This window comes from Mycolicibacterium duvalii (assembly GCF_010726645.1).
Lineage (GTDB): Bacteria > Actinomycetota > Actinomycetes > Mycobacteriales > Mycobacteriaceae > Mycobacterium > Mycobacterium duvalii.
In genome coordinates this window covers 338,324-395,994 of the sequence record NZ_AP022563.1, presented here as the reverse complement: position 1 = coordinate 395,994, position 57,671 = coordinate 338,324, and the positions used below count along the sequence as shown (strand labels likewise).

50 protein-coding genes, 1 tRNA gene, 3 rRNA genes and 2 pseudogenes (2 of these 56 running past the window's edge) are annotated in these 57,671 nt (G+C 66.7%); 23 read left to right on the top strand and 33 right to left on the bottom strand.

The annotated features are described in order from the left end of the window. The 3 genes and pseudogenes from G6N31_RS01915 to G6N31_RS01905 form a co-directional block, all read right to left on the bottom strand. Window positions 1-806 carry the 5' portion of a hypothetical protein gene (locus G6N31_RS01915; protein ID WP_098004815.1) on the bottom strand. It extends 178 nt beyond the left edge of the window, so the window shows 806 of its 984 coding nt (coding positions 1-806); its start codon is at window positions 804-806; its stop codon lies beyond the left edge, outside the window. A gap of 75 nt (window positions 807-881) precedes the next feature. Then, window positions 882-2,137, bottom strand: a pseudogene (locus G6N31_RS01910) (IS3 family transposase). Between the two features lie 697 nt (window positions 2,138-2,834). Then, window positions 2,835-2,921, bottom strand: a tRNA-Leu gene (locus tag G6N31_RS01905). A gap of 418 nt (window positions 2,922-3,339) precedes the next feature. On the opposite strand from G6N31_RS01905, the gene G6N31_RS27285 reads away from it, so the two are divergent. The 4 genes and pseudogenes from G6N31_RS27285 to G6N31_RS01885 all read left to right on the top strand — a co-directional run. Next, a complete protein-coding gene (locus G6N31_RS27285; protein WP_234815459.1) occupies window positions 3,340-3,780 on the top strand; it encodes a hypothetical protein in 441 nt (146 codons plus the stop codon). Continuing rightward, complete coding sequence (locus G6N31_RS01895) at window positions 3,761-4,153, top strand: hypothetical protein (protein WP_098005420.1); 393 nt, start codon at window positions 3,761-3,763, stop codon at window positions 4,151-4,153. The genes G6N31_RS27285 and G6N31_RS01895 overlap by 20 nt, the downstream gene beginning before the upstream one ends. Further along, on the top strand, window positions 4,150-4,530 hold the full coding sequence (locus tag G6N31_RS01890) for a DUF3817 domain-containing protein (RefSeq protein ID WP_098005422.1): 381 nt from the start codon (window positions 4,150-4,152) through the stop codon (window positions 4,528-4,530). Before G6N31_RS01895 ends, G6N31_RS01890 begins: the two co-directional genes overlap by 4 nt. Before the next feature lie 3 nt (window positions 4,531-4,533). Next, window positions 4,534-5,526, top strand: a pseudogene (locus G6N31_RS01885) (acyltransferase family protein); the annotation flags it as partial. A 74-nt stretch (window positions 5,527-5,600) separates the two neighbouring features. Here the strand turns inward: G6N31_RS01885 and rdgB are convergent. The 11 genes from rdgB to clpS form a co-directional block, all read right to left on the bottom strand. Then, window positions 5,601-6,209: an RdgB/HAM1 family non-canonical purine NTP pyrophosphatase gene (gene rdgB / locus G6N31_RS01880; protein ID WP_098005424.1), complete on the bottom strand. Its 609-nt coding sequence runs from the start codon at window positions 6,207-6,209 to the stop codon at window positions 5,601-5,603. Window positions 6,210-6,225: 16 nt separating this feature from the next. After that, window positions 6,226-7,008 (bottom strand): ribonuclease PH, encoded by a 783-nt coding sequence (rph, locus tag G6N31_RS01875; protein WP_098005427.1) that lies wholly within the window; start codon window positions 7,006-7,008, stop codon window positions 6,226-6,228. Window positions 7,009-7,030: 22 nt separating this feature from the next. Continuing rightward, a complete protein-coding gene (locus G6N31_RS01870; RefSeq protein ID WP_098005429.1) occupies window positions 7,031-7,813 on the bottom strand; it encodes a cyclic nucleotide-degrading phosphodiesterase in 783 nt (260 codons plus the stop codon). Window positions 7,814-7,880: 67 nt separating this feature from the next. Further along, on the bottom strand, window positions 7,881-8,714 hold the full coding sequence (gene murI, locus G6N31_RS01865; RefSeq protein WP_098005431.1) for a glutamate racemase: 834 nt from the start codon (window positions 8,712-8,714) through the stop codon (window positions 7,881-7,883). Continuing rightward, window positions 8,711-9,400: a rhomboid family intramembrane serine protease gene (locus G6N31_RS01860; RefSeq protein ID WP_420091210.1), complete on the bottom strand. Its 690-nt coding sequence runs from the start codon at window positions 9,398-9,400 to the stop codon at window positions 8,711-8,713. Before G6N31_RS01860 ends, murI begins: the two co-directional genes overlap by 4 nt. Then, window positions 9,391-10,362 carry a PLP-dependent cysteine synthase family protein gene (locus G6N31_RS01855; protein ID WP_098005435.1) on the bottom strand — a complete coding sequence of 324 codons (972 nt, stop codon included), beginning with the start codon at window positions 10,360-10,362 and terminating at the stop codon, window positions 9,391-9,393. Before G6N31_RS01855 ends, G6N31_RS01860 begins: the two co-directional genes overlap by 10 nt. Before the next feature lie 9 nt (window positions 10,363-10,371). Further along, window positions 10,372-10,653, bottom strand: coding sequence for a MoaD/ThiS family protein (locus G6N31_RS01850; protein ID WP_098005437.1), 282 nt, complete (start codon window positions 10,651-10,653; stop codon window positions 10,372-10,374). 22 nt (window positions 10,654-10,675) lie between these two features. Next, window positions 10,676-11,056: a M67 family metallopeptidase gene (locus G6N31_RS01845; protein WP_234815463.1), complete on the bottom strand. Its 381-nt coding sequence runs from the start codon at window positions 11,054-11,056 to the stop codon at window positions 10,676-10,678. A gap of 73 nt (window positions 11,057-11,129) precedes the next feature. Then, a complete protein-coding gene (locus G6N31_RS01840; protein ID WP_098005441.1) occupies window positions 11,130-12,152 on the bottom strand; it encodes a P1 family peptidase in 1,023 nt (340 codons plus the stop codon). 60 nt (window positions 12,153-12,212) lie between these two features. Beyond that, window positions 12,213-12,794: an oxidative stress transcriptional regulator AosR gene (aosR, locus tag G6N31_RS01835; protein ID WP_098005443.1), complete on the bottom strand. Its 582-nt coding sequence runs from the start codon at window positions 12,792-12,794 to the stop codon at window positions 12,213-12,215. Between the two features lie 6 nt (window positions 12,795-12,800). Further along, window positions 12,801-13,115 (bottom strand): ATP-dependent Clp protease adapter ClpS, encoded by a 315-nt coding sequence (clpS, locus tag G6N31_RS01830; RefSeq protein WP_098005445.1) that lies wholly within the window; start codon window positions 13,113-13,115, stop codon window positions 12,801-12,803. Between the two features lie 101 nt (window positions 13,116-13,216). Here clpS and G6N31_RS01825 point away from each other — a divergent pair, with 101 nt between their 5' ends. From G6N31_RS01825 to G6N31_RS01815, 3 genes are read left to right on the top strand one after another with little or no spacing between them, the layout of a single operon-like run. After that, window positions 13,217-14,500: a nicotinate phosphoribosyltransferase gene (locus G6N31_RS01825; RefSeq protein ID WP_234815464.1), complete on the top strand. Its 1,284-nt coding sequence runs from the start codon at window positions 13,217-13,219 to the stop codon at window positions 14,498-14,500. Beyond that, on the top strand, window positions 14,497-16,515 hold the full coding sequence (locus tag G6N31_RS01820; protein WP_234815460.1) for an ATP-dependent DNA helicase: 2,019 nt from the start codon (window positions 14,497-14,499) through the stop codon (window positions 16,513-16,515). Before G6N31_RS01825 ends, G6N31_RS01820 begins: the two co-directional genes overlap by 4 nt. Then, entirely contained in the window at window positions 16,512-17,945 is a 1,434-nt protein-coding gene (locus G6N31_RS01815; RefSeq protein ID WP_098005449.1) for a neutral zinc metallopeptidase, read from the top strand. The genes G6N31_RS01820 and G6N31_RS01815 overlap by 4 nt, the downstream gene beginning before the upstream one ends. Window positions 17,946-17,947: 2 nt before the next feature. On the opposite strand, the gene G6N31_RS01810 is transcribed toward G6N31_RS01815, so the two are convergent. The 3 genes from G6N31_RS01810 to glgP all read right to left on the bottom strand — a co-directional run bounded on the left by G6N31_RS01810 (window position 17,948) and on the right by glgP (window position 22,255). Continuing rightward, window positions 17,948-18,682, bottom strand: coding sequence for an MspA family porin (locus G6N31_RS01810; RefSeq protein ID WP_234815461.1), 735 nt, complete (start codon window positions 18,680-18,682; stop codon window positions 17,948-17,950). Window positions 18,683-18,767: 85 nt separating this feature from the next. Next, window positions 18,768-19,616: a Vgb family protein gene (locus G6N31_RS01805; protein WP_098005453.1), complete on the bottom strand. Its 849-nt coding sequence runs from the start codon at window positions 19,614-19,616 to the stop codon at window positions 18,768-18,770. Beyond that, window positions 19,613-22,255 carry an alpha-glucan family phosphorylase gene (gene glgP / locus G6N31_RS01800; RefSeq protein WP_098005455.1) on the bottom strand — a complete coding sequence of 881 codons (2,643 nt, stop codon included), beginning with the start codon at window positions 22,253-22,255 and terminating at the stop codon, window positions 19,613-19,615. The genes G6N31_RS01805 and glgP overlap by 4 nt, the downstream gene beginning before the upstream one ends. A gap of 222 nt (window positions 22,256-22,477) precedes the next feature. Here glgP and G6N31_RS01795 point away from each other — a divergent pair, with 222 nt between their 5' ends. Together G6N31_RS01795 and glgB are read left to right on the top strand one after the other, a co-directional pair. Next, window positions 22,478-24,568 carry an alpha-1,4-glucan--maltose-1-phosphate maltosyltransferase gene (locus tag G6N31_RS01795; protein ID WP_098005457.1) on the top strand — a complete coding sequence of 697 codons (2,091 nt, stop codon included), beginning with the start codon at window positions 22,478-22,480 and terminating at the stop codon, window positions 24,566-24,568. 2 nt (window positions 24,569-24,570) lie between these two features. Beyond that, on the top strand, window positions 24,571-26,790 hold the full coding sequence (gene glgB / locus G6N31_RS01790) for a 1,4-alpha-glucan branching protein GlgB (RefSeq protein WP_098005459.1): 2,220 nt from the start codon (window positions 24,571-24,573) through the stop codon (window positions 26,788-26,790). A 21-nt stretch (window positions 26,791-26,811) separates the two neighbouring features. Here the strand turns inward: glgB and G6N31_RS01785 are convergent, their stop codons facing one another. The 3 genes from G6N31_RS01785 to G6N31_RS01775 are packed head-to-tail and all read right to left on the bottom strand — an operon-like array spanning window position 26,812 to window position 29,341. Then, window positions 26,812-27,705 carry a tetratricopeptide repeat protein gene (locus tag G6N31_RS01785; RefSeq protein ID WP_098005461.1) on the bottom strand — a complete coding sequence of 298 codons (894 nt, stop codon included), beginning with the start codon at window positions 27,703-27,705 and terminating at the stop codon, window positions 26,812-26,814. Window positions 27,706-27,718: 13 nt separating this feature from the next. After that, window positions 27,719-28,114, bottom strand: a complete 396-nt coding sequence (locus tag G6N31_RS01780; protein ID WP_179964252.1) for a DUF3817 domain-containing protein — start codon at window positions 28,112-28,114, stop codon at window positions 27,719-27,721. 45 nt (window positions 28,115-28,159) lie between these two features. Further along, the gene (locus G6N31_RS01775) at window positions 28,160-29,341 is read right to left on the bottom strand and encodes an acetyl-CoA C-acetyltransferase (RefSeq protein ID WP_098005463.1); all 1,182 of its coding nucleotides are present in this window, start codon (window positions 29,339-29,341) and stop codon (window positions 28,160-28,162) included. 91 nt (window positions 29,342-29,432) lie between these two features. On the opposite strand from G6N31_RS01775, the gene mce reads away from it, so the two are divergent. Beyond that, complete coding sequence (mce, locus tag G6N31_RS01770; RefSeq protein ID WP_098005465.1) at window positions 29,433-29,909, top strand: methylmalonyl-CoA epimerase; 477 nt, start codon at window positions 29,433-29,435, stop codon at window positions 29,907-29,909. Between the two features lies 1 nt (window position 29,910). On the opposite strand, the gene G6N31_RS27280 is transcribed toward mce, so the two are convergent. Both G6N31_RS27280 and nucS read right to left on the bottom strand, forming a co-directional pair. Beyond that, entirely contained in the window at window positions 29,911-30,195 is a 285-nt protein-coding gene (locus G6N31_RS27280) for an Rv1322 family protein (protein ID WP_098005467.1), read from the bottom strand. Then, a complete protein-coding gene (gene nucS / locus G6N31_RS01765; RefSeq protein ID WP_098005469.1) occupies window positions 30,195-30,866 on the bottom strand; it encodes an endonuclease NucS in 672 nt (223 codons plus the stop codon). The genes G6N31_RS27280 and nucS overlap by 1 nt, the downstream gene beginning before the upstream one ends. 47 nt (window positions 30,867-30,913) lie before the next feature. On the opposite strand from nucS, the gene G6N31_RS01760 reads away from it, so the two are divergent. The 5 genes from G6N31_RS01760 to G6N31_RS01740 all read left to right on the top strand — a co-directional run bounded on the left by G6N31_RS01760 (window position 30,914) and on the right by G6N31_RS01740 (window position 38,361). Beyond that, window positions 30,914-32,521, top strand: a complete 1,608-nt coding sequence (locus G6N31_RS01760; protein ID WP_098005471.1) for an adenylate/guanylate cyclase domain-containing protein — start codon at window positions 30,914-30,916, stop codon at window positions 32,519-32,521. A gap of 195 nt (window positions 32,522-32,716) precedes the next feature. Continuing rightward, window positions 32,717-33,811, top strand: a complete 1,095-nt coding sequence (locus G6N31_RS01755; RefSeq protein WP_098005472.1) for an acyl-CoA dehydrogenase family protein — start codon at window positions 32,717-32,719, stop codon at window positions 33,809-33,811. Window position 33,812: 1 nt separating this feature from the next. Further along, entirely contained in the window at window positions 33,813-35,006 is a 1,194-nt protein-coding gene (locus G6N31_RS01750) for an acyl-CoA dehydrogenase family protein (RefSeq protein WP_098005473.1), read from the top strand. 3 nt (window positions 35,007-35,009) lie between these two features. Next, window positions 35,010-37,361 (top strand): CaiB/BaiF CoA-transferase family protein, encoded by a 2,352-nt coding sequence (locus tag G6N31_RS01745; protein ID WP_098005475.1) that lies wholly within the window; start codon window positions 35,010-35,012, stop codon window positions 37,359-37,361. Window positions 37,362-37,428: 67 nt separating this feature from the next. Beyond that, the gene (locus G6N31_RS01740) at window positions 37,429-38,361 is read left to right on the top strand and encodes a LysR family transcriptional regulator (protein ID WP_098005477.1); all 933 of its coding nucleotides are present in this window, start codon (window positions 37,429-37,431) and stop codon (window positions 38,359-38,361) included. 13 nt (window positions 38,362-38,374) lie between these two features. Here G6N31_RS01740 and glsA read toward each other — a convergent pair whose 3' ends face one another. From glsA to G6N31_RS01720, 4 genes are all read right to left on the bottom strand, one after another. Further along, window positions 38,375-39,658, bottom strand: a complete 1,284-nt coding sequence (glsA, locus tag G6N31_RS01735) for a glutaminase A (RefSeq protein WP_098005479.1) — start codon at window positions 39,656-39,658, stop codon at window positions 38,375-38,377. Between the two features lie 42 nt (window positions 39,659-39,700). Beyond that, complete coding sequence (locus G6N31_RS01730; RefSeq protein WP_098005481.1) at window positions 39,701-40,456, bottom strand: SDR family NAD(P)-dependent oxidoreductase; 756 nt, start codon at window positions 40,454-40,456, stop codon at window positions 39,701-39,703. Window positions 40,457-40,501: 45 nt separating this feature from the next. After that, window positions 40,502-40,888: a hypothetical protein gene (locus G6N31_RS01725; protein WP_276057176.1), complete on the bottom strand. Its 387-nt coding sequence runs from the start codon at window positions 40,886-40,888 to the stop codon at window positions 40,502-40,504. A gap of 131 nt (window positions 40,889-41,019) precedes the next feature. Next, window positions 41,020-42,387, bottom strand: coding sequence for an aromatic ring-hydroxylating oxygenase subunit alpha (locus G6N31_RS01720; RefSeq protein WP_098005483.1), 1,368 nt, complete (start codon window positions 42,385-42,387; stop codon window positions 41,020-41,022). Between the two features lie 202 nt (window positions 42,388-42,589). On the opposite strand from G6N31_RS01720, the gene G6N31_RS01715 reads away from it, so the two are divergent. The 7 genes from G6N31_RS01715 (at window position 42,590) to G6N31_RS01685 (ending at window position 48,529) form a co-directional block, all read left to right on the top strand. Further along, window positions 42,590-43,105, top strand: a complete 516-nt coding sequence (locus tag G6N31_RS01715; protein ID WP_098005486.1) for a hypothetical protein — start codon at window positions 42,590-42,592, stop codon at window positions 43,103-43,105. A 5-nt stretch (window positions 43,106-43,110) separates the two neighbouring features. Beyond that, entirely contained in the window at window positions 43,111-43,710 is a 600-nt protein-coding gene (locus G6N31_RS01710) for a TetR/AcrR family transcriptional regulator (protein WP_098005501.1), read from the top strand. A gap of 73 nt (window positions 43,711-43,783) precedes the next feature. After that, window positions 43,784-45,406, top strand: coding sequence for a DNA-3-methyladenine glycosylase 2 family protein (locus G6N31_RS01705; RefSeq protein WP_272938770.1), 1,623 nt, complete (start codon window positions 43,784-43,786; stop codon window positions 45,404-45,406). Beyond that, window positions 45,297-45,776, top strand: coding sequence for a methylated-DNA--[protein]-cysteine S-methyltransferase (locus G6N31_RS01700; protein ID WP_272938771.1), 480 nt, complete (start codon window positions 45,297-45,299; stop codon window positions 45,774-45,776). The genes G6N31_RS01705 and G6N31_RS01700 overlap by 110 nt, the downstream gene beginning before the upstream one ends. A gap of 260 nt (window positions 45,777-46,036) precedes the next feature. Next, window positions 46,037-47,290, top strand: a complete 1,254-nt coding sequence (locus G6N31_RS01695; RefSeq protein WP_098005490.1) for a cytochrome P450 — start codon at window positions 46,037-46,039, stop codon at window positions 47,288-47,290. Next, window positions 47,283-47,906, top strand: coding sequence for a TetR/AcrR family transcriptional regulator (locus G6N31_RS01690; RefSeq protein WP_098005492.1), 624 nt, complete (start codon window positions 47,283-47,285; stop codon window positions 47,904-47,906). The genes G6N31_RS01695 and G6N31_RS01690 overlap by 8 nt, the downstream gene beginning before the upstream one ends. 56 nt (window positions 47,907-47,962) lie before the next feature. Beyond that, on the top strand, window positions 47,963-48,529 hold the full coding sequence (locus G6N31_RS01685) for a dihydrofolate reductase family protein (RefSeq protein WP_098005493.1): 567 nt from the start codon (window positions 47,963-47,965) through the stop codon (window positions 48,527-48,529). Between the two features lie 105 nt (window positions 48,530-48,634). Here the strand turns inward: G6N31_RS01685 and rrf are convergent. The 4 genes from rrf to murA form a co-directional block, all read right to left on the bottom strand. Next, window positions 48,635-48,748 (bottom strand): 5S ribosomal RNA (gene rrf, locus G6N31_RS01680). 116 nt (window positions 48,749-48,864) lie between these two features. Next, a 23S ribosomal RNA gene (locus G6N31_RS01675) occupies window positions 48,865-51,985 on the bottom strand. 407 nt (window positions 51,986-52,392) lie between these two features. Continuing rightward, a 16S ribosomal RNA gene (locus G6N31_RS01670) occupies window positions 52,393-53,912 on the bottom strand. The 16S, 23S and 5S rRNA genes sit together here, the layout of an rRNA operon. 312 nt (window positions 53,913-54,224) lie before the next feature. After that, the gene (murA, locus tag G6N31_RS01665) at window positions 54,225-55,478 is read right to left on the bottom strand and encodes a UDP-N-acetylglucosamine 1-carboxyvinyltransferase (RefSeq protein ID WP_098006181.1); all 1,254 of its coding nucleotides are present in this window, start codon (window positions 55,476-55,478) and stop codon (window positions 54,225-54,227) included. Window positions 55,479-55,559: 81 nt separating this feature from the next. On the opposite strand from murA, the gene G6N31_RS01660 reads away from it, so the two are divergent. Continuing rightward, on the top strand, window positions 55,560-56,135 hold the full coding sequence (locus G6N31_RS01660) for a cob(I)yrinic acid a,c-diamide adenosyltransferase (RefSeq protein ID WP_098006183.1): 576 nt from the start codon (window positions 55,560-55,562) through the stop codon (window positions 56,133-56,135). 21 nt (window positions 56,136-56,156) lie between these two features. Here G6N31_RS01660 and G6N31_RS01655 read toward each other — a convergent pair whose 3' ends face one another. The 3 genes in view from G6N31_RS01655 to atpD are tightly spaced (at most 33 nt apart) and all read right to left on the bottom strand, a layout consistent with a single transcriptional unit that may run on beyond the window. Further along, complete coding sequence (locus tag G6N31_RS01655; protein WP_163721994.1) at window positions 56,157-56,603, bottom strand: DUF2550 domain-containing protein; 447 nt, start codon at window positions 56,601-56,603, stop codon at window positions 56,157-56,159. Between the two features lie 6 nt (window positions 56,604-56,609). Continuing rightward, on the bottom strand, window positions 56,610-56,975 hold the full coding sequence (locus G6N31_RS01650) for a F0F1 ATP synthase subunit epsilon (protein WP_098006186.1): 366 nt from the start codon (window positions 56,973-56,975) through the stop codon (window positions 56,610-56,612). Between the two features lie 33 nt (window positions 56,976-57,008). Continuing rightward, window positions 57,009-57,671, bottom strand: partial view of a F0F1 ATP synthase subunit beta gene (gene atpD, locus G6N31_RS01645; RefSeq protein ID WP_098006188.1) — the 3' portion only. The gene runs 771 nt beyond the window's last position; 663 of the gene's 1,434 nt are visible here — the last part of the coding sequence; its start codon lies off the right edge, out of view; the stop codon is at window positions 57,009-57,011.

Here is a 57,671-nt window from a genome sequence, read left to right as displayed (position 1 = left end):
CGTCCGTAGAGCCGCCCGCGCATCGCCTCCCGCACCGCATCGATATCGCGTCGGACATTCCGCGGCGGAACCCGCAAGGTGTCTCCACAGCGGTCCAGCTGCTCTTCATACCGGTCCTCCCAGAACTCGAAGTGCCAACCGGGCCACTGTTCGGGAAGTCGGTCGAGCACGCCGGTTTCATGCTCTGTCAGCCAGACTCCGATGGTCTTTCGTCGAGGGTCGGTATGTACGCCGGACGCGGGGTCGGTCTTAAGGGTCAGTTTGGCGCGTCCGCGACCAGGCAGCGCGTCGAGCAGAGACGGACCGTACATCTCGGGATGCCGATACTGTTCAAGAGGCCAGAACCGCACGCCGCCGTCGGTCGCGACCACGGAGACGATCTGGCAAGGCGAGTATCGATCGGCCGTCACGATGATCGGCGGCTCGTGCTCCCGAGGCGCGGGACAGCAGTCGAGTCCCACGTATGCCGCCAATTCACGTGTGCCGGCGAACGCCCATCCCACCTGGAACCCCGTCCACACGCAGGCCAGGGCCGGCAACAATATCCGTCGAAGGGATACCTGATCCATGAGATCGTCACCGAAGAACAACAGCCGGTGACGATCGAAGTCGATCAGCGCACCACCGGATTCTTCTGATACGCCGTAGAATTCGCGGTCGTCGGACCGCAGCAACGACGCGATGTGGCGCAGCGCGAGATCCGGACCGCCGATCAACATGTCGAGTATCCGCCGGCCTGCCCACGACCAGTCATATGCGTGCCAGTCGCCGTGCTCGACGACGACGATGTCTCCCCAGTGCTTCATCTCATCCCCTTCTCGCAGACACACCGTGTGGCGTGAACCGCCCCGGGGAGTCCGGAGACTTTTTGATTTGACGACTCAGCTGGCGGCTAGCCTCGTTTGTTGAGCGTAGTAGGCCGCCTCCAGCTCGGCTGGTGGGACGTCGCCGCAGTATTCGTAGAGCCGGCGGTGGTTGAACCAGTCGACCCAGCGGGCGGTCGCCAGCTCGACGTCCTCGACGGTGCGCCAGGGCTTGCCTGGTTTGATCAGCTCGGTCTTGTAGAGGCCGTTGATGGTCTCGGCGAGCGCGTTGTCATAGGAGCTTCCGACCGCACCGACCGACGGCTGAATACGCGCCTCGGCGAGCCGTTCGGTGAACCGGATGGACGTATATTGTGATCCTCGATCCGTATGGTGGACAACATCTTTCAAATCGAGGATGCCGTCTCGCTGACGTGTCCAGATGGCCTGCTCGATCGAGTCGAGCACCATCGTGGTCGCCATCGTCGATGCCACCCGCCAGCCCAGGATTCGGCGGGCATAGGCATCGGTGACAAACGCGACGTAGGCGAACCCCGACCAGGTTGACACATACGTCAGATCAGCCACCCACAACCGGTTCGGTGCGACCGGGCCGAAGCGGCGCCCGACCAGATCAGCCGGCCGCACCGCGCCCGCGTCAGTGATCGTGGTGGCTATGGCCTTGCCGCGCACCGCACCGCGCAGACCGAGTTCGGCCATCAGCCGCTCCACCGTGCAGCGGGCCACCTCAATGCCCTCCCGGTTGAGCGCCAGCCACACCTTGCGCGCCCGTAGACGCCGTAGTTCGCGCCGTGCGCCGGTTGACGTGGGCTTTGAGCGCCTCGTCGCGGACCTCGCGACGAGTGGGCTCACGCTCGAGATGCTCGTAGTACGTCGAGGGGGCGATCTGCACACCGAGCCCGACGAGCTCGCTACAGATCGACTGGACACCCCAGCGCAGACCATCAGGGCCCTCGCGGCGGCCCTGATGCTCAGCGATGAATCGACAGATCAGTGGTGTGGCCGGTCCAGCTCGGCCGCGAAGAAAGCCGACGCCGTCTTCAAGATCGCGTTGGCCCGCTTGAGCTCGGCGTTCTCCCGGCGCAGCTTCTTGAGCTCAGCGGACTCTTCGGTCGTGGTCCCCGGCCGGGCGCCGGCATCGACCTGGGCCTGGCCCACTTACGCACGGTCTCGGCTGTGCCGATCCCGAGCAGCCGGGCGACTTCGCCCATTGCTGCCCACTCCGACTCATGCTGATCGCTGATCTCGGCGACCATGCGCACCGCCCGCTCACGAAGCTCCGGCGGATACCTCCTCGACGAACCACCTGACATGACTCCATCCTTCCCAAGAAGTGGAGTCTCCGGACATGCCGGGGCGGTTCAGCGCGTCTCCTGCGGGTGAGTTTGCGACGGGGCTATGACATTTGTGAGTGCGGGTTCCTGCATTCTTACTGCCGTCACTTCACCGCTGGTCGGCAACTCGAAAAGATCATCGCTAAGGTCGAACAGGTGCAATCGGTAGCCCGGAACAGCGCCTCTCCCACGGCCAAACAGGCACTTTGACCGGCGGACGTCAGCGCCATCCTGACCGCTTGGCACAACGGCAACAACATCACTGCCATCAGCCGCACCTTCGGCTTCGATTACGGCACCGTCGCAAGTATCTACTCGCCGCGGACATCAACACCCGACGGAACCCGGCTCCAGGCGACCGCGGTCGCACCATCCTCGAGCTCCCCGCAGCGGCTAAGACTCTCCGCGAGATCGCTGGAGTTGCTGGATGCAGCCACTCGACGGCGTGGATGGCCACAGCTAACGACGCCACGGCTCAGCGAGTTAGAAGACACAACTTCCGATGTTCCTCGCCGAACAAAGCTGCCTTGTTCGCAACAAGCCTGTGTCCGGTGAGTTCTCGACCTAGTCCTAGCCGGCCGAGATTCATCAGGACACGCCACTTGATGGACATGGGTCTCGTGCACGACCCCCTTTAGGCTGCACACCGTTCGCGATGATTTAAGTAAGCAATTTCTGGTGCGGACGGTGGGACTCGAACCCACAAGTTCTTTCGAACACGGGCACCTAAAACCCGCGCGTTTTCCGATTTCGCCACGCCCGCAGCGAAGGCGATCGTATCAATGCAGACATGTCGGAGCCCGTCCGTAGCTTGTGAGCAACGAGCAGGGGAGTCCGTCGTGGCGAGATCCTTCCGAGACTTCGAGAACGTCCAGCGACTCATCGCCGCCGGACTGAACGACTGTGCCATCGCACGCCAGACCGGCATACCGAGGTCGACCGTTCGAGGGTGGCGTCACACTCCTCCGTCGAGTTTGACCCGCCCTCGTAGTTCAGCGTCGTCCTGCGGGCTACGCCATGAGTTCCAGACGCTACCGGGGCCGGCGTACGCGTACCTCCTTGGGATGTATTTGGGCGACGGTTGTATCTCGCGCGGCGGTCGAGCCTGGCGGCTTCGCATTGCTTGCGATACGAAGTACCCCCACATCGTTGAGCGCTGCCGCAACGCAATCGACCTTTTGATGCCGCGGCAACGCGCCGCGTTGGTCAACCGGAAGGAGAATTGCGTCGAGGTCAGCCAGTACTCCAAACACTGGCCCTGCTTGCTACCTCAACACGGGCCGGGCCGCAAGCACCTCCGCAAGATCGCTCTCGAACCATGGCAGGAGGAGATCGTCGACCGTGAAGCCGAGGAGTTCGTACTAGGGCTGATCCACAGCGACGGTTGCCGCGTGGTCGCCGACGACCGCGGTGTCCTCAGCGTCAGGTACCACTTCAGCAACCGGTCGGAGGACATTATTGGACTGTTCACCGCAGCACTGGACCACCTCGGCATCCCGTGGCGGCGATCGACCAAACACGTCGTATCCATCTATCGCAAAGAGGCAACGGCCCGTCTGGACGAATTCATCGGGCCCAAGGATGTCGCGGTACCGTTGAACGGTGTCCACTACACGGCGTAGAAGGCCGGCGCTCATCCTTCTGGTGACCGCCGCCTCCGTCGGCTGCCTGGCTCTGGCGTGGTGGCAGTGGGTCCGCTTCGAGTCCGGGGGCGGTAGCTTCCAGAACCTCGGTTACGCGATGCAGTGGCCGCTGTTCGCCGGTTTCTGCGTGTACGCCTACTTCAAGTTCGTCCGCTACGAAGAGGCCCCGCCCCAACCTCAGCCGAGCGACACCGTCACCGAGATTCCCGCCGGTCTGCTGCCCGACCGGCCCAAGGCGGCGACCAGGACCGATGACGATGCAGCCCTGCGCGAGTACAACGCCTACTTGGCCGAGCTGGCCACCGCCGACGCCGACCAGACGAAGCAGAAGACGACAGGAACCGGTACGTGACCGCACAAGACTCCCCCGCTCCCCTGATCCCCGTCGAAACCATCCGCAAAGCGCTGCTCGGCTACCGCGTGCTGGCGTGGGTGACCGGCATCTGGCTGATCGCGCTGTGCTACGAGATGGTGATGAAGTACGGGTTCGGTGACGACTCCCTGGGGTGGATCGCCGTCGTCCACGGCTGGGTGTACTTCGTCTACCTGCTGTTCACCGCTAACCTGGCGGTCAAGGTGCGCTGGCCGATCGCCAAGACCGTGGGGGTCCTGCTGGCCGGCACCATCCCGCTGGTCGGCATCGTCGTCGAGCATATCCAGACCCAGAAGATCAAAGAGCAATTCGGTATCGACACCGAGCCCGAATCGCGCGCGCACGACAGTGCTTGACCGGTGTCCGACCGCCGCGACCCCGCGCTGACCGGTCTGCGGGCCGTCGCCGCGCTGCTGGTCGTCGCGACCCACGCGGCGTTCGCGACCGGCTACCTGAACCACGGGTACCTGGGATCGATCTACGCCCGCCTCGAAGTCGGGGTCTCGATCTTCTTCGCGCTGTCGGGATTCCTGTTGTTCCGGCCCTGGGTCCGCGCTGCCGTCCGTGAAACCCTGCCCCCGGTGGCCCGCACCTATGCGCGGCGCCGGGTCCGCCGGATCGTGCCCGCCTATGTGGCGACCGTCTTGATCACCTTCACCGTCTACCTGTATTTCACTCCGGGCCCGAACCCGGGGCAGACCTGGCACGGCTTGTTGCGGTATCTGACCTTCACCCAGATCTACACCGACGACTACGTCACCACGTTGCTGCACCCCGGCCTGTCGCAGATGTGGAGCATGGCGGTGGAAGCCAGCTTCTACCTCGCACTGCCGGTCCTGGCCTGCGTCGTGGTGGGAGCGCGGTGGCGACCCCAACGCACGGTGGTGCTGCTGGCGATGCTGGCGGCGCTGACACCGACGTGGCTGATGCTCGCCGCAGCCACCGACCTGCTGCCCAACTCGGCAGGCATGTGGCTGCCTGGGCACTTCGCCAGCTTCGCCGGCGGCATGGTGCTGGCGGCGCTGCAACAGCGCGGGGCGCGCTGCCCGGCCATCGTGGCCGTACCCGCGGCTGCCGCCGCTTTCCTACTGGTCGCCACGCCGCTGGGCGGCGCCATCCTCGGTCCGGACCCGGTGTGGGTTCCCAGCGTCAAGGCGCTGCTGTTCGCAGCGGTCGCCACTTTGGCGCTGGCGCCCCTGGTGCTGGGCGGTGACAACTCTTACCGTCGGCTGCTGGCGAGCCGACCCGTGGTGTGGCTCGGCGAGATTTCCTACGAGATCTTCCTGCTGCACGTGGTCGTCATGGCCCTGGTCATGCACCTGGTGCTGGACTGGCCGTTGTTCACCGGGTCGATGCCCGGGCTGATCGCCGCCACGCTGGCCGGCACGATCCCCGCCGCGTGGCTGCTCCACCGGGTGACCGCGCCTCAGAACACCGTGCGCAGGGACGGCAGCAGCGCGGCCAGCGCCCGGCCGCGGTGGGAGACTGCGTCCTTCTCCTCGGGAGTCAGCTCGGCGGCGGTGCGATCAGAGCCGGTCGGCAAGAAAATCGGGTCGTAGCCGAATCCTCCGTCGCCACGGGGCGCGCGCACGATGTCGCCGGTCCAGCTGCCCCGCACCACCGCGCTGTCGCCCGGAGCAGGCCCGTAGACCAGGGCGCACGCGGACACGAACGCCGCACCGCGACGTTCGTCGGGCACCTCGGCCAGCTGCGCGAGTACCAGCGCCGTGTTGGCGACGTCGTCACCGTGCCGGCCTGCCCAGCGCGCGCTGAGGACACCCGGCATCCCGTTGAGGGCGTCGACCTCCAGACCGGAATCGTCGGCCACGGTCGGCACGCCCGTCGCGGCGAACGCGTCGCGGGCCTTGGCCATTGCGTTGTCCTCGAACGTCGCGCCGGTCTCGGGCGCTTCGTCGAATGACACCACGTCATCGAGGGACAGCAGCGTGACACCGGTCAGCCCAGCAGCGTCGAGAACCCGCTGGAGCTCGGCGAGCTTCTTGCGGTTGCGCGAAGCGACCAGCAGTTGCGGCATCGGAAGTCCGGACCGGTCAGCTACCGAACGCCTTCTTCGGCGGCTCGGAAGACTCCGGCAGCACGCCGGGATAGGGCAGTTCCAACGCCGTGCGCTGCACCTCGAACAACTGGTCGCACGCCGCCATCGCGGCGTCGAGCATCTTGTCCAGCGTTGACCTGGGGAACGTGGCGCCCTCGCCGGTGCCCTGGATCTCGACCAGGGTGCCGGTGTCGGTGGCCACGACGTTCATGTCGACCTCGGCGCGCGAGTCTTCGGTGTAGGGCAAATCGACGCGGATGCGTCCGTCGACCACACCGACGCTGACCGCGGCGATCGCACACGACAGCGGACGCGGGTCGTTCAGCTTGCCGGCCGCGGCCAGATACGTCACCGCGTCGGCCAGTGCCACATAGGCGCCGGTGATGGCTGCGGTGCGGGTGCCGCCGTCGGCCTGCAGCACATCGCAGTCGATGGCGATGGTGTTCTCCCCCAGCGCGGCCAGATCGATGCAGGCGCGCAGGGAGCGGCCGACCAGCCGGCTGATCTCCTGGGTGCGCCCGCCGACCCGGCCCTTGACCGACTCCCGGTCTGATCGGTCGTGCGTTGCGGCGGGCAGCATCGCGTACTCCGCGGTCAACCACCCCTGACCGGAGCCGCGGCGCCAGCGCGGCACCCCCTCGGTCACACTGGCGGTGCACATCACCCGCGTGTCGCCGAATTCGACCAGCACCGAACCGGCCGGGTGCGTGGTGAAGCCGCGGGTGATGGTGACCGGCCGCAACTCGTCGTCTTGGCGGCCGTCTTCTCGTGTGGACACGGCCCAACCCTAGCGGGTCGCCTCAGCGCGCCCCCGCGCGCGCGACCTCGAAGGTCTCGTTGCAGACGACGGCGTGCACCGGTCCGTCGAACTCGGCCTTGGCCTCGCTGATGACGTCCTCCCGCGAGGTCCACGGCGGGATGTGGGTCAGCAGCAATTCGGAAACCCCCGCGCGGGCGGCGGCGCGGCCGGCCTCGGCACCGGACAGGTGCAGGCGGGGCGGCCGATCCGGCGAGTCGGTCCAGGACGCCTCACACAGGAACACGTCTGCGTCGCGAGCCAGGTCGATGAGGGCGTCGCAGTACCCGGTGTCCCCGCTGTAGACCAACGTGGCGCCGGACGGATCGATGATGCGCATGCCGTAGGACTCGGTGGGATGGCACACCAGGCGCGGAACGATGGTCAGCGACCCGATCTCGACGGGCTCGTTGTCCACCCAGTGCCGGATGTCGAAGATGTCGGAGATGTCGTCGACCTCGCCGCCCTCCGGCGACGACGCCGCACCGAGCCGGGCCCACGTGTTGGCCGGGCCGTAGATGATGCCGCGGTCGGGCGCCGGAGTCGGGTGGTAGCGCCGCCACACGAACAGGCCCGGGAGGTCCAGACAGTGGTCGGCGTGCAGGTGCGACAGCAACACGTGCACCGAGTTCGGGTCAGCGTGGCGCTGCAGTGCGCCGAGCACACCGCCCCCGAAGTCCAGGACCAGCGGCGGCGTGTCGGGCGCGGTGACGAGATACCCCGACGCCGGCGAATCAGGGCCGACCACACTGCCGGAGCAACCCAGTACGGTGATTCGCACGCCCACTAGCTTGCCATGCCCGTAACGACTCTGACGAAAACATCGGCGCTTTGAGCGACTTTGACGGCAGATGTCACTGCTTGCCGCCGCCGAGACGCTGAACAGGACGCACCCCGTCCAGTGTCGGGCCCAAGAACCGGGCCGCCAGAGCGGTGAATGCGCCGGGATCGCCGGTGGCCTCGAACACCCTTCGTGGCGGTTGTCCGTCGCCAGGATGCGGCCGGAGCAAATCACGTTCGGTGAGGACGCGCAGCACGTCCTTCGCGGTCTCCTCGGCGCTCGACACCAACGTCACCGCGTCGCCCGTCACCAGCTGGATCAGCCCGGACAGCATCGGGTAGTGCGTGCATCCGAGGACCAGGGTGTCCACGCCGGCGCGCTGCAGCGGTTCGAGGTAGCCCTCGGCCAGACCCAGGACCTGTCTGCCGCTGGTCACCCCCCGCTCGACGAAGTCCACGAAGCGGGGACAGGCGACGGCGAACACCTCGATGTCGCGGGCCGCGGCGAAGGCGTCCTGATAGGCGCCCGACGCGATGGTCGCCGCGGTGCCGATGACCCCGATCCGGCCGTTGCGGGTGGTGGTGACCGCACGCCGCACCGCCGGCAGGATCACCTCGACGACGGGGACCGGGGCGTAGCGCTCGCGCGCATCCCGCAGGCACGCCGACGATGCGCTGTTGCAGGCGATGACCAACGCTTTGACCCCGCGCGCAGCCAAGTCGTCGCCGATCGCGAGCGCGTGGGCCCGTATCTCGGGCACCGTCAACGGACCGTACGGTCCGTTGCCGGTGTCTCCGACGTAGACGATGGCCTCGTCGGGCAGCTGGTCGATGATCGCGCGGGCCACGGTCAACCCGCCCACGCCCGAATCGAAGATCCCGATCGGCGCCTGCTGGTCGGCGGTCACGTGTTCAGCGATGGCGGCCGCACGGGGCGCCGCAACGCGCGTGTCTTGCGCTCGGGTCCGGACAGCAGGTAGGCGGCCAGCAGCCCGGCCGCGGCGCCGCTGAGGTGCCCTTGCCAGGACACCCCGAAAGTGCCGGGCAGCACGCCCAGCAGAATGCTGCCGTAGACGAAGAGCACCACCACGCCGACGACGATCTCCCACAGGTTGCGGGTGAAGAACCCGAACACGATGAGGAAGGTCAGCCACCCGAAGATCAGGCCGGACGCGCCGATGTGGTTGGTCTCGAGCACCACACCGTGATAGGTGGGGGCGCCGACGTTGCCGATGAGCCAGGTGCCGAGTCCCCCGCCGATCCAGATGATCGCTGTCGCCAGCAGGAAGCGCGACAGGCCGGCCAGCGTCATCAGGAAGCCGAGGACCAGCGCGGGGCCGGTGTTGGCGATCAGGTGCTCCCAGTTGGAGTGCAGCAGCGGCGCGAACAGTATTCCGCTCAGGCCGTCGGTCTCCAGCGGGCGTATCCCGTTGTCGTCGAGCTGGTGACCGAGCAGCGCATCGGTGATCTCGACGAGCCAGAGCAGCGCGACGAACGACACGATGATGGCTCCGCCGACAACCCAGGCGGGACGCTTCTGCGCGGCCGGACGCCCGGATGCGCCGGGGTGACCACCGGTGCCCGTCATGCCCAAAGCTGCCCTTCCAACGCGTCCTCTGCGTCATCCAGGCTACCGGCGTACGCACCCGTGGACAGATACTTCCAACCGGCGTCACACACGGTGAACGCGATGTCGGCACGCTCCCCCGCTTTGACGGCCTTGGCTGCCATGCCCAGCGCGGCATGCAGGATGGCGCCGGTGGAGATGCCGGCGAAGATGCCTTCGATCTGGACGAGTTCGCGGGTGCGACGGACCGCGTCGTAGGACCCCACCGCGAAGCGGGTGGTCAGAACGTCGGGGTCGTACAACTCGGGGATGAATCCCTCGTCGATGTTGCGCAGCGCGTACACGCCTTCGCCGTAACGGGGTTCGGCCGCCACGATCTGCACGCCCGGCACGTGCTCGCGCAGGAAGCGCCCGGTGCCCATCAGCGTTCCGGTGGTGCCCAACCCGGCGACGAAGTGGGTGATTTCGGGGAGGTCGGCGAGCAGCTCGGGTCCGGTGCCGTCGTAGTGCGCGGCCGCGTTGGCGGGGTTGCCGTACTGGTAGAGCATCACCCACGAGGGATGTTCGGCGGCAAGCTCTTTCGCGTAGGCCACTGCGGTGTTGGAACCGCCCTCGGCGGGCGAGAAGATGATACGGGCACCGTAGAGCTCCAGCAGTTGCCGTCGTTCGACAGAGGTGTTCTCCGGCATCACGCAGACGATCTGGTAACCCTTGAGCAGCGCCGCCATGGCCAGCGAGATTCCGGTGTTGCCGCTGGTGGGCTCCAGAATCGTCGCGCCCGGCTGCAGCCGTCCCGCGCGCTCGGCATCCTCGATCATCCGCAACGCCGGCCGGTCCTTGATGGAGCCGGTCGGGTTACGGTCCTCGAGCTTGGCCCACAGCCGGACGTGCGGAAGGCCCTCCTCGTCGTCCCAGCGGGGAGAGAGCCGCTGCAAGCCGACCAGCGGAGTGTTGCCCAGCGCTTCGAGAAGCGAGTTGTACCGCGTCATCGAGCCCGCTCAGCCGCCCGCGACGGCAGGCAGGATCGTCACCGTGTCCCCGTCGGAGACCTCGGTATCCAGCCCGCCCGAGAAGCGCACGTCCTCGTCGTTGACGTAGACGTTGACGAAGCGGTGCAACTTACCCGGGTTGGCGGGGTCGATCAGCCGCTCCGCGATGCCCGAGTAGTTGGCCTCCAGATCGGTGATCACCGCCTGCAGCGTGGTCCCCGAGGCGGTGACGCGCTTCTCGCCACCGGTGTGGGTGCGCAGGATGGTGGGGATGGACACAGAAACAGCCATGCAACGGTCTCCTTAAGACTCTTCAGTACTGCTCGACGATGGTGACGGGCTCCTCGGTGACGACCCCGTCCACGATGCGATAGCTACGCAGTTCGTGCTCGTCGGGGTCGCGGGTGGAGATCAACACGTAGTGGGCGTCCGGTTCGGACGCCAGATTGACGTCGGTGCGGCTCGGGTACGCCTCGGTGCCGGTATGCGAGTGGTAGATGACGACAGGGGCCTCGTCGGCGTCGTCCATCGCACGCCACACCTTCAATTGTTCACCGGAGTCGAACCGATAGAAGGTCGGCGAGCGTTCGGCGTTGGTCATCGCGATGAACCGCTCGGGACGATCCGACCCCTCCGGGCCGGCCAGCACCCCGCACGCCTCGTCTGGGTGGTCCGCGCGGGCGTGGGCGACCATCGCGTCGACCAGATCGGCGCGAATCACCAGCACAGTTGGGTTCCCTTCTCGTTTCCGACCCGTCGAACGGGTGTCACCCGAACGCTCCGGGCAACACGTCACGGTATGCCGGTATTCCGGCGGCGGCTTCGGCGGCCAGCACGCCGACGAGCACCGCACGGGCCAGGCAGTCCGCCGCCGCCGCGCCGACCTCTGTCATCAGTGACAGCTCCGGCGACATCGAGGCCGGGGTCGTCGGGTCCGGCACGACCTCCACGGCACCGGTGGCCAGCGCGAACACCGTATCGCCGTCGAGGGGCGTGTGACACGGCCGGATGGTGCGCGCCAGCCCGTCGTGCGCGGCGACCGCCACCCGCCGGCAGGCGGCCTTACTCATCGCCGCATCGGTGGCGACCACCGCGATCGTGGTGTTGAGCGGGCTGAGCTCGCCATGGCGATCGGCGTACGCGACGAGCTGATCGGTGGGCGGGGCCACCAGCGCGAACTCCTCGATGTGGGCGGCCGACCACGGCAATCCGGTGGCGGGGTCGACGACGTCACCGGCCGAGTTGACCACCACCAGGGCGCCGACGGTGACACCGGATTCCAGCGTCACCGATGCCGTCCCGACCCCACCCTTGAGCACACCGGCACGCGCGCCCACCCCGGCACCCACGGTCCCGATCGCCGCGTCACCGGCCGTGCTTTCGGCCGCGCGGTAACCGAACTGGGCGTCCGGTCGGCGCTGCCAACCGCCGACCGGCAGATCGAAGATCACCGCGGCGGGCACGATCGGCACCACGCCGCCGTCGAGTGCGACACCGCGCTGCTGCTCCTCCAGCCAGGTCATCACCCCGTCGGCGGCCGCCAGCCCGAAAGCGCTGCCCCCGGTCAGGACGACCGCGTCGACGTGCCGCACCGAGTTACTGGGTTCGAGCAGATCGGTCTCGCGTGTCCCCGGGGCGCCACCGCGGCCGTCCACGGCACCCACGGTTCCGGGCGGGGTCAGCACCACCGTGGTGCCGGTGGCCCACCCGGACCCCATCTGCGCATCGTCGTCGAGGCGGTGATGATGGCCCACACTGATGCCGGCCACATCGGTGATCGAGCCGCTCATCGGGACCCTCTGCTCTTCGCGCGAGCGCTCATCGGGACCCTCTGCTATTCGCGCGAGCGCTCATCGCGAATCCATCAGGCAGACCACCAGATACTCCTGCAGCACCGTCAGCCATTGATAGACATCGAGGTGTGCGGCCAGCGGGTGTTCGGGCGGCAACCGGTCGGGTCCCTCGGGCCCGATGTCGAGCATCGTGCCCAGCGCCAACCGCACGTCGTTGACGGCGGTGACCCAGGCCCCGGCCTGGTCCTCGGACAGCTCGACCTTGCCGCCGCCGGCCGGAAGAGTCTGCAGAAGACGTTGTGCAGCTTCACGTTTCGCATCGATGATGTCGGGCTCGTGCAGGCTGCGCAGAGCGCTGTTGAGGCTCTCGGCAGCACCCGTCCCCGCCGGGTGATCGGTGGCCGGCCGGTAGAAGTCGGGCAGGATCCGCTTCATCGTATCGTCTTGTGGGGCAACGGCATTCCCGGTGCGCATGCCGGTGATCTCGGAAAGTTCGTCCACGGGCGCCGACGACGCCCGGTCCTCGAGCATGCCGAGCATCGAGCTCACCAGGTTGCTCAGCAGTTCGGCTTCGTGGGGTTCCAGGGCGGATCGGAACCGCGGGCCCCGGGCACCGTCGACCCGCTTCCATTTACGCACAGCGGGTTAACGATCCTGTTGCAGCGTCGCCCACAGGCCCGCGGCGTGCAGTCTGGACACATCGGCTTCCATGGACTCCCGGCTGCCCGCCGACACCACTGCCCTGCCCTCGTGGTGGACCTGCATCATCAGCTTCGTGGCGTGCTGCTCGCTGTAGCCGAACAGCTTCTGGAAGACATAGGTCACGTAGGTCATCAGGTTCACCGGATCGTCCCAGACGATGGTGACCCACGGGGCGTCGGGGGCGACGTCCTCGTCGACGCCGGTGGCCGCTTCGTGCTCTTCGCGGGTTCCCGGTCGAGCTTTCGCCGGTGTAACCATGCGGGCAAGAATACCGGGGCCACACCGGGGTGCCGAACCGATACGGTTGGCCTGTGACTTCGTCGCCGCCGGCGCTGCTGACCGACAAATACGAGTTGACGATGCTCGCCGCGGCTCTGCGAGGCGGCACCGCGCACCGGCGCACGACGTTCGAGGTGTTCGCGCGCCGGTTGCCCGACGGCCGGCGTTACGGAGTCACCGCAGGTACCGCACGTCTAGCGGATGTACTGCAACAGTTTCGATTCGACTCCGGCATGCTCGACGAGCTGGCCGCGTTCTGCGACCAGGACACGCTGAACTATCTGGCCGACTACCGGTTCGCCGGGGACATGGACGGCTACCCCGAGGGTGAGCTGTACTTTCCGGGCTCGCCGGTGCTGTCCGTGCACGGCACGTTCGCCGAATGCGTAGTCCTCGAAACCCTGACGCTGTCGATCCTCAATCACGACAGCGCCGTCGCCTCGGCCGCCGCCCGCATGGTCAGCGCCGCCGAGGGGCGACCGCTGATCGAGATGGGTTCTCGGCGCACCCATGAGCAGGCCGCCGTCGCGGCCGCCCGTGCCGCCTACCTCGCCGGATTCGCCGGTTCGTCGAACTTGGCGGCCCAGCGCAGCCACGGCGTGCCGGCGCTGGGCACCAGTGCGCACGCGTTCACGCTGCTTCACACCACAACCAGGCAGGACCGTTCGGACTGGGAGAAGGCCGCATTCCGCGCTCAGGTCGCCGCGCTGGGCACCGACACCACCCTGCTGGTGGACACCTATGACATCACCGCCGGCGTCGCCCACGCGATCGAAGTCGGCGGTCCGCAGCTCGGCGCGGTGCGGATCGACTCCGGTGACCTCGGCGTGCTGGCCCGGCAGGTTCGCCGGCAGCTGGACTCGCTCGGCGCCACCGGCACCCGCATCGTGGTCTCCGGCGATCTCGACGAGTTCGGCATCGCCGCGCTGCGCGCCGAACCCGTGGACAGCTACGGCGTGGGGACCTCGGTGGTCACCGGATCCGGCGCGCCGACGGCAGGCATGGTCTACAAACTCGTCGAGGTCGACGGCATTCCGGTGGAGAAGCGCAGCACGCACAAGCAGTCCCACGGCGGACGCAAGCAGGCCGCCCGGCTGGCCAAAGCCTCCGGCACGGCGGTCGAGGAGGTCGTCTTCCCGGTGGATGAACCGCCGCAGACCCCCGCGGGGCTGATCGGACGCCCGCTGACCGTCCCGTTGGTCCGCAACGGCGAGCCGGTCGCCGACTTCACCCTCGCCGTCGCCCGCGAGCGGGTGGCCCGGGGCCTGACCGAGCTGCCGTGGAATGGGTTGAGCCTGTCCAAGGGCGATCCGGCCATCCCGACCCGCATCGTGCCGCCGGCGCGCGCCGGCACGGTCCGGTGACCGACGACGTCGCGCGGCTGCTGGCCACCGCGGTCGCCGCCGTGGGCGGAGCCGAACGGCCCGGCCAGATCGCCATGGCCGAGGCCGTCGCACAGGCTTTCCACAGCGGCGAGCACCTCGCGGTGCAGGCCGGCACCGGCACCGGGAAGTCCCTGGCCTACCTGGTGCCGGCGATCGCACACGCGCTGTCGGCCGAGCAGCCCGTCGTGGTGTCCACCGCCACGATTGCGCTGCAGCGTCAGCTCGTCGATCGTGACCTGCCCCGGCTGGCCGAGGCCCTGACGCCGGCACTGCCCCGCCGGCCCGACTTCGCGCTGCTGAAGGGACGCGGAAACTACCTGTGCCTGAACAAGATCCACAACGGAAGCGCCGGCCTGCCGGAGCCCGATGACGGGCCCCAGTCCGAGCTTTTCGCGCCGGTCGCAACCAGCGCCCTGGGCCGCGATGTGGCCCGGCTGACGGAGTGGTCCTCGAGTACCGACTCCGGCGACCGCGACGACCTCGCGCCCGGCGTACCCGACCGGTCGTGGGCGCAGGTGAGCGTATCGGCACGCGAATGCATCGGCGTCTCGCGCTGCCCGTTCGGCACCGATTGCTTCGCCGAGCGCGCCCGCGACCGCGCCGCCCGGGCCGATATCGTCGTCACCAACCACGCGTTGCTGGCGATAGACGCCATCGGCGGGGCCAACGTCCTGCCCGAACACGATCTGCTCGTCGTCGACGAGGCCCACGACCTCGTCGACCGGGTGACGTCCGCGGCGACGGCCGAGCTGTCCGCCCCCGCGCTCGGGGTCGCGCAGCGGCGTGCCGCGCGGATCATCGGCCCCGAATTGGCCGACCGGCTCGACGCGGCTGCGGCCACCTACTCCTCGGCCGTCTTCGACGCTCGCGACGGACGCATCGACGTGCTGGGCGAGGAGATGGCGACCTACCTGACAGTGTTGCGTGATGCGGCCCACGCGGCCCGCACGGCGGTCGACACCGCTCCCAACGATCCGAAGACCTCCGCGGCGCGCGCGGAGGCGTCCACGGCGCTGTCCGAAGTCGGCGACACCGCCGCCCGCATCCTGGATTCATTCGTGCCGGCGCTGCCCGACCGCACCGACGTGGTGTGGGTAGAGCACAGCGAGGATGCCAAAGCGGGCCGTCGGGCGGTGATGCGGGTGGCGCCGCTGTCGGTGTCGGGGCTGCTACGCAGCAGGGTGTTCGGCCGCGCCACCGCGGTGCTGACCTCGGCGACACTGACCATCGGGGGTAACTTCGACGCGATGGCCTCGGCCTGGGGGCTGGCCGGTGGGGACGAACCCGCGGTGCGGTGGCGCGGACTCGACGTCGGCTCCCCGTTCGACCATCCCCGCGCCGGAATCCTCTACGTCGCAGCCCATCTGCCGCCACCCGGGCGCGACGGAACCGGGTCGGCCGAACAGCTTGACGAGATCGCGGCACTGATCGCCGCCGCCGAAGGACGCACCCTCGGACTGTTCTCGTCCATGCGCGCCGCCCGGGCCGCCGCCGAGGTGATGCGGGAGCGGCTGGACAGCCCGGTGCTCTGCCAAGGCGAGGACACCACCGCCGCACTGGTGGCCCGCTTCGCCGCCGACGAGCGCACGTCACTGTTCGGCACGCTGTCGCTGTGGCAAGGCGTCGACGTCCCCGGCCCATCACTGTCATTGGTGCTGATCGACCGCATCCCCTTCCCGCGCCCCGATGACCCGCTGCTGACCGCTCGGCAACGGGCGGTCGCCGCCCGGGGCGGCAACGGCTTCATGGCGGTGGCGGCCACCCACGCCGCGCTGTTGCTGGCCCAGGGCGCCGGCCGGCTGCTCCGCCGCATCGACGATCGCGGCGTGGTGGCCGTCCTGGACTCTCGGATGGCCACCGCCCGCTACGGCGGATTTCTGCGAGCGTCGCTGCCACCGTTCTGGGCGACCACCGACGGTGCGGCGGTGCGGGCCGCGCTACGTCGACTCTGCGCCGTCGAGGCGACGGCGACCCGGGAAACAGCGGCCGGATGAGGTCACGGCGACTGGTCTGCGCGGTGGTGGCCGTGACGCTCGCGGCCACCGGATGCTCGACGACGCTCACCGGGCGGGCCGTCTCGGTGTTCGACGACCCGTTCTCGGTGGCGGGAATGCCGGCCACCGACGGACCCACCGGGCTGCGTCCGGATCCCGAACCGGCAACCCGGGCGGTCGAGGGCACCGACGGCAGCGATGTCGACCACATTGCCGGCCTCGCCGTCAGCGATGTCGAGGAGTTCTGGCACAGCGCCTATCCCGACACGTTCTCGGCCCCGTTCGTCCCGGTGGCGGCGGTGGTCTCCTGGGACGCCACCCGATTCGACGGAATCTTCTGCGGTGACACCACCTTCGCTCTGGTCAACGCCGCCTACTGCTACCCCGACCGGGCGCTGGGCTGGGACCGCAGCGCGATGCTTCCCGACCTGCAGCGCGCGTACGGCGACATGGGGGTGGCGATGGTGCTCGCCCACGAGTACGGCCACGCCGTGTCCCGGCTGTCCGGCCTGACGGACGACGCGAGCCAGACCCTTCTCGCCGAACAACAAGCCGACTGCTTCTCGGGCGCGTACCTGCGGTGGGTCGCCGAAGGCAATTCGCCGCGATTCACCCTCAACACCGGCGAAGGCTTGAACGCGGTGCTGGCCGGCGTCATCGCGTTCCGCGATCCGGTGCTCTACGAAGACGACCTCTACGCCGGTGTCGACGAACACGGCTCGGCTTTCGAGAGGCTCTCGGCGTTCCAGTTCGGCTTCACCGACGGCCCGTCGGCATGTGCATCGATCGACCTGCGCGAGATCGCCCAGCGTCGCGGTGATCTGCCGACGATGCTCGGCAGCGGGCAGACCGGCGAGTTGCCGGTGACCGAGTTCAGCGTGCACGCGTTCGCCGAGGCGATCAACGTCATCTTCGCGCCACGCCGACCACCCGCGGTGCGATTCGACTCCCGTCCGGTCCCCTGCGCCGACGTCCGCCCCAGCCCGCCGGTGTCCTTCTGCCCGACGACCAACAGCGTCGCCGTGGACCTCGAGGGACTCGTGGAACTCGGCGGCCAGGCCCACCTGCCCGAGCCGCACCTCCTCGCGACAGGCGACAACGTGGCCTACTCCGCGCTGGTCTCCCGTTTCATGCTGGCCCTGCAGCACGAACGCGGCGCGCGCCTCGATAGCGCGGCGGCCGCGCTGCGCACCGCCTGTCTGACCGGTGTGGCGACCGCGAAGATGGCCGCGGACCCGCACCCGTCCGGCGCCGACTCGGTGGTGCTGACCGCCGGCGATGTGGACGAAGCCGTCTCGGGCATCCTGACCAACGGCCTGGCCGCCAGCGACGTCAACGGCGACTCGGTGCCTGCCGGGTTCTCACGCATCGACGCGTTCCGCGTCGGAGTGCTCGGCGACACCGACCGCTGCTTCGCGCGGTTCGGCTGACCTCAGATCTTCTTCGTCACGCCGTACCAGGCAACGATCGCCTCACTCATGTCGGTGGTGCGGCTGAGGAAAGCGAAGGACCGGATGAACGACTCGCCGACGCAACCGTCGATCCGGACCCGGAAGTTGCTCACCATCACCCATGGCTCGGCGCCGGTGAATTCCTTCTTCGTCACCGAAACCACGTTGACCAGCCCGGGCTTCAGACCCACGGTGATACCGCCGGCGATGTTGGCGCCCACCCCGGGCACCAGGCCTTCCGGGAACGGGGAGATGAAGTCGGTGCCGATCAGCCCGATCGACGGGTTGATCCCCGCCGTACCGGTCAGCGAGACGCCGTTGGAAGTGCTCATGTCGATTCCGCAGCCGATCTCGTAGCCGACCTCGAGCATCCCTGCGGGGGGCTCGCCGTCGCCGGGTCCGGTCAGCGATCCGGTGTAAGTGCCGCCGACGACGTACTCCCGGGTCGACAACGCGGTGGTCAGCGGCGCTACCGGGGACTGGGTCTCGTCCTTGGCCGCCAGCTCCAGACGCCAGCCGTCCGGGGTCTCGGTCACCGCGGGCGGCGTCGACTCGACTGCCCCGTCGGGCGGCGGCGGGACGCCCTCGGCCGGGGCGGGCACGTCGACGGGTGCGGAGACCGGTTCGGCACCGGCCGGCGCGGAGAGCCATCCACTGAGCAGACCGCCGATCGCGAACACCGCGAGGGCGTGTCGCAGCACAACCCGAACCGTCACCTTGCATGCCCTTCCGATGGCCGAACAACCTTCGGAACCTACCGCGCGGGCTTCCCACACCGGACAGATACCGGCGAATGTCAATCTAGCCGGGCAACCGCACCACGAATCCGGCTTCAAGGGCGACCCAGACCCCGCCGCCGGCATCGACGGTCAATCCGTGCGGCTCACAATCCGGCGGCAGGTCGATGGTCACGATGTCGCCGTCTCCGCTGACCCGGGCAAGTTGGCCGGAGCCCCACAGGGTCACCCACACGCCGTCGGCCGGATCGGCGAGCACGGCGTGCGGCTTGCCGGGCAGTTCGATCTCCTGGACCGCGTCATCGAGCGGGATTCGGCCGAGCCGGTCGGCGAGGAACTCGGTGAACCACACGGCATCGTCATGGGTCATCGTGATGCCGACGGGACCCGAAGCGGGAGTAGGGGTGTCGCGCACGGTGAGAGCGCCCGCGAGGGTCAGCCGTCCGATCGCGCCGGCCTCGTTGAGGGTCACCCACAGCGCGTCGTCCGGTCCGGTGACGATCATCGCCGGCCCGCCGGGCACCGGGTGCTCGGCGAGCAGCGCGCCCTCGGCCGAGAGTCGGCCGACCGCATCCGCCGCGCTCATGGTGAACCACAGCGCGCCGTCGGGTCCGGTGGTGATGCCGTAGGGGCGACTGCCCGGACGCAGGTCGAACGCGCTGAGCTCACCGGCGGTGGTGATGCGTCCGATGCGGTCGTCCCCGGACCGGGTGAACCACAGCGCGCCGTCCGGGCCCGCGGTGATCTGCGCCGGGCGGCTGTCAGGGGCGACCGGGTACACCGTCACCGCACCGGCCTCGGTCACCCGCGCGATCGCACCGGTGTGCGCCAGCGTCACCCACACCGCGCCGTCGGATCCCGCCGCGAGCGCGTACGGTCCCCCGTCGAGGGCGACCTGCAGCGGCGCTGTCACGCGAACGTCACGAGCCCCAGCTCGGTGGGGCCGGCCAGCAACCGATGGTGCGGCAGCACCCGGACGGCGTATCCGACTGAACCGGTGACCGGCAACGGCGCGGTGGCGGTGAAGCTCGCCCGGCCACCGTCTGCGGTGCCGACGTGGGTCATCGGTACCGTCACCGGGTCGATCAGGGTGTCGCCTGCGTCGACGCGACCCAGCAACGCCTGCACCGCCACCTCGTCGGCGTTGAGACCGTCGAGGTGCACCAGTGCCGTCAGCGTCAACTCCGAACCCAACAGCGGGGTGTCCGGCAGTCCCGAGCTGTCCACGTCGGAGATGCGCACATGCGCCCACGCCCGCTCGACGCGGCGCCGAAAGTCGGCGAGTTCCTGCGCAGCGCCGAAAGGGACGTCGAACTTCGGCGAGGAGCGCCCCGGCTCGACCGAGCGGCGCAACGACCGCGCGGCGGGCAGGTAGTACTTCTCGGTGTAATCCCGCACCATCCGCGACGCCAGTACCTTGGGGCCGAGCACCTCGAGGGTGTGCCGGACCATCTCCACCCACCGCACCGGAATGCCGTGCTCGTCGCGGTCGTAGAACCGGGACACCACGGCATGTTCCAGGACGTCGTAGAGCGCCGCGGCCTCCAGATCGTCGCGCCGGTTCTCGTCGGTCAAACCGTCCGCGGTCGGGATCTCCCAGCCATTGTCCCCGTCGAACCACTCGTCCCACCACCCGTCGCGGATCGACAGGTTCAGCCCGCCGTTGAGCGCGCTCTTCATGCCCGACGTGCCGCAGGCCTCCAGCGGCCGCAACGGGTTGTTGAGCCACACGTCGCAACCGTGGTAGAGCTTGCGAGCCATCGACATGTCGTAGTCGGGCAGGAACGCGATGCGATGACGCAGATCCTCCCGGTCGGCGAACCGGACGATCTGCTGGATCAACGCCTTGCCGGCCTCGTCGGCAGGATGAGACTTACCGGCGACGATCAACTGCACCGGACGCTCCGGATCGAGCAGCAGTCGGGCCAGCCGCTCCGGATCGCGCAGCATCAACGTCAGCCGCTTGTAGGTGGGCACTCGGCGGGCGAACCCGATTGTCAGCACCGACGGATCGAATGCGGTTGCGGTCCAACCCAATTCCACCGACGGGGCACCCCGCTCCAACCAGGAGCGGCGGAGCCGGGCCCGGACGTCGTCGATCAGCTCCGCGCGCAGCTGGGACCGGATCCACCACAGGTGGCCTGGATCGACGCGGTTGAGCCCCTTCCATGTCTCGGGCTCGCGCAACGTCGTGAGGTCCTCGCTGCCGAGCAGCTCGCGACCCAGCTCCAGCCATTGCGGAGCCGCCCACGTCGGCGCATGCACCCCGTTGGTGATCGAGCCGATGGGCACCTCGACAGCGTCGAAACCCGGCCACAGATCGTTGAACATCTCGCGGCTGACCCGGCCGTGCAGCAGCGACACCCCGTTGGCGCGCTGCGCCAGCCGCAACCCCATATGCGCCATGTTGAACTTCGTCGGGTCGTCCTCGGCGCCGAAGGCCAGGATGCGGTCCAGCGGCACGCCGGGCAGCAGACGGGACCCCACCGCGCCGGCTTCCGGACCGAAGTAGCGCTCCACCAACTCCAGCGGGAAGCGGTCGATGCCCGCGGGCACCGGGGTGTGGGTGGTGAAGACCGTCGAGGCCCGCACCACGGTCAGCGCGGTGTCGAAGTCCAGGCCGGCCTCGATGAACTCGCGGATGCGCTCGGCGCCGAGGAAGCCGGCGTGGCCCTCGTTCATATGGAAGACCTCGGGCGCGGGCAGCCCCTCGAGCGCGGTGAACGCGCGGATCGCACGGACCCCGCCGATGCCGGCCAGGATCTCCTGCCGCATCCGGTGTTCCTGATCACCGCCGTAGAGCCGGTCGGTCACGCCGCGCAGGTCGTGGTCGTTGTCCGGGATGTCCGAATCGAGCAGCAGCAACGGGATTCGGCCAACCTGCGCGACCCAGATGCGTGCGTACAGAATCGCGCCGCCGGGCAGCGCGAGGTCGATCAGCACCGCCTTGCCGTCGGCGCCGACCAGCAACCGCAGCGGCAGGCCCTGAGGATCGAGGTGCGGATAGTTCTCGTGCTGCCAGCCGTCGGCGGTCAGCGACTGCCGGAAGTAACCCGAGCCGTAGTGCAGTCCGACCGCGATCAGCGGCAGCCCAAGGTCCGACGCGGACTTGAGGTGGTCGCCGGCGAGTATGCCCAGGCCACCGGAGTAGTTGGGCAGCACCTCGACGACACCGAATTCCATCGAGAAGTACGCGATGCCGTGCGGCAGAACGCCGTCGTGCTGATCTGCGTCCGGGCCGCCGCTCGCTGCGCCCAGCTGCTGGTACCACAGGGGTCGGGTCAGGTAGTCGTCGAGGTCGGCGGCCAGATCGTCGAGCCGGGTGACGAACGAGTCGTCGGCGGCGAGCTGCTGCAGCCGCGCCGGGCTGACTTGTCCGAGCAGACCGACCGGGTCGGCGCCGACGGTCTCCCAAAGCTGCGGATCGATGGCCTCGAACAGATCCTGGGTGGGCTTGTCCCACGACCAACGAAGATTGACCGAGAGCCGCTCGAGCGCAGCCAGCCGGTCGGGAAGGTGAGCGCGGACGGTGAACCTGCGGAGGGCCTTCACGCGAGTTCACCTTACTGACGCGGGCCCGGCGATGGGCCGGTCGTCACCTTTTTCCGTGCCGCTGGGGGGCCGGCCCGCAGCCTTCCCGATGCACTCCGGAAGGTTGAGCGCCACACTACGGTGGGTATAGGCGGCGCAGGGGTGTCGCGCCGGGCACCGAAGGCGTGCGTGACTCGAGCGGCGCGCCCCACACGACGGACGAGCTGTAGGGAGTGGTGGCCAGTGACCGCCGGTCGGATCGAGATCGACGACGTAGCACCGGTGGTGTCCGGCGGGCGGTTTCCCGCCAAAGCCGTCGTCGGCGAAGTCGTGCCGGTCAGCGCCACGGTGTGGCGCGAAGGCCACGACGCGGTGTCGGCCACCTTGGTGGTGCGCTACCACGGCGTCTCCTATCCACCGTTGGCCGACGAACCTCCGGGCCGGGTGCGCTCTCCCGAGGCCGTCCCGATCGAGGATGTGGTGACCACGTCGGCGCGGGTGCGGCCGAGCGCGCTTCCGATGGCGCCGGGCCGCACACCCGATGTATTCCACGGTCAGTTCTCCCCCGACGCGGTCGGCCTGTGGACGTTCCGGGTCGACGGGTGGGGCGACCCGTTGGCCACCTGGCGCAAGAACGTGACCGCCAAGCTCGAGGCCGGCCAGAGCGAGGGCGAACTCAACAACGACCTGTTGGTCGGCGCCAAGCTTCTCGAGCGCGCCGCCACCGGTGTGCCGCGCCAGGACCGCTATCCGCTGGCCGAAGCCGCGGCCCAACTGCGCGAACCGGGCGACCCGTTCTACCGCGCCGGCGCCGCGCTGGCGCCCGAGCTGATCGAGTTGACCGACCAGTATCCGCTGCGTGAATTCCTGACCCGCGGCCAGCAGTACGGCATCTGGGTGGATCGACCGCTGGCCCGCTTCAGTTCCTGGTACGAGTTCTTTCCCCGCTCCACCGGTGGGTGGGACAGTGCCGGCCATCCCGTGCACGGCACGTTCGCCACCGCCGCCAAGGCGCTGCCCCGGGTCGCCCGGATGGGCTTCGACATCGCCTATCTGCCTCCGATCCACCCGATCGGCAAGGTGCACCGCAAGGGTCGCAACAACAGCGTCACCGCGGGCCCGCACGACGTCGGCTCACCGTGGGCGATCGGCAGCGACGAAGGGGGTCACGACGCCGTTCACCCCGACCTCGGCACCATCGACGACTTCGACGACTTCGTCGCCGCGGCGCGAGACGAGGGGCTCGAGGTCGCGCTCGATCTCGCGCTGCAGTGCGCACCCGACCACCCCTGGGCCCGCGAGCATCCGGAATGGTTCACGGTGCTACCCGATGGAACCATCGCCTATGCCGAGAACCCCCCGAAGAAGTATCAGGACATCTACCCGCTGAACTTCGACAACGACCCGGCCGGCCTCTACGAGGAGGTACTGCGGGTCGTGAAATACTGGGTCGCGCACGGCGTCAAGGTGTTTCGGGTGGACAATCCGCACACCAAGCCGCCGAACTTCTGGGCCTGGTTGATCGGCGAGGTCAAGAACATCGATCCCGACGTGTTGTTCCTCTCGGAGGCGTTCACCCGGCCCGCGCGGCTGTTCGGGCTGGCCAAACTCGGGTTCACGCAGTCCTACACGTACTTCACCTGGCGCACCGCGAAGTGGGAGATCACCGAGTTCGGTCAGCAGCTGGCCGAACACGCCGACCACGCACGCCAGAGCCTGTGGGTCAACACGCCGGACATCCTCCACGAGAGTCTGCAGCACGGCGGCCCGGGCATGTTCGCGATCCGGGCCGTGCTGGCCGCCACGATGAGCCCCACGTGGGGGATGTACTCCGGCTACGAGCTCTACGAACACCGTGCTCTCCGCGAAGGTAGCGAGGAATACCTCAACTCCGAGAAGTACGAGTTGCGGCCGCGCGACTTCGACGCCGCGCTGGCCGACGGCGAGTCCCTGGAACCCTTCATCACCCGCCTCAACGAGATTCGTCGGGTCCATCCCGCGCTGCAGCAGATGCGCACCATCACCTTCCACCACATCGACAACGACGCACTGCTGGCCTACAGCAAGTTCGACCCGGTCTCCGGCGACCAGGTCCTCGTGGTGGTGACCCTCAACCCGTTCGGCACCGAGGAAGGCACGCTGTGGCTCGATATGAGTGCGCTGGGCATGGAGGAACAGGACCGGTTCTGGGTACGCGACGAAATCACCGGAGAGGAATACCAGTGGGGCCACGGCAATTACGTGCGCCTCGAACCGGCCCGTGCGGTGGCCCACGTCCTGAACATGCCCCAGATTCCCGCCGACCAACGACTGAACCTGCTGCGTAGGGAGTGACCATGACCAACGCGTCCGGCGTGACCAAGACCGTCGAGAGCCCGCACCTGCGGCCGCACACCGCCGACCTCAATCGTCTGCTCGCCGGCGAGCACCACGACCCGCACTCGGTGCTCGGCGCCCATGAGTACGACGACCACACGGTGATCCGCGCCTACCGGCCGCACGCGGTGCGCGTCAACGCGCTCATCGGCGGCGCGCGGTACCCGCTGACCCACGTCGAGGCCGGATTGTTCGCCGTGGCAGTGCCGTTCACCGAACTCATCGACTACCGCCTCGAAGTCAGTTACTCGGAGGAGGAAGCGGCGTTCGTGCACACCGTCGCCGACGCTTACCGGTTTCTGCCGACGCTCGGCGAGATGGACCTGCACCTCTTCGCCGAAGGGCGTCACGAACGCCTCTGGGAAGTGCTCGGAGCCCACCCCCGCAGCTTCACCACCGCCGATGGTGAGGTCACGGGTGTGTCGTTCGCGGTGTGGGCGCCCAACGCCAAAGGCGTCAGCGTGACCGGAGACTTCAACCACTGGGGCAACGAGGCCCAGATGCGGGTGCTGGGTTCGACGGGCGTGTGGGAACTGTTCTGGCCCGGCTTCCCCGAGGGCGGGCTGTACAAGTTCCGCGTGCACGGGGCCGACGGCGCCACCACCGACCGCGCCGACCCGATGGCCTTCGCGACCGAGGTGCCGCCGCAGACCGCGTCGCGGGTCTTCACCAGCGATTACTCGTGGACCGACGACGACTGGATGTCGGCGCGGACCCTGCGCAACCCGGTGTTCGAGCCGATGAGCACCTACGAAGTACACCTAGGCTCCTGGCGCCCCGGTCTGAGCTACGCCGACCTGGCCGAGCAGCTCACCGATTACGTTGTGCAGCACGGCTTCACACACGTGGAGCTGTTGCCCGTCGCCGAGCACCCGTTCGGCGGCTCCTGGGGCTACCAGGTCACGTCGTACTACGCGCCGTCATCACGGTTCGGCAACCCCGACGAGTTCCGCCACCTCGTCGACACCCTGCACCGGGCCGGCATCGGCGTCATCGTCGACTGGGTGCCCGCACATTTTCCGAAGGACGCCTGGGCGCTGGGGCGGTTCGACGGCACCGCGCTGTACGAGCACGGCGATCCCCGCCGCGGCGAGCAGTTGGACTGGGGTACCTACGTTTTCGACTTCGGGCGCGCCGAGGTACGCAATTTTCTGGTGGCCAATGCGCTGTATTGGCTGCAGGAGTACCACATCGACGGGCTCCGCGTCGACGCGGTGGCGTCCATGCTGTACCTGGATTATTCGCGGCCCGAGGGCGGCTGGACGCCCAACGTCCATGGCGGACGCGAGAATCTCGAGGCGGTGCAGTTCCTGCAGGAGATGAACGCCACTGTGCACAAGGCGACGCCCGGCGTCGTCACCATCGCCGAGGAGTCCACCTCGTGGCCGGGCGTGACCCGGCCGACCAACCTCGGCGGTCTCGGTTTCTCGATGAAGTGGAACATGGGGTGGATGAACGACACGCTCGAGTTCATCAAGCGTGACCCCATCCACCGCAGCTACCACCACCACGAGATCACCTTCTCGATGATCTACGCGTTCAGCGAGAACTTCGTGCTGCCGATCAGCCACGACGAGGTGGTGCACGGGAAGGGCACGCTGTGGGACCGGATGCCGGGAAGCGACCACATGAAGGCAGCGGGCATCCGCAGCCTGCTCGCCTACCAGTGGGCGCACCCGGGCAAGCAGCTGCTGTTCATGGGTCAGGAGTTCGGCCAGCGTGCCGAGTGGTCCGAAGAGCGCGGCGTCGACTGGTTCCAGCTCGACGAACAGGGCTTCTCCGACGGCATCCTGCGGATGCTCACCGACGCCAATGACATCTACCGCAGCAGGCGCGCCCTGTGGTCGCGCGACACCCAGCCCGAGGGCTACTCGTGGATCGACGCCAACGACTCGGCCAACAACGTGCTCAGCTTCCTGCGGTTCGGCGACGACGGCTCGACGATGGCGTGCGTCTTCAACTTCTCTGGTTCCGAGCACACCCGCTACCGGCTCGGCCTGCCGCACGCCGGGGTGTGGCGGGAGGTGCTCAACACCGACTCCGACGTCTATCACGGCGCGGGCGTGGGCAACTACGGCGCGGTCGAGGCCACCGAGGAGCCGTGGCACGGCCGGCCGGCGTCGGCGGTGATGGTGCTGCCACCGCTGTCTGCGGTGTGGTTCGAGCCCGAGCGCCCGTAGGTCGTCTGCGCGAGCGGCGGGTCAGTACAACGCGTTGGCGAGGTTGCGGCGACCCGCGATCACCTCGGGGTCGGCAGGGTCGAACAGGTCGAACAACTCGACCAGACGCGCCCGCACCGTGGCCCGGTCGTCGCCGCTGGTGCTCTTGACCAGAGCAGTGAGCCGGGCGAACGCGGCCACCACGTTCTGCTGCAGGATCTCGACATCGGCCGCGGCGAAGGCCGCGTCGATGTCCGCGGGGGCCGCGTCAGCCAGCGCCACCGCGTTCTGCGGGTGGGCGGTCGCGCGCTGCAGAAAGCCGATCTGGCGCACCGCGCCTTTGGCTTCGGCGTGGTTCGGGTTGCCGTCCAGGATGGCTTGATACGCCGTCAGGGCCGATTCGAAGTCGCCCCGGTCCAGGTGTGCGCGCGCCTGCTCCACCGCTGGGTCGACCTGTTCGGTCTCGGCATCTGGTGAGCCGCTGAGCTTCCCGGCGGTGGCCTCGAGCAGCGAGTCGACCCAACGGCGAAGCTGATCGGCAGGCTGCATGCCCTGGAAGCTCGACAGCGGCTGGCCGGCGGCGACCGCCACCACGGTCGGCACCGCCTGCACACCGAACATCTGCGCGACGCGGGGCGTGGTGTCGACGTTGACCGAGGCCAGCGACCACTTGCCGCCGTCCGCGGCCACCAGGCCTGAAAGCACCTCACCGAGCTGGACGCTGGCGTCACTGCGCGGCGACCACAGCAGCACGACGACGGGGATCTCGTTGGAGCGGGCCAACACCTCGGCCTCGAGGTTGGCCTCGGTGATCTCCACACCACCCGGGCCGGCATCGGCGGCCGGGCCCTCGCCGGTTGCGGGAGGACGCTTGAGTGCGGACAGGTCTACCGCGCCGGCCAGCGCCGGGCTGATCTGGGGTCGAGGACGAGTCACGCCACCAAGTTTGTCACGTCGTTTCCGGAACCGTTCGCCGCGGCCGAACCACGGCGCCCGGAGCGGCCGCTTCGGCCTGCGCGGGCTCCATGCGCCCGGTGCGATCAGCCCATATGAGGAAGATCACACTGCCCAGCGGCACTATGCTGCCGGCCAACGCCAGCAACCACGTCCCCGGTCGCCAGCGCAATGCGAGCCCGGTGAACACGGCGGCCACCAGAAACGCCACAAAGACCGCGCCGTGGGCCGGACCGAAGATCTTCACGCCGATCTCGGTGCGCGGGGAGCCCAGGTACTTGAAGTACATGCCGGCCAGCAACCCGACCCAGCTGAGTGCCTCGGCGAACGCGACCAGGCGGAACCAGGACGCGGGGCTGTGGACATCGAAAGCGCGTGTCATGGCCGCCATTCTGCCCGATTCCACCCTGGACTACTACAAAGTGTCGTTGATGTCTCAGCGGCGCCGCAGGATCAGCGCATCACCTTGCCCGCCGGCGCCGCACAGCGCGGCGACCGCGTACCCCGAGCCCTTGCGCGCCAGCTCGAGCGCCGCGTGCAGGGTGATCCGTGCGCCGGACATTCCGATCGGATGGCCGATGGCGATGGCGCCGCCATTGGTGTTCACCTTCTCCGGGTCGACGCCGAGCTCGCTGGTCGAGGCCAGCGCCACTGCCGCGAACGCCTCGTTGATCTCGATCACGTCGAGCTGGTCGACGGAGATGCCTTCCTTGGCGACGGCCTTCTTGATCGCGTTGGCCGGCTGGCTCTGCAGCGTCGAATCAGGTCCGGCGACCACGCCGTGCGCACCGATCTCGCACAACCAGCTCAGGCCCAGCTCCTCGGCCTTGGCCTTGCTCATCACCACGACCGCGCAGGCACCGTCGGAGATCTGCGACGCCGACCCGGCGGTGATGGTGCCGTCCTTGCGGAACGCGGGCCGCAGCCCGGACAACGATTCGGCGCTGGTGTCGGCGCGGATGCCCTCGTCCTCGCTGAACTCGATCGGGTCGCCCTTGCGCTGCGGGATCCGCACCGGCACGACCTCGTCGGCGTACACGCCGTCCTTCCATGCCCGCGCCGCCTTCTGGTGCGAGCCGGCAGCGTACTCGTCCTGCTGGGCACGGGTGAACTTGTCGACCTCGTTGCGCTGCTCGGTCAGGGCGCCCATCGGCTGGTCGGTGAACACGTCGTGCAGGCCGTCGTAGGCCAGGTGGTCGAGCGCCGTGACGTCGCCGTACTTGTAGCCCGACCGGCTGTTCATCAGCATGTGCGGCGCCTTGGTCATCGACTCCTGTCCCCCGGCGACGACGACGTCGAATTCGCCGGCCCGGATCAGCTGGTCGGCCAGCGCGATCGCGTCGATGCCCGACAGGCACATCTTGTTGATCGTCAGCGCGGGCACGTCCCAGGGGATTCCGGCGGCCACCGCGGCCTGGCGAGCCGGCATCTGGCCGGCCCCGGCGGTGAGCACTTGGCCCATGATCACGTATTCGACCAGCCGGGCCGGTACGTTCGCCTTCTCCAGCGCGCCGGCGATCGCCACGGCGCCCAGGTCACTGCCCGAGAAATCCTTCAGCGATCCGGACAGCTTCCCGACGGGGGTCCGGGCCCCAGCAACGATCACCGACGTCGTCATCACTACCTCCAAGCGGTTTCGAGCACTGCAAAAAAGGCTATACGGGCATACCAACTATTCGAAACTGATCTTGTTAGGTTACCTTTACGATATGACCGCAGAGCAGACTGACGCCCGTCCGGTACTGGCCACTGCGCTGGTGACCGCCATCGACCATGTCGGCATCGCCGTCCGCGACCTCGACGAGGCGATCAAGTGGTACCACGACCACCTGGGCATGATCGTTCTGCACGAGGAGGTCAACGAGGACCAGGGCATCCGCGAGGCCATGCTGTCGGTGCGCGGGGCGCCGGTCGGGAGTACCCAGGTGCAGCTGATGGCTCCGATCGACGACAGCTCCACCATCGCCAAGTTCCTCGACAAGCGCGGGCCGGGGCTGCAGCAGTTCGCCTACCGTGTCAGCGACATCGACAAGATCAGCGAGCGGTTGCGCGAGCAGGGTGTGCGCCTGATCTACGACGCGCCGCGCCGCGGCACCGCCAACTCGCGGATCAACTTCATTCATCCCAAGGACGGCGGCGGCGTTCTGATCGAGCTGGTCGAACCGGCCGCCGACGACGCTCACTGACTCAGGACCACTTCCGCGTCGGACCCCGCGTAGTCCTGTTGCGCCAGCACGAGGTGTGCCAGTGCCGGCGGTCTTCGATGCCGTCCACCGGCCACGCGACGATATGGGCTGTCGCCGGGCGAATTTCGTGATCGCAACCCGGACACCGATAGGTTTTGGCCGCATTGGCCGCGGAAACGGGACGCACCTCGTAATCCGCACCGTCGGCGCCCGCCTCGATACGCCGTGGCGCCGGCAGCGGGTCGCGCGCGGCGGCACGCTTACGCGGGGCGCGCCGCTTGGCCATCAGAACAGCCGGAACTCGTCATTGTCCATGCCCCGCATTTTGTCGTAATCCAGTGTGACACACCGTATTCCGCGATCCATCGCCAACGTGCGGGCTTGGGGCTTGATTTGCTGGGCGGCGAAGACACCGGCAACCGGCGCCAGCAGCGAGTCCCGGTTGAGCAGCTCCAGATAGCGCGTCAACTGCTCGACGCCGTCGATCTCACCGCGCCGTTTGATCTCCACGGCCACCGACCGGCCCTGCTCGTCGCGACAGAGCAGGTCCACCGGGCCGATGGGGGTCATGTACTCGCGCCGCACCAGCGTGTAGCCGGCGCCGAGCAGCTCGACGTGTTCGGCCAGCAACGCCTGCAGGTGAGCCTCGACGCCGTCCTTGACCAGACCCGGGTCCACTCCGAGCTCGTGGCTGGAGTCATGCTCGATGTCCTCGACGGTGATGCGCAACTGCTCGCCCGCCTTGTTCTGCACCACCCACAGCGTCGTGTCCGCGGTGAGGTCCTCGGTGACCCAACAGGGGGGGCTCATCCAGTTCAGGGGTTTGTAGGCGCGGTCGTCGGCGTGCACGCTGACCGATCCGTCCGCCTTGAACAACAACAGGCGTCGCGCCGACGGCAGGTGTGCGGTGAGCCGGCCGACGTAGTCCACGGTGCACTGGGCGATGACGAGACGCACCGAACCACCATAGATGCCGCACCCGGGGTCACTAGGCTGACGGGACCATGAACGCGACCAAGAGCGTGCCGCATCGGTTGGGTCGAGTGCTGGAGCGGGTGACCCAGCAGAGCGGGCGGCTGGAGACGCCGGACTACGGCTCCTGGCTACTGGGCAGACCGGACGAGAGCCAGGCCCGCCGCCGCATCCGCATCCAGGTCATCCTGACGTTCTTCCTGCTGTTCACCAACGTTCTGGGCATCGGGGTGTCGCTGCTGCTCAACACGGTCGCCATCCCAGTGCCCAGCGTGTTCTCCGACGCACCCGCCTGGTTGACCTTCGGCGTGGTGCCCGCCTACATGGTGAGCGCGCTGGTGCTCGGCACGTCATGGATCACCTCGCAGATCGTCGGCCAGTTGCGCTGGGCGATCGAGGAGGACCCTCCCACCCGAACCGATCAACGCAACGTGTTCGTCGCCCCGGCCCGCGTGGCGCAGATGCTGTTGCTGCTCTGGGGCGTCGGCACCGCATTGCTGACGCTGTTGTACGGGCTGCACGACACCGCCTTCATTCCGCGGTTCCTGTTCGCGGTGGGCTTTCCGGGAATCGTCGTCGCCACCGCGTGCTACATGATCACCGAGTTCGCGCTGCGGCCGATCGCCGCCCAGGCGCTGGAGGCGGGCCGCCCGCCCCGCCGGTTGGCGCACGGAGTCATGGGCCGGACCATGACGGTCTGGCTCCTCAGCTCGGGGGTGCCGGTGCTGGGCATCCTCCTGCTCGCGCTGTTTACGCTCTCGATGAAGAACCTCAGCTCGACACAGTTCGCCGTGGCCGTGGTGATCATCTCGGTGGTCGCGCTGATCTTCGGCCTGGTCCTGATGTGGCTGTTGTCATGGTTGATCGCGACGCCGGTGCGGGTGGTGCGGTCGGCGCTCAAACACGTCGAGGACGGCGATCTGGACTGCAACCTCGTGGTGTTCGACGGCACGGAACTCGGTGAGCTGCAACGCGGTTTCAACTCGATGGTGCACGGCTTGCGGGAGCGCGAACGCGTGCGCGACCTGTTCGGCCGCCACGTCGGCCGCGAGGTCGCACTGGCCGCCGAGAAACAACAGGTCGAGTTGGGCGGCGAGGAGCGCTACGCGGCCGTCATCTTCGTCGACATCATCGGTTCCACCCAGCTCGTCACGAGCCGGCCGGCCGTCGAGGTCGTCGAGTTGCTCAACCGGTTCTTCGACGTCGTCGTCGAGGAGGTCGACAACCATCACGGTCTGGTCAACAAGTTCGAGGGCGACGCGGTCCTTGCCGTGTTCGGCGCACCGGTCACGTTGGACAACGCCGAGACCGAGGCACTCGCGGCGGCCCGAGCGATGGCGCGTCGGCTGCGCGCCGAGGTGCCGGAGTGCCCGGCAGGTATCGGTGTGGCCGCCGGACAGGTGGTGGCGGGCAACGTCGGCGCCAAGGAACGCTTCGAATACACGGTCATCGGTGAGGCGGTCAACGAAGCGGCGCGGCTGTGCGAACTCGCCAAGGACGAAGACCAGCGCCTGGTCGCGTCGGCGAAGGCCGTCGACCAGGCCGTCGAAGCCGAGCGCGACCGATGGCGACTCGGGGACACCGTGACGTTGCGCGGCCACGACGAGCCGATGCGGCTGGCCACCCCGGTGGCGGACTAGATCTGCCGGCCCGCCATCGACCTCGTCGACACGGCCGGCCGCGCACCATCGAGCGGCGCACCGGCACATGCTCACAGCGGAAACACCCGACGGCCGTCATGTCGGAATCGGAAACGCGTCGGTGTCGAGATTCGTGATGTACACCGGGGGCCGTAGGGCCGAGCATGGGATCCAGCGACCGGGAAGGCGGTGGGGATGACCATCAGTGTGGCCGAACGCGCAGAGTTGCGCACGGCGGTCGGTGAACTGCTGCGGGACAAGTGCACCGAGGATGACGTGCGTCGCGTCATGGCCTCCGACGAGGGGTTCGACCGCGACCTGTGGCACCGACTGGCCGAGCAGGGCGTGCTCGGCATGCTCGTCTCCGAGGAGCACGGCGGACTCGGGTTCGGGGCGCTGGAGGTGGAGGCCGTCGCCGAAGAGACCGGCGCCGCACTGTTGCCCGCGCCGTTCATCTCCAGCGCCGTGCTGGCCGTTTCGTTGATCCAGCAGGCCGGCGCCGAGGACGATCAGCGGCGACTGCTGCCGGCCCTGGCCGAAGGCACCGCCATCGGCACCGTCGCCCTCACCGGCAGCGCGGGCACGTGGACGCCGGAAGGCGTTGAGGTGACCGCTGGTGGCGACCACACGCTCACCGGCGTGGCGCACTACGTCACCTGGGGCCACATCGCCGACGTCATTCTGGTGGTCGCGCGCAGCGAATCCGGTCTCGGAGTCTACGAGGTCGCACCGGACGCCCCGAACTTCAGTCGCACGGCGGCAACGGTTTTCGATCCGACCGTACGGTTGGCGACGTTCACCTTCAACGCCACCCCGGCACGCCGCCTCGGCACCGCCGGCTGGGAGGCGGTGCAGGAGGCGCTGGACTACGCCGTGCTCGCTTCCGCCGGTGAGCAGGTCGGCGGTGCGCGCCGGATCTTCGACATGACCGTCGAGTACCTCAAGTCACGCGTACAGTTCGGCCGGCAGATCGGCAGTTTTCAAGCGCTCAAGCACATGGCCGCCGACCTGCTTCTCGACGTAGAGTCCGCTACCTCGGCGGCCCAGCATGCGGCCGCCGAGAAGGCAACGGGCAGCGAGAATGCCGGCGGCGCCACGGCATTGGCCGGTTTCGCCTGCGCCGAGGCCTACCAGAACATCGCGATGAACGCCGTCCAGATGCACGGCGGGATCGGATTCACCTGGGAACACCCCGCTCACCTGTTCGTGCGCCGGGCCCGCACCGGCATGCAATTGTTCGGCGGCGCACGGCTTCACCGTGAGCGCTACCTCGTCTCGAAAGGTGCCTGACATGACGCCGGATGATCTGCCCAACGCTGACGAACTCCGCGACGAAGTCCGGGAATGGCTGCGGGACAACTATCGGCCGCTGCCGAAGAACACCGACCCCTGGGTGTCCTCGCCGGAGCGGATTGCCTGGCTGGAGAAGGTGCTCGACGCCGGATACGCGGTGCCGACCTATCCGTCGGAGTGGTTCGGGCGCGGATACCCCAACAAGCTGGCCAACGTCATCGGCCAGGAGTTCGCCGCGGCCAAGGCGCCGGGATCCCGCCAGGACAAATACAACATCCCGGCCAACACCGTGCTCGCGCTCGGCACCGAGAAGATCAAGCGAGATCTGCTGCGCGACTTTCTGGTCGAACGGTCCCGCACCTGCCTGCTCTACAGCGAGCCGGGAGCGGGGTCCGACCTCGCCGGTGTGCGCACCACCGCAGTCCGCGACGGCGACCACTGGGTGGTCAACGGCCAGAAGGTCTGGACCTCCGGCGCGCAGACCGCCGACTACGCGCTGCTGCTGGCCCGCACCGACTGGGACGTCCCCAAGCACAAGGGCCTCAGCCTGTTCATCATGCCGATGAAGCAGGCCGGAGTCGAGGTGCGCCCGTTGGTGCAGATCACTGGCGAATCACACTTCAACGAGGTGTTCATCTCCGATGCCACCGTCTCCGATGACTACCTCCTCGGGGGCGAGGGCAACGGTTGGCGAGCGCTGCAGATCGCGCTGGCCTATGAGCGTTCGATCATGGGCGACAGCGGCCGCGGCTCACGTAACCGCAAGGCCGACAGCCTGATCGACCTCGCTCGAGAGCATGGCGTGCTCGACGACCCGGCCGTCCGCTACCCCCTGGCCGGGGTGCTGGCGATGCGCGAGCTCAACCGGCTCAACAACGCCCGCGCGAAAGCCTCGGCGTCGCAGGGCACCTCGAGCTCGATCATGTCGCTCGGCAAGCTGGCGATGTCACGGATCCTGCATACCGAGGCGGCGATGAAGACCCAGATCATCGGCGCGAAGGCGCTGCTGTCGGGACCCGACAATCCCGAGGCCGACGACGTGAACTTCCTGACGCTCAACGCGTTCTTCACCTCGATAGGAGGCGGCACCGACCAGATCCAGCGCAACATCATCGGTGAACGGGTCCTCGGACTGCCGAAGGAACCCGAGGCCGACCGCGACATCCCGTTCCGTCAGGCCCGTCGGAGCTGATCGATGTCTGACACCGCCACCTACGATCCCCCCTTGGCCGGCGTGGAGATCCTGGACCTGACGTCGGGCCCGATGACCGCTGTGGGGCGCCTGTTGGCCGACCTCGGCGCGCACGTGACCGTGGTGCGATTGGCCGGCATCACCGACGACAGCGTCCTCGGCCCGGTCGTCGACGATGTTCCGATTCAGACGGCAATCGACCGCCACGGACTGGCCACCGTCGACATCGATTTGGCTGCCGAGGCCGACAGGAAACGCTTCGACGAGATGCTTGCCGGCACCGACATTCTCGTCGAGAGCAGCCGTCCCGGGTCGCCGGCCGAGGCGGCCCTGTCGGTGCGCAGCATCCGCTCCCGGCATCCGGAGCTGGTGGTGTTGTCGATCAGCGATTTCGGCCGAGACAACGAGTACCGGCACTGGCAGGCCACCACCCCGGTGCTGCACGCGCTGACCAGCGAGCTGACCCGGTCGGGCATCCCCGGGCGGGAACCGTTGGTGCCGCCGGCGGAGCTGCCCTACCAGGTCGCAGCGGCGCAGGCGGCGGTGATGACCGTCGCCGTGTACCTGGACCGGCTGCGCACCGGCGAGGGCGATCTGATCGATTTCTCGGTTCTCGACGGCGCCATGCAGACCCTGGACCCACCCTTCGGCACCGCCGGCAGTGCGTCGGCGGGGGTCGCGCTCAGCGCGCAGCGCCGCGACTGGAACGCCGAACGCCAGCGCTACCCGATCATCGCCTGCAAGGACGGTCACGTCCGGATCTGCATCCTGGCCAAGCGGCAATGGCGGGGCATGTTCGAGTGGATGGGCCGGCCCGAGGAGTTCGCCGACCCCAGCTACGACAAACTGGGCAAACGCTTCCATTCGCCGCACCTGCTGGACGCCATCGAGGCATTCTGCGCCGACAAGACCCGGTCGGAGCTGGAAGCGCAGGGCCAGGCCCACGGGGTACCGACGGCCGCGGTGCTGACGCTGTCGGAGGCGTTGAACGCCGATCACTTCGCCGCGCGCGGCTTCTTCCGCGACGTGGAACTGGCGCCCGGTGTGGTCGGCCCGGTGCCCGCAGGTGTCGCCGAGATCGACGGTCACCGCGCGAGCGCGCTGACCGCCGGGCATGCACCCCGACCCCGGCCGTCCCACGCCCCGCTGCTGACGGGTCGGCAGCGCCGGGGCCAGGGTCTGCCGCTGGAAGGCCTGCGGGTCCTCGACCTCGGCGTCATCGTGGTGGGCGCCGACACCGCCCGCTTGTTCGGCGATTTGGGCGCCGACGTGATCAAGATCGAGCATTCGGCCCACCCCGACGGGTTACGGGTCGGCAAGCCGACCACGATGACCCAGCCGTTCGCGGCCGGTCACCGCAACAAACGTTCGATCGGGTTGGATCTCCGCGCCGAGGAGGGCAGAGAACTGGCCCACCGGCTGGTGAAGCTCTCCGACGTCGTGCTGACCAACTACAAGCCGGGAGTGGCCGAAGCACTGGGCATGGACTACGCCACGCTGCGACACATCAACCCCGAGATCGTGGTCGTCGACAGCTCCGCATTCGGGCCTACCGGGCCATGGGCCAAACGCCTGGGCTACGGGCCACTGGTGCGTGCCGCGGTCGGCTTCACCAACCTCTGGGTCTACCCCGGTGAGGCGGAGACCTTCTGCGACACCATCACCGTCTACCCCGACCACGTCGCCGCCCGTATCGGCGCACTGTCCGCGCTGGCGCTGCTGTTGCGCCGAGAGCGTACCGGGACCGGCGGGGCGGCCAGCATTTCCCAGGCTGAGGTCATGCTCAGCCACCTCGCCGCCGACATCGCCGCCGATGCATTGGAACGCCGTGGTCACACCCGCGTCGCCGACACCCAGCACGGGCCGTGGCGTCTGTTTCCCGCCGCCGGTGACGACAGTTGGGTCGCGATCACCGTCCGCGACTCCGACGACCGTCGTGCGTTGCGCGGGGTCGTGGGCGTCACACAGGACGACGACGGCCGACTCGAGGACGCCGTCGAGGAGTGGGCGAGCACGCGGTCAGCCGTCGAGGCGATGGAGACCCTGCAGGCGGCCGGTGTGCCCGCGGGTGCCGCACTGCACGCTCCGGAGGTCCCGGCCTGGGGCTACTACGAGCAGCGGCGCGCGTTCCGCGAAGAGCTGCATCCCCACGCAGCGGAGCCGTTCATGATGGAGAACGTTCAGATCCACTGCGATCACGTCGCAGATCCGCCGCTCGGGCAGGCTCCGCTACTCGGCGAGCAGACCGCCGAGATCGCCGCGGAATTGCTCGGTCTCGACGCCGCCGAGATCGCGGCGCTCCATGAGCGGGGCGTGTTGGAGACACCGCAGGTGGACAACCCCCCGAAGGCGTGACCGGGCCGCCGTGTCGATCTCGTAGCATGCGGGGGTGGCACCGCCACGACATCCGAGTGCGGCAGGAATGGACATCGACTTCACCAGGCTCCGGTATTTCGTCGCAGTCGCCGACGAACTGCACTTCAAACGCGCCGCCGACAAGTTGATGATCACCCCGCCGCCGTTGAGCAAGCAGATCAAGCTGCTCGAAAAGGAGGTCGGTGGAGCGCTGTTCGAACGCGGGTATCACGAGGTGCGCCTGAGCCCGCTCGGTGAACGGCTGATCGGGCCCGCCCGCGAGATCCTGGGCCAGGTCGAGGACTTCAAAGCATTGGCGCTGCGGGGTGTGCAGGGTCTGGCACCGATTCGGCTCAGCGCCACGGCCTATGCGCCGTCGGACCTGCTGAGCCAGTTGGAGACCGCGCTGGCCGGGCTGCCGACGCCGACGGAATTCAGCGTGCCCGGGTCCGCCGCCGAGGTTTCGGCCGAACTGATCGCCGGCCAGGCCGAACTTGGGCTGATCCACCTTCCGGCCTCGGACAAACGGCTGCGCCACCAGGTGGTCGCCAGCTACCAGGGCGCGATCGCGGTGCGCTTCGATGATCCGTTGGCTGCCAGAGACATCGTGGCGATCGAGGAGCTGCGTGATCGCGAGGTGGTCATCGACGTCGCCCGGCCCAACCCCGTGGTGCTGGCCGGACTCACCCGTCGCTTGAACCGCAGAGGGATCCACCGCATCGTGCGCAGCACCAACCAGCGGGGCGGAGAGGTCGAGATGGCCACCCAGGTGTTCAACCGCCATCTCGTGGCCGTGGTCAGCTACGCGCCCGAGTCGTTCATCGGCAGGATCTTCTCGCCTCCGGAGTTCAAACTGATCCCGATCGACGAGACCACCTGGGGCCCAGCCGATATTGCGCTGGCATGGGCACCCGAGCGCTTGGGCGCTCGCCTCGCCGACGTCGAATCGGTGGTGCAACAGATCGCCGAATGCCTCGGGCCGGTGCACCGGGGCGCCTGATGCCGCGGCGTGCTCAGAGGCTGCGGTCGCGTGTCCATTCCCGGGCTGCGGCAAGCGCGTCGTCGACGCCGGAGAACCGGCCGGCTCCCTGGTCGTTGTCCGCGCGGATCACCGCGGCGTCCGGGTCGACGAGAAATCCCTGCCTGCCGCTCGCGCGCAGTTGTGTGCCCAGCGCGGCCAGCATCGAACGGGCGGCTTCGTCGATGTCGTCGACCCGCGATACGTCCAGGACGGCGACGTCGAACAGGTCGCATTCCCCCTCGACGATGCGAACCACCTGCTCGGCTCCGCTGAACAGCAGATCGCCGTGTACCTCGTACACCCGGACCCGCTCCTGCGGTTCGTAGACGTTGCGCAGAGTCGCGAGCGAATCACGGCGCACCGTGAGGAAATGCAGACCGAGTTGCTCGGAGAGGCTGCGACACACCCGGACTCCGCGCACACTGCTGCCGTTGCGGTCGAGTCTCGGTGAGTACACGCCGATTCCGAGCTGGCCCGGCAGCACCGCGACGATCCCGCCACCGACGCCGCTCTTGGCCGGCAACCCCACCGCGCTGACCCAGTCGCCTGCGGCGTCGTACATCCCGCACGTCACCATCACCGACAGCGTGCGCTTGATCACGGTGGCAGTGGTGACCCGCCCGAGCCGGGGATGGACGCCCCCGCGGGCCAGCGTCGCACCCATCGTCGCCAGGTCGGTGGCCGTCACCCGCAGCGAGCACTGCCGATAGTAGACGTCGAGGACCTCGTCGGGGTCGTCGTCGAGAACCCCGAAGCTCTGCAACATGTATCCGATGGCGCGATTACGGCTCCCGGTCGCCTTCTCGGACCGGTAGACCTCGTCGTCGAGTTCGAGGCGACGGCCGACGAAATCCGAATAGAAGTCCCGGATCAGAGCGAAACGCGCGTCGGGTGACGATGCCGGAATGAGCGACACCGCAGCGATCGCCCCCGCGTTGATCATCGGATTCTTCGGCATCTTGGTGGCACTGTCGACGCTGATCTCGTTGAACGCCTCACCGGAGGGTTCGACGCCGATCGCGGCATCCACCGCTGCACAACCGATCTGGTCGAGCGCCAAGGCGTAGGTGAACGGCTTGGAAATCGACTGAATGGTGAATTCGCAGGCGGCGTCGCCGGATTCGTAGGTGTAGCCATCTGCCATGGTCAACGAGAGCGCGAAACCCTCGGGGTCCACTGCGGCGAGCTCGGGAATGTAGTCGGCCAAGGCTCCGTCCGCGACCTCGGTGTGCTCGGCCAGGATGTGGTCCAAGTACCGCTGCACCAGCTCGGCCATAGGCGCGAGTGTAGGGCACAGCCGGGCCGGCCACGGCTCGACTCAGGTACGGCGACCGCCGTTGACGGGAAGGATCTGCCCGGTGATGTAGTCGGACCCGTCCTGGCACAGGAAGATCGTCGCGTTGGCAATGTCTTCGGGGCGACCCGCGCGGCGCACCGGCGTAATGCTGGCGAAGTGCTCCAGTGAGGCGGTGAAGCGCCCCTCCTCGATCGCCTTCTCCAGCATCGGGGTCACCACCATACCGGGCGGAATCGTGTTGACGGTGATGCCCTTCGGCCCCAGTTCCAGCGCCAGGCTCTTGGTGAACCCGATCACGCCGGCCTTGGAGCTGACATAGGCGGCCATCCGCGACTGCCCGCCCTGGGCGCTCGACGACGAAATGTTGACGATGCGTCCCCACTGCGCCTCGAGCATGTCGGGCAGCACCACCTGGGTGCAGATGAACGGACCGCGCAGGTTGACCGCCATCACGCGGTCCCACTGCTCGTCGGTGATCTCGGCGAACTTACCGAACTGCTCGATCCCGGCGTTGTTGACCAACATCAGGACCGGGCCGAGATCGGCCCGGACCTGTGCGACAGCGGATTCGACCTCCTGACGGTCCGAGACGTCGACGACGTAGCCGGCCACCTTGAGGCCGTCCTGCCGTAACCGCTCGACCTGGGCATCGATCAGGTCGCCGGCGATGTCGAATATCGCCACTTTGGCACCGCGCGCGGCCAGCGCCTCGGTGATGGCCAACCCGAGGCCCGCCGCACCACCGGTGACGAGGGCGGTGGTGTCGTCAAACGGCATCGGTCGCGGGCTCCTCCGAGAACGAGATCTGAACGCGCCGGACCGTCACTCGTGGCCACCGTCGAAGCTGGGCAGCGGCGCCGAGTCGGGCAGCTGCATCTGCAGATACACCGCGACGTAGGTGATCTGATCGTCGGCATTGAACTCATAGACGGAGACGCTGTTGACCACACTGCTGAAATCACCGATACGGCTGTGTTCCTCGAGTTCGAGGAAGACGATGTCGTCGGCCTCGCTGACGCGCTTGAACACGCAGTCCCAGTCCGAGGAGGTGGCCCAGCTGGTCAGGAACTCGGTGTACTCGGCCCAGTTCTGGACTTCTTTGAACGGTCCGATGCGGACGAAGCCGTCGGTCTCGATCAACTCGGCCAGCGGCGCCCAGCTGTGCACCGAGAACCCCGGCTCCTTGGCGCTTTTCACCAGGCGACCCATCGTCTGGCTGTACTCCAGCACTTTTCGTGCCCGTCCGGTGGCGCTGCCGATGGCCTGGTCGATGGAGATTGTGTCGCTGTCGATGTTCACGTATGTCCCTTGTCCGGCGATCAGAGTTGACAGATTTCAGGTCAGCGGCTGACCGGATCGCCCATGAAGCGGTCCACCACGGAGTGGAAGTGGGCGATCACAACCTCCTCTTTGACCAGCGACATGTGGTCGAGGCGGTCATTGCGCAGACCTTTCTGCTGGCGGGGCATCTGCTCGTAGTCCTGCTGCAGTGCTTCGAAGTACTTGTGACTTCCGGGGGTATCCACCACGATCGGTTCGGCCCGGACCGCGTCACGGAAATCTTCGGGCACATACATGTAGCTCGCCACGTGCCAGATGCAGCGGTTGGGGTCCCCGTCGGGGTGCGGCCGCGACATGATGACGTGACATTCGCCGGCGCGCACGGTCATGAAGTAGTTGGGGAACAGCACCCAGCCCTGGTTGTCGACCATCTGGCTGTCGGTCAGTCCGCTGACGTCGAGCCCCATACCCGTCAGCACTTCGCGCGTGGCCTGCTGCAGTAGAGCGCGCGGGGTGACGTCATCCGGGAACGTCACCTTGCCGTCCTCGTCCTGATAGGGCGCAAGGAGTTCCTGGAATCGCGGGATGACCGCGACAGTCCCCGGGAAGGTTTCCGGGAGAGCCAGCATTCCTTCCACCTGCTCCTGCGCGCCGGCGCCCGTCACCTCGAAGGGAGCCATTGCGACACTGTGGTTCTCGAAGAACCGGTATCGGGCTGTCTTCGGATTGATGTGCAGCACCTGCAGCAACTGCGGGTGGATGCCGTTGATGTGGTAGCCCTCCTCGAAGGCGTCCATCACGACTTTCCAATTGCACTCGATCGCCTCGGTGACGTCCATGACGGTCGTGAACTTCTCGATGTTGTAGGGCTCGAGTAACTCGACGACGTCGGCGCCGAGGTAGTCGCGCAGCGACACCGCCTCGGGATCGGGGTTGAGGAAGATGAAGCCGGCGAAGGTGTCCACCGAAGCCGCGAGAAGCGAGTTCTCGGCCTTGTCGATCGGCCCGGCGAGGTTTTCCCGTAACAACCCCTTCAGCCGGCCTTCGAGGTCATAGGACCAGAGGTGGTACTGGCACAGGAATCCGCGCTTGGCGTTGCCCGTTTCGGCGATGCACAACGCGTTACCCCGGTGCCGACATGCGTTGACGAAGCCGCGCAGCACGTCGTCTTTGCCGCGCACGATCAGAAACGACTGGTCCAGAATGTCGTACTTCTTCCAGTCCCCCGGCTTCGGCAGGTCCTCGACGCGTCCCGCGATCTGCCAGGTCCGCATCCAGATCGCGTCCCGTTCGCGTGCCGCATAGTCCGGACACGTGTACCGGTCGGTGGGGATCGTCGAGTTGAAGGTGCCGGGCTCGACATCGTCCAAGCCCATACCCAGACCGGAATCGGGGTCGAGCCAATCTCCGGGGCGGGTTGCTGGCATCAAGGCAGTCCTCCTCTGTCGGCGTCGGCCCACGAAGCTGAGCGGGCTCCCCACCGCGATCTGGCCGGGGTGCCGCACGCGCGATGTGCGAGCGTGGACGCGCTTGGTGTGACGGGACTCACCATATACATGGATGTATCGTCGATACAAGAGTGTATACAGTGGTCGGCGTCACACTGAGTTGCGCGCGTGAGGAGCCGCCTTGAGCTATCGCCTCGACGTCGTTTCCGACAGCCTCGCGGAGGCGGTTGCGCACGCCGGCGGGTTGATCTTCGATCGCCGCCGCGCCGGATGGGACGTGTCGGTGACGACGAGCGACGTCACGCTCACACGCGCGCTGACCATCCTGGGCGCGCGTATCGACATTCCCGGCCCCTTCACCGAGCGACGGGGCCCGCACACCGTGGTCTGGTCGGCAGCTACGTTCGCCCGGAGCGGCACCGAGCCGAGCCTGACGCGCATGCGGCAGGTTCTGCTCTGGGGGCACCACGCCGACGATGGGCTCGACGAGTCCCTGAGTCCGGCGCACCACACACTCAGTTCTGCTGCCCGAGCCTTCAAGCGATGCGCACTGCAATCGGTTGGACTCAGCGCCTACGCCGAACCCGTCGAGCATTTCTGGGCCCACCGCGGCAGCGACGTCGTCGGCCACGAAACCGCCCACCCGCGTCTTCGCGGGCGGGCCGCCCCGCTGTCACCGAGATTGGTGAGAGGATGAGAACCGTGGCCGAACGATGGACCAAGGAGCGCCGGACCGAGCACACCCGCCAGGTCCTGCTCGACGCCGCCGAAGAGGTCTTCGCACGCAAAGGACTCACCGGCGCGGCGCTCGAAGAGATCGCCGACACGGCCGGGTTCACCCGCGGCGCCATCTACTCGCAGTTCGGGGCCAAGGAGACCCTGTTCCTGGCCGTGGTGGACCGTCAACGACAACGGTTCCTCGACGGTTTCGCCGAGGTGATGATGTCGTTTCACCGCCTCGATGACGTCGACATCGACGAGTTGGCCGAGCGCTGGCGTCAACTCAGCAGCGGCACCGACCGTGCCGCGCTCGGATACGAGCTGACCCTGTTTCTGCTCCGCAACCCCGACGCACGGGAACGCGTTGCGGCCCAGCGCCGCGAAACAATCCGTGCGCTAGGGGAATTCATCAGCAAGAACGTCGCCCGCATCGGGGGCAGCCTGACCATAGAAGCCGACACCCTCGCTCAGATCGTGTTGGCCGCCAATGACGGCATCACCCTGGAAAGTCATCTGGACGGCGAGGATCTCTACCGCCCGTATCTCCAGCTGGTCATGTCCAGCGTCCGCACCCCGCAGTAGCCGTCGCCGTCGATCGACGGTGATGTCGTTTTTCCGCTAGTGCGGCGGCCCGCGGCATGCGATCGTCGAGGTGATGTACACCGACTTCGACCGCTGTTACCGCGCCGTCCAGGCCAAGGACCCGCGGTTCGACGGCTGGTTCGTCACCGCCGTCCTCACCACCAAGATCTACTGTCGGCCCAGCTGCCCGGTGCGGGCGCCGTTCGCCCGGAACGTCCGCTTCTACCCCACCGCGGCGGCCGCGCAGCGAGGCGGTTTCCGGGCGTGTAAACGCTGCCGGCCCGACGCGTCACCCGGTTCTCCGGAATGGAACGTCCGCGGTGACGCGGTCGCGCGGGCGATGCGTCTGATCGCCGACGGCACCGTCGACCGAGAAGGAGTCAGCGGACTGGCAGTCCGCGTCGGCTACACGGTGCGCCAGCTCGAGCGGCTGATGCAGGCGGAGCTCGGTGCGGCGCCGCTGGCGCTGGCTCGGGCGCAGCGGGCCCAGATGGCGCGGGTGCTCATCGAAACCACCGAGATGCCTTTCAGCGACGTGGCTTTCGCTGCCGGTTTCGCAAGCATTCGGCAATTCAATGACACAGTTCGTGCCGTCAGTGACGTCACCCCGACCGCGTTGCGACTGCGCGCCCGGCAGCGCTTCGGCTGCGACGACACCCGCGGTACCGGCGTGCTCACGCTGCGACTGCCGGTGCGCACCCCGTTCGCCTACCACGGCCTGTTCGGACATCTGGGAGCGACCGCCGTACCCGGCGTCGAAGAGGTCCGAAACGGGGCGTACCGCCGCACACTGCGGCTGCCCCACGGCGGCGGCATCGTCAGCCTGACACCGAGGGCCGACCACGTCCACTGTCGACTCGTCATCGATGACTTCCGTGACCTCGCGGCGGCGATCGCGCGCTGTCGGCGAGTGCTCGACCTCGATGCCGATCCGGCGGCGGTCATCGAGGCCCTGAGCGCCGATCCCGCGGTCGCCACCCTCGTGGCACGAGCGCCGGGGCAACGCATTCCGCGCACCGTCGATGAACACGAACTGGCTTTGCGGGTGGTGCTGGGCCAACAGGTCTCCACCGCTGCGGCGCGCACCCACGCCGGCCGGCTGGCTGCGGCGTACGGCAGCCCGGTTCGCGACCCCGACGGCACACTGGCCTACCTGTTCCCCGCGGCCGAACAACTCGGCGACATCGACCCCCGGCACCTGGCGCTGCCGCAGGCTCGGCAGCGCACCGTGACAGCCCTGATCCGGGCCCTGACGAATGGCGAACTGGTACTCGACAGCGGCTGCGACTGGGACGACGCGCGTCGGGCGCTCTTGGCGCTGCCGGGGGTCGGTCCGTGGTCGGCGGAGATGATCGCGATGCGAGGCCTCGGAGATCCCGATGCCTTTCCCGCCACGGATCTGGGGGTCGTCGCGGCCGCGCGCCGGCTCGGATTGCCGACGACGCCCCGCGAGGTCGCTGAACACAGCAGTCGCTGGCGGCCGTGGCGGTCCTATGCGACGCAACACCTTTGGACGGCACTCGATCACGCCGTCAATCACTGGCCACCGAAGGAGGGGCATGATGGGAAACGTGCGGTATCGGACAATGGACAGCCCGGTCGGGCTGTTGACACTGGCCGGCGTGGACAACCGGTTGGCGCATCTGCGAATGGTCGACCAGACCTACGAACCGGACCGGGCCGGTTGGGAGCGTGACGACACCGCATTCCCCGAAGCGGTGCGCCAGCTCGAGGAGTACTTCCGCGGTGACCGGGAGCAGTTCGACCTGGAGCTGGAGATGGCCGGCACCGCGTTCCAGCGCCGCGTATGGGAGGCGCTGCTGACGATTCCGTACGGACAAACGCGGTCCTACGGAGAGATCGCCAGGCAGATCGGGGCGCCGGGAGCGTCGCGGGCCGTCGGATTGGCCAACGGGCACAACCCGATCGGCATCATCGTTCCGTGCCATCGCGTGATCGGCGCCAATGGGAAGATGACCGGCTACGGCGGCGGGATCGAGCGCAAGGAGTTGCTTCTGGGTCTGGAGCGATCCCGCGTGTCCGCGCAGCCCGCACTCTTCGAGTGAGGTCTCGACACACCCTTTCCTGGGAAAACGCCGACCCTGGACGTGAGAAGGCGACCCGCCCTATCACCGGTCGGTGGCACTTCCGCCCGCAGCACACGTCACGGACGTTCCACCGAACAACGTATGACCATCGAAGCTGGGCCTGTCCTTCACCTGTGTTTTATTCTCAACTGATTGACGGGGCGCCCTCATGGTCATACAGTTTTGTTCAACATGTCCCGCCGCGACCATCCGGGGCCGAGGGGAAAGCCGAGGTGTCCATGTCCGCCATCAGCACCGCTCCCAGCGTGTTCGACGCCGGTCTACCGACATTCGACTACGGCCTGACCGCCACGCCGCACGACATCCTCGAGAACGTCCGGGAAGCGCAATCCTGCGCCCCGATCGCCATCGGTCCCTTCGGCCCGGAGATCCTGTCCTACGAGCTGTCTCGCGAGATATTGCGCGACAACCGATTTCGTTTGCCCCCGGGCATCACCCTGGCTGCACAGGGCATCACGTCGGGTCCGCTGTTCGACAAGCTGGCCAACAGCCTCCTGGGCTTGGACGGCGCACCGCATGTTCGCTTGCGGAAGCTGGTCTCCAAGGCGTTCACACCGCGCGCGACAGCACGCCTGCAGGACACCATCCACGAAGTCGTGAACGCGTTGGTCGATCGGGTGGCGGATGCCGGAGGGTGTGACGTCGTGACCGACCTCGCCCGTCCCTACCCCACCCCGATCATGTGTGCGCTGCTCGGTGCACCGCGTGAAGATTGGCACCTGTTCGCAGACTGGACGGAAGAAGTCTTCAAGGCCCTCAACTTCCAGCCAGACGTCAATTTCGATGAGTCGGCGATCATGCGGGCGTGGGGCGAACTCGACGCATACGTCGACGACATGGTCGCCGCCCGCCGAAACGATCTGACCGACGACCTGCTCTCCGAGCTCATCCGCGCGGAAAGCGACGGCGACCGGCTCAATCTGGACGAGTTACGCATGCTGGTCGCCGGCTTTCTGATGGCCGGGACCGACACGACCCGAAACCAACTGGCCGCATCGGTGCAGGTGCTCTGTGAGCATCCGGACCAGTGGACGAAGCTGCGCGACCAACCTGAATTGGCGATGCAGGCGGTCGAGGAGAGCATGCGCCATTCCCCGGCAGTCAGTATCGTGCCGCGGGCCGCCACCGAGGATGTCGAGTTCGGTGGCTACCTGTTTCCTGCAGGGACCTTCGTGATGGTGAACACCTTCGCAGCCAACCGCGATCCGGCCATCTACGACGACGCTGACCGATTCGACATCAGCCGCAGGGACGTTCCCCCGATCCTGACCTTCGGCGGAGGTGCGCATTACTGCCTGGGCGCCAACCTCGCACGCCGCGAACTGGCCGGAGCATTGACGGTCCTCACCCGCCGTCTCTCGGTACCGCGTCGCATAGGTCCGGCTCCGTGGAAGTCGTTGCTGGGAATGACCGGACCGACGACACTTCCGATCGAGTTCACCGCGCAACCGTTGGTGATGTCGGGTGCGTAGTCGCGGGTGGGCGGGTTCGACGCCGGCCTCGGACGAGGAGGCGATCGCCCGAATTCTCGATGCGGTCGACGCGGTGGTGACTGAACGCGGATCCGCGATACGCCTTGCCGACGTCGCCCGCCGGCTCGGGGTCACCCGTCAAACGGTGTATCGCTATTTCCCCAATGCGGACGCCTTGCTCATCGCCAGCGCGATGCGTGCAGTGGACGGCTTCATCGACCAGGTGGTCGAGCACGTCAAAGATGTCCACGATCCGGTCACCGCCGTCGTGGAATGCGTGTCGTACGCCGTCCAGACCCTCTCCGGCGACCCTCAATTGGAGGGCCTGTTGCAGGGGCCGCACGGTGGCGAACCCATCACGTCGTTGACCTCCGACACCGCGAAGACCTTCTGTCTGTCGTTCTTCCCCCGTTTAAATGTGGACTGGACGCTTCACGGCTTCGACGCCCTCAGGCTCGAAGAGCTCGCGGAAATGACCTTACGTACAGTGCAGTCCTTGCTGACCGACCCCGGCCAGCCGGCACGCGACCATGCGTCCCTACGCCGCTTCGTTGCTCGATGGTTGGGACCGGCGATTCTCTATCCGCGACTGGCGGCGCTGTCGACCGACCTCTGAAGGAAATCCCGGGCCCTTGCTCGATGAGTCCGGTCCGGTGACGCAGTCTGATCTGTATGGGCAAGCTCATCTATGGCTTCAATGTGTCGGTCGACGGATATATCGCGGACGGACAGGGCAACATCGACTGGTCCGAGCCGAGTGACGAACTGCATCAGTACTGGAATGATTTCGAGCGCGAAACCGTCCTGTCCTTCTACGGCCGGCGGCTCTACGATTTGATGGCCGCGTACTGGCCGACCGCCGACGCTGCGCCCGACGCCACCCCGCTGATCATCGATTTCGCCCGTGTCTGGCGCGATATGCCCAAGCTCGTGTTCTCGCGCACCCTGGAGTCCGTCGACTGGAACTCCCGCTTGGAGCGCGGCGACCCCGTCGAGGTGGTCACGAGGCTGAAAGCCGAGACCGATGGCCAACTGGAAGTAGCCGGGGCGACGCTGGCCGCACCGATCGTCCGCGCCGGACTGGTGGACGAGTTCCGGATCGTGGTCGCACCCACCGCGGTGGGCGGGGGCATTCCGTTCCTCCCGAGCCTGCCGTCGTGGATCTCGCTGCGGCTGGTGGAAAACCGCACCTTTCCTGGCGGCACGGTTCTGCTGCGTTATGCAACGAAACACGACTGATCGAAGGTAGCCGGCCGGCCCACTTCGAGCACTCGGGCAGACGCGCTGAATGCACAAATGCCTGTGCCCCCCAATTGAATTGGGGGGCACAGGGCTTCAATGTGTGTTCGGCGGTGTCCTACTTTTCCGCCCGGGTGGGCAGTATCATCGGCGCTGGCAGGCTTAGCTTCCGGGTTCGGGATGGGACCGGGCGTTTCCCTGCCGCTATGGACCGCCGTAACTCTATTCACTTTTTTCAGTGATCAAATTTTTGTGTTTTTGGTGGTGGGGTGTGTTCATCAAATCTGATGGTGTGTTTGATGAGGTGGTGTGTGGTTGCGAGGTTTTGTTGTGTTTGTTGTAAGTTTTCGGCCGGTTAGTGCCAGTCCCTGAACGTTGCTGCGTGTGTAGGTCTGGTCTATCGATCCCGTGGTCTGCGGGGGGCCTTATCCCACTTAATGGGTGAGAAGCCTGGTCTTGGAAGAGGTTTCCCGCTTAGATGCTTTCAGCGGTTATCCTGTCCGAACGTGGCTATCCAGCGGTGCCCCTGGTGGGACAACTGGTGTACCAGAGGTTCGTCCGTCCCGGTCCTCTCGTACTAGGGACAGGTTTCCTCAAGCTTCTGACGCGCGCGGCGGATAGAGACCGAACTGTCTCACGACGTTCTAAACCCAGCTCGCGTGCCGCTTTAATGGGCGAACAGCCCAACCCTTGGGACCTGCTCCAGCCCCAGGATGCGACGAGCCGACATCGAGGTGCCAAACCATCCCGTCGATATGGACTCTTGGGGAAGATCAGCCTGTTATCCCCGGGGTACCTTTTATCCGTTGAGCGACACCCCTTCCACTCAGAGGTGCCGGATCACTAGTCCCGACTTTCGTCCCTGCTCGACATGTCCGTCTCGCAGTCAAGCTCCCTTGTGCACTTACACTCAACACCTGATTGCCGTCCAGGTTGAGGGAACCTTTGGGCGCCTCCGTTACTTTTAGGAGGCAACCGCCCCAGTTAAACTACCCGCCAGGCACTGTCCCTGAACCGGATAGACGGTTCGAGGTTAGAGGCCCAATACGATCAGAGTGGTATTTCAACAACGACTCCACCCACACTGGCGTGTGAGTTTCACAGTCTCCCACCTATCCTACACAAACCGTATCGAGCACCAATACCAAGTTGTAGTGAAGGTCCCGGGGTCTTTTCGTCCTGCCGCGCGTAACGAGCATCTTTACTCGTAATGCAATTTCGCCGAGTCTATGGTTGAGACAGTTGAGAAGTCGTTACGCCATTCGTGCAGGTCGGAACTTACCCGACAAGGAATTTCGCTACCTTAGGATGGTTATAGTTACCACCGCCGTTTACTGGGGCTTAAATTCTCCGCTTCACCCCGAGGGGTTAACGGGTCCTCTTAACCTTCCAGCACCGGGCAGGCGTCAGTCCGTATACATCGTCTTGCGACTTCGCACGGACCTGTGTTTTTAGTAAACAGTCGCTTCTCACTGGTTTGTGCCACCCCCTCCCGCTGCCCACCGCAAGGGTGTTGACGGTATGGGGGTCCCCCTTCTCCCGAAGTTACGGGGGCATTTTGCCGAGTTCCTTAACCATAGTTCACTCGTACGCCTCGGTATTCTCTACCTGACCACCTGTGTTGGTTTGGGGTACGGGCCGTGTGTGTGCTCGCTAGAGGCTTTTCTCGACAGCATAGGATCACCGAATTCGCCTCAATCGGCTATGCATCACCTCTCAGACATATGAGTGACGGATTTGCCTATCACTCGTCCTACAGGTTTACCCCAGTATTACCACTGACTGGTACGGCTACCTTCCTGCGTCACCCCATCGCTTGACTACTACCCATCCGGGTCCCGCGCAGCCGGCGAACCCCATCGACCCGAAAGTCTCCGGTGGTCCGCCATTTGGGCGGTTAGCAGAACAGATTCGTCAGGGGCGCCCACACACGGGTACGGGAATATCAACCCGTTGTCCATCGACTACGCCTGTCGGCCTCGCCTTAGGTCCCGACTCACCCTGGGCGGACTGGCCTGGCCCAGGAACCCTTGGTCTTCCGGCGGGCAAGGTTCTCACTTGCCTTATCGCTACTCATGCCTGCATTCTCACTCCCACACCCTCCACAGCTAGATCACTCTGCTGCTTCACCGGATGCAGGACGCTCCCCTACCCAGCACACACAAGGTGTGCTGCCGCGGCTTCGGCGGTGTGCTTGAGCCCCGCTACATTATCGGCGCACAATCACTTGACCAGTGAGCTATTACGCACTCTTTCAAGGGTGGCTGCTTCTAAGCCAACCTCCTGGTTGTCTTCGCGACTGCACATCCTTTTCCACTTAGCACACGCTTAGGGGCCTTAGCCGGCGATCTGGGCTGTTTCCCTCTCGACGCACGGAGCTTATCCCCCGCCGTCTCACTGCCGCACTACACCGTGTCGGCATTCGGAGTTTGGCTGACGTCAGTAACCTAGTAGGGCCCATCGGCCATCCAGTAGCTCTACCTCCGACACGAACACTGCGACGCTGCACCTAAATGCATTTCGGGGAGAACCAGCTATCACGGAGTTTGATTGGCCTTTCACCCCTACCCACAACTCATCCCCTCAGTCTTCAACCTAAGTGGGTTCGGGCCTCCACGCGGTCTTACCCGCGCTTCACCCTGGCCATGGGTAGATCACTCCGCTTCGGGTCCAGAACACACCACTACACCACACACTGTTGTGTGGATACGCCCTATTCAGACTCGCTTTCGCTGCGGCTACCCCACCCGGGTTAACCTCGCGACATGTCCCTGACTCGCAGGCTCATTCTTCAAAAGGCACGCCATCACCCCACAACAAAGTCGAGGGCTCTGACGGATTGTAAGCGCACGGTTTCAGGTACTCTTTCACTCCCTCCCGGGTACTTTTCACCATTCCCTCACGGTACTAATCCGCTATCGGTCACTAGGAAGTATTCAGGCTTACCGGGTGGTCCCGGCAGATTCACAGCAGATTCCACGGGCCCGCTGCTACTCGGGGAAAACATTCCACGAAAGCCGCTGAGTTTTCGTCGACGGGGCTCTCACCCTCTCCGGCAGGCCATCCCAGACCACTTCAACTAACCCAACGGTTTATCACTTTCGCCCTCATCGGCGGATGAGAGAAGAAACGCCCCACAACACCGCACACACAACCCCCGCCGGGTATCACATGCACACGGTTTAGCCATCCTCCGCTTTCGCTCGCCACTACTCACGGAATCACGGTTGTTTTCTCTTCCTACGGGTACTGAGATGTTTCACTTCCCCGCGTTCCCCCCAGACACCTATACATTCAGTGCCTGGTGACACGACATCACTCGTGCCGGGTTTCCCCATTCGGACATCCTCGGATCCACGCTCGGTTGGCAACTCCCCGAGGCATATCGCAGCCTCCCACGTCCTTCATCGGCTCCTAGTGCCAAGGCATCCACCATGCGCCCTTAAACACTTACAACACAAAACCAAAAAATGAGTCACCCGCACACACCCCACCCCCAAAAGAGCAGAACGCATGCGAGTATCAGAAAAATTTGCATTACACGAAACACGACACAAGAAACCCTGCGCCGCGTCTCGATGCTCGCAACCACTATCCACAAATCAAACACCACACCCCACCACCAAAGCAGGGCAACAACACTCCGACCCCACACGCACTCGGCGGAGCCACCCCCAAACCACAGGGGCACGGGCTTGTTGTCTCAAAGCCCAATAGTGTGTCCGGCGATTCCATCGACACGATGTCTCCCACACCGCATCTCAACGTTTGTTGTGCACCAAACCAGGCGCCACTACAGCGCACCGATTCCTCACGGCTCGGGCAAGACCCAGTGTCTCAACCCTTTTCGTGGTGCTCCTTAGAAAGGAGGTGATCCAGCCGCACCTTCCGGTACGGCTACCTTGTTACGACTTCGTCCCAATCGCCGATCCCACCTTCGACGGCTCCCTCCCACAAGGGGTTAGGCCACCGGCTTCGGGTGTTACCGACTTTCATGACGTGACGGGCGGTGTGTACAAGGCCCGGGAACGTATTCACCGCAGCGTTGCTGATCTGCGATTACTAGCGACTCCGACTTCACGGGGTCGAGTTGCAGACCCCGATCCGAACTGAGACCGGCTTTGAAAGGATTCGCTCCACCTCACGGCATCGCAGCCCTTTGTACCGGCCATTGTAGCATGTGTGAAGCCCTGGACATAAGGGGCATGATGACTTGACGTCATCCCCACCTTCCTCCGAGTTGACCCCGGCAGTCTCTCACGAGTCCCCACCATAACGTGCTGGCAACATGAGACAAGGGTTGCGCTCGTTGCGGGACTTAACCCAACATCTCACGACACGAGCTGACGACAGCCATGCACCACCTGCACACAGGCCACAAGGGAACCGACATCTCTGCCGGCGTCCTGTGCATGTCAAACCCAGGTAAGGTTCTTCGCGTTGCATCGAATTAATCCACATGCTCCGCCGCTTGTGCGGGCCCCCGTCAATTCCTTTGAGTTTTAGCCTTGCGGCCGTACTCCCCAGGCGGGGTACTTAATGCGTTAGCTACGGCACGGATCCCAAGGAAGGAAACCCACACCTAGTACCCACCGTTTACGGCGTGGACTACCAGGGTATCTAATCCTGTTCGCTCCCCACGCTTTCGCTCCTCAGCGTCAGTTACTGCCCAGAGACCCGCCTTCGCCACCGGTGTTCCTCCTGATATCTGCGCATTCCACCGCTACACCAGGAATTCCAGTCTCCCCTGCAGTACTCCAGTCTGCCCGTATCGCCCGCACGCCCACAGTTAAGCTGTGAGTTTTCACGAACAACGCGACAAACCACCTACGAGCTCTTTACGCCCAGTAATTCCGGACAACGCTCGGACCCTACGTATTACCGCGGCTGCTGGCACGTAGTTGGCCGGTCCTTCTTCTCCAGGTACCGTCAATCTCTCTTCGTCCCTGGCGAAGGGTTTACAACCCGAAGGCCGTCATCCCCCACGCGGCGTCGCTGCATCAGGCTTGCGCCCATTGTGCAATATTCCCCACTGCTGCCTCCCGTAGGAGTCTGGGCCGTATCTCAGTCCCAGTGTGGCCGGTCACCCTCTCAGGCCGGCTACCCGTCGTCGCCTTGGTAGGCCATCACCCCACCAACAAGCTGATAGGCCGCGGGCCCATCCCACACCGCAAAAGCTTTCCCCCACCAGGCCATGCGACCAGCAGGGTGTATTCGGTATTAGACCCAGTTTCCCAGGCTTATCCCAAAGTGCAGGGCAGATCACCCACGTGTTACTCACCCGTTCGCCACTCGAGTACCCCGAAGGGCCTTTCCGTTCGACTTGCATGTGTTAAGCACGCCGCCAGCGTTCGTCCTGAGCCAGGATCAAACTCTCCAAACAAAAACGTTCAGAACAAATTTGACCAAACAAAAGACACCAAAACTGGCATCAAAAAAACCGCACCCCTAAACGGGAAAAAGAAGCACGGCAAAAAACAACAACAAATAAAAACCACCAAACACACTATTGAGTTCTCAAACAACACACCCGGTTTTCAGGCAACCCTGCCACTGTACTGCATCTGGCCAGGGAGGTCAAACCTCGTCCGCCGGATCTTTCGACCCGGGGCCGTGGGCTTCTGTCGGGAAATATTACGCGCTGTCGGCCAGACGCCCAAACTGCCAGCGTAACGCGGGTTTCGGGTCCCCGATTCTACGTGACGCGCTCGATCTCCGCACCCAAACCGACCAGATTTTCGACGAAGCGGGGGTACCCGCGGTCGATGTGGAACACGTCGTGCACCTCGGTCTCGCCGTCGGCGACCAGGCCGGCCAACACCAGCCCGGCGCCGGCGCGGATGTCCGACGACCACACCGGCGCACTGGACAACTGCGGAATGCCGCGCACCACGGCGTGATGGCCGTCGGTCCGGGCGTCCGCGCCGAGGCGGATCATCTCCTCGACGAACCGGAAGCGTGCCTCGAAGACGTTCTCGGTGATCATCGACGTCCCGTCCGCCACCGCCGCCAGCCCGATCGCCATCGGCTGCAGGTCCGTGGGAAAGCCCGGGAACGGCAGCGTCGCAACGTTGACCGCCTTCGGCCGTTCGTACTGCACGACCCGGAAGCCGTCGTCGCTCTGGGTGACGGTCGCTCCGGCGTCGTGGAGTTTGTGCAACACCAACTGCAGGTGCGAGGGGTCGACCCCGGTGACCGAGATGTCACCGCGGGTCATCGCCGCGGCGATTCCCCACGTCGCCGCGACGATGCGGTCCCCGATCACGCGGTGCTCGGTCGGATAGAGCCGGTCGACGCCGGTGATCGTCAACGTCGACGAGCCGGCGCCGGAGATGTGCGCCCCCATCTGGTTGAGCATCGTGCACAGGTCGACGACGTCAGGTTCCCGCGCCGCGTTGTGGATCGTCGTGACGCCGTCGGCGAGCACCGCGGCCATGAGGATGTTCTCGGTGGCACCGACCGACGGGAACTCGAGTTGGATCTCGGCGCCGTGGAGATGGTCGGCTTCGGCGACCACGCAACCGTGCTCGATGTTGCAGCGCGCGCCGAGCTGACGCAGCCCGGACTGGTGCATGTCCAGCGGCCGCGAGCCGATCGCGTCGCCGCCGGGAAGTGCCACCTTGGCCCGCTTGCATCGGCCCACCAGCGGCCCGAGCACGCACACCGACGCCCGGAACTGCCGCACCGCCGCGAAGTCGGCATCGTATTTGAGCTCGTCGGGCGAGGTGATCCGCACGGTGTCACCGTCGAGCTCGACCGTCGCTCCCAGCCCGCGTAACACCTCGGCCATCAACGGCACGTCGAGGATGTCCGGACAGTTGGTGATCGTGCTGGTGCCCTCCCCGAGCAGGGCGGCCGCCATCAGCTTCAGCACACTGTTCTTGGCGCCACCGACAGCAACTTCGCCCGATAACCGACAGCCGCCGGTCACCACGAAATGCTCGCTCACGTCGGTCAGTGTAAACAGCGCATCAGCCCATGTCAGTCTCCCGAGCCGCACCGCTGCACCGCCGTCCCGTACGGTTTGACCATGGCGGTGCACCTGACGCGGATATATACCCGGACCGGCGACGATGGAACGACGGGGCTCAGCGACTTCAGCCGCGTTTCGAAGAACGACGCGCGCTTGGCGGCCTACGCGGACTGTGATGAAGCCAACGCGGCGATCGGTGTCGCGGTGGCTCTCGGCCACCCCGACGAACGCCTTGGCGGCGTGCTCCGCCAGATCCAGAACGACCTGTTCGACGCGGGCGCCGACCTGTCGACGCCGGTCGTCGAGAACCCCGAGTACCCGCCGCTGCGCATCCAGCAGAGCTATATCGACCGCCTCGAGAAGTGGTGCGACGAGTTCAACGAGCCTCTGCCGGCGCTGAACTCCTTCGTGCTGCCCGGCGGGACCGCCCTGTCGGCGCTGCTACATGTGGCCCGCACGGTGGCCCGCCGCGCGGAGCGGTCGGCGTGGCACGCGGTGGAACTTCACGGCGATTCGATCAGCGTGCTGCCCGCGAAGTATCTGAATCGTCTCTCGGACCTGCTGTTCATCTTGTCGCGCGTCGCCAACCCCGACGGTGACGTGCTGTGGCAGCCGGGCGGCGGGGCTCAGTAACTACGACGCCGGGCCCGCGGCTCAATAGCTCCGCCGCCGGGCCCGCGGCGATGGCCGCGACTCCAGCCAGGACGTGAACGCGGTCAGGGCGCCGCGGTCGAGCGCAATCTCGTAGCCTCTGCCGCGTTCCGGGCCGATGTCGCGAAGTTCCAGGATCACGATCTGCTCGGTCATGATGTCGAATTCGTCGCCCCGGGGTGAGCGCCGCGACACGATCTCCAGGCCGCGGCGGCTCAGCGTCCGGTCCGGCCACCACCGCATACTCGACAACCGATAGAAACCGGCTTCGCCACCGCGGTAGCGCATCACGCCGTGCCGCCAGCCCTGCCCGCCCACGGCGGGATAGTCGCGCAGGATCGCGGCGGTGCCACCAACCTGGCGCAGTTTCCACAGCCGGTAGCCCAGGACCGCGACCACGATGGCCAGCACGGCGACGAGCGCGACCATGAACTGCATGGACGCGCTCATCGACGGTCAGTCCAGTTGACCGAGGGCGCGCAGCCGCGCACGCCCCCACGCCGCGGTCCGCTCATCGTCGGATTCAGAGTCCTGCTTGGCCTCGTCGGCATTGATCTCCGACTCCAGCTCGGCGTTCTCGACGAGGATGCGTACGGCTTCCTCGGTCACCGACAGGAACCCGCCGTCGACCGCGATCCGCAGGTCGTCTTGGCCTTCACGCTCCACGCGCACCATGGCGTCGTCGACCAGTTGCGCCACCAGCGGGATATGCCGGGGCAGGATTCCGATCTCACCGGCAGTGGTGCGGGTGAACACGAACGTGGCATCGCCTTTCCACAGTTCGCGCTCCACGGCGACGATCTCGACCTTCATTTCCGCCATGTCACACCACCTTCTTCAGTTCGACCCCGTCGATCACAGCTTCGCGCCGAGGCTTTCGGCCTTCTTGGCCAGGTCGTCGAGTCCGCCGATCAGGAAGAACGCCTGCTCGGGCAGGTGGTCGAAGTCGCCCTTGGTCAGCTTGTCGAACGCCTCGATGGTCTCCTTCAACGGCACCGTCGAACCCGGCTGACCGGTGAACTGCTCGGCGGCCATCATGTTCTGGCTCAGGAAGCGCTCGATCCGGCGTGCCCGGTTCACCAGCTGCTTGTCTTCCTCGGCGAGCTCGTCGATACCGAGAATCGCGATGATGTCCTGGAGGTCCTTGTAACGCTGCAGGATTCGGATGACTTCCTGGGCGACGCGGTAGTGCTCGTCGCCGACCACCGACGGGTCGAGGATGGTCGAGCTCGACGCCAGCGGATCCACCGCCGGGAAGATGCCCTTCGAGAAGACCGAGCGCGACAGCTCCGTGGTGGCGTCGAGGTGCGCGAACGTGGTCGCCGGAGCCGGGTCGGTGTAGTCGTCGGCAGGCACGTACACGGCCTGCATCGAGGTGATCGACTTGCCTCGCGTCGAGGTGATGCGCTCCTGGAGCTCACCCATCTCGTCGGCGAGGGTGGGCTGGTAACCCACCGCCGACGGCATACGACCGAGCAGCGTGGACACCTCGGAGCCGGCCTGGGTGAACCGGAAGAT

Excerpts from the sequence above, each read along its gene's own strand:
- G6N31_RS01720 (WP_098005483.1), bottom strand. The coding sequence starts at position 42,387 with ATGCCAGCAACCCGCCCCGGAGATTGGCTCGACCCCGATTCCGGTCTG.
- G6N31_RS01815 (WP_098005449.1), top strand. The coding sequence starts at position 16,512 with ATGAGGTCACGGCGACTGGTCTGCGCGGTGGTGGCCGTGACGCTCGCG.
- rdgB (WP_098005424.1), bottom strand. The coding sequence starts at position 6,209 with ATGCCGCAACTGCTGGTCGCTTCGCGCAACCGCAAGAAGCTCGCCGAG.
- G6N31_RS01840 (WP_098005441.1), bottom strand. The coding sequence starts at position 12,152 with ATGAGCGGCTCGATCACCGATGTGGCCGGCATCAGTGTGGGCCATCAT.
- G6N31_RS01760 (WP_098005471.1), top strand. The coding sequence starts at position 30,914 with ATGAACGCGACCAAGAGCGTGCCGCATCGGTTGGGTCGAGTGCTGGAG.
- G6N31_RS01695 (WP_098005490.1), top strand. The coding sequence starts at position 46,037 with ATGTCCGCCATCAGCACCGCTCCCAGCGTGTTCGACGCCGGTCTACCG.
- G6N31_RS01725 (WP_276057176.1), bottom strand. The coding sequence starts at position 40,888 with ATGGGTCGCCTGGTGAAAAGCGCCAAGGAGCCGGGGTTCTCGGTGCAC.
- clpS (WP_098005445.1), bottom strand. The coding sequence starts at position 13,115 with ATGGTTACACCGGCGAAAGCTCGACCGGGAACCCGCGAAGAGCACGAA.
- G6N31_RS01740 (WP_098005477.1), top strand. The coding sequence starts at position 37,429 with ATGGACATCGACTTCACCAGGCTCCGGTATTTCGTCGCAGTCGCCGAC.
- G6N31_RS01780 (WP_179964252.1), bottom strand. The coding sequence starts at position 28,114 with ATGGCGGCCATGACACGCGCTTTCGATGTCCACAGCCCCGCGTCCTGG.
- G6N31_RS01750 (WP_098005473.1), top strand. The coding sequence starts at position 33,813 with ATGACGCCGGATGATCTGCCCAACGCTGACGAACTCCGCGACGAAGTC.
- G6N31_RS01660 (WP_098006183.1), top strand. The coding sequence starts at position 55,560 with ATGGCGGTGCACCTGACGCGGATATATACCCGGACCGGCGACGATGGA.
- G6N31_RS01850 (WP_098005437.1), bottom strand. The coding sequence starts at position 10,653 with ATGGCTGTTTCTGTGTCCATCCCCACCATCCTGCGCACCCACACCGGT.
- G6N31_RS01755 (WP_098005472.1), top strand. The coding sequence starts at position 32,717 with ATGACCATCAGTGTGGCCGAACGCGCAGAGTTGCGCACGGCGGTCGGT.
- glsA (WP_098005479.1), bottom strand. The coding sequence starts at position 39,658 with ATGGCCGAGCTGGTGCAGCGGTACTTGGACCACATCCTGGCCGAGCAC.
- G6N31_RS27285 (WP_234815459.1), top strand. The coding sequence starts at position 3,340 with ATGCCGCGGCAACGCGCCGCGTTGGTCAACCGGAAGGAGAATTGCGTC.
- G6N31_RS01845 (WP_234815463.1), bottom strand. The coding sequence starts at position 11,056 with ATGGTCGCCCACGCCCGCGCGGACCACCCAGACGAGGCGTGCGGGGTG.
- G6N31_RS01775 (WP_098005463.1), bottom strand. The coding sequence starts at position 29,341 with ATGACGACGTCGGTGATCGTTGCTGGGGCCCGGACCCCCGTCGGGAAG.
- mce (WP_098005465.1), top strand. The coding sequence starts at position 29,433 with ATGACCGCAGAGCAGACTGACGCCCGTCCGGTACTGGCCACTGCGCTG.
- G6N31_RS01650 (WP_098006186.1), bottom strand. The coding sequence starts at position 56,975 with ATGGCGGAAATGAAGGTCGAGATCGTCGCCGTGGAGCGCGAACTGTGG.
- G6N31_RS01855 (WP_098005435.1), bottom strand. The coding sequence starts at position 10,362 with ATGACGCGGTACAACTCGCTTCTCGAAGCGCTGGGCAACACTCCGCTG.
- G6N31_RS27280 (WP_098005467.1), bottom strand. The coding sequence starts at position 30,195 with ATGGCCAAGCGGCGCGCCCCGCGTAAGCGTGCCGCCGCGCGCGACCCG.
- G6N31_RS01655 (WP_163721994.1), bottom strand. The coding sequence starts at position 56,603 with ATGAGCGCGTCCATGCAGTTCATGGTCGCGCTCGTCGCCGTGCTGGCC.
- G6N31_RS01685 (WP_098005493.1), top strand. The coding sequence starts at position 47,963 with ATGGGCAAGCTCATCTATGGCTTCAATGTGTCGGTCGACGGATATATC.
- G6N31_RS01745 (WP_098005475.1), top strand. The coding sequence starts at position 35,010 with ATGTCTGACACCGCCACCTACGATCCCCCCTTGGCCGGCGTGGAGATC.
- G6N31_RS01730 (WP_098005481.1), bottom strand. The coding sequence starts at position 40,456 with ATGCCGTTTGACGACACCACCGCCCTCGTCACCGGTGGTGCGGCGGGC.
- G6N31_RS01825 (WP_234815464.1), top strand. The coding sequence starts at position 13,217 with ATGCTCGCCGCGGCTCTGCGAGGCGGCACCGCGCACCGGCGCACGACG.
- G6N31_RS01705 (WP_272938770.1), top strand. The coding sequence starts at position 43,784 with ATGTACACCGACTTCGACCGCTGTTACCGCGCCGTCCAGGCCAAGGAC.
- G6N31_RS01700 (WP_272938771.1), top strand. The coding sequence starts at position 45,297 with ATGGACAGCCCGGTCGGGCTGTTGACACTGGCCGGCGTGGACAACCGG.
- glgB (WP_098005459.1), top strand. The coding sequence starts at position 24,571 with ATGACCAACGCGTCCGGCGTGACCAAGACCGTCGAGAGCCCGCACCTG.